The sequence below is a fragment of the Bacillus sp. SG-1 genome (assembly GCF_000181495.1).
GTDB lineage: Bacteria > Bacillota > Bacilli > Bacillales > Bacillaceae_B > Rossellomorea.
Genome location: NZ_ABCF01000012.1, coordinates 1 through 57,671, shown reverse-complemented (window position 1 = coordinate 57,671; position 57,671 = coordinate 1). Strand labels below are relative to the sequence as shown.

Below are 57,671 nucleotides of genomic sequence, written 5' to 3'. Positions count from 1 at the left end.
ATTATAAGCTCGGCTTCTCTCTGTAGGGGTACGTATTTCTACTAATCGTACCATTATAAACTCGTATCCCCTCTGTAATGGTACGTTCTTTTACTCCAAAACCAGTACAAAAACCACCCCCTCCGCTTTTCCGTATATTTTTGCCATTTAAAGCCAAATTAAGTGCAAGGAGGATGAATAATGAGACTGTCACGTGTACTGATACTACTGTTACTGGGATTATCCTGGGCAGTACTGCCGCTTGCCGGCTGGAGATCCATTAAACGTTTCTTGCCGGCATCTTTGTTCATGTGTATTATGGTAATGATTGAGGATGCAATTGCCGAAAAATATAAATGGTGGACCATTCACCCTGCTTTTTCATCCAAGATAAGAGGGATTATCCCTTTTGCAGCAGGCCCGTTTTTAACGGGAAGTGTATTCATCTTAAAATACACTTATGGGAAATTCCCTTTATACTTACTGTTGAATTTAGCCGTGGATACTTTCTTTGTTTACCCTTTTTATAAGTGGTTTAAGAAGCTCGGCGTCTGGACCCTGATACGGATGAATCAATTACAGTTACTGGCGACATTCTTTATCAAGTCCATGCTGATGTACGGTTTTCATCATTTATTTATCGCAAAAAAGAACGTTGAGTAAGGTCCTTCCGGCACCTGCTCCAACGTTCTTTTTGTTTGCGGCATACTAAAAATCGGTTCTTCCCTTTATTCCTGCAAGAACCGTCCTGATCATCCTGTGCAAGCTCTCATCTACACTCAAGTCCAAGTTAAATCCACTCTTTTGCTCCAAAGAGGCAATGCCATGAAACAGGCCCCGCAATCCCCTGACGGCATGGAGGGCGTCTACTTTTGAAAGTTCCAGGTAGTCCAGTGACTCCAAAGCTAATTCTACAATCAGGCTTCCTGCTTCCTGAACTTCTTGATGCCTTGGATCGGGGGCCAGTAATGCTGCTTCATATAATCCTGGATGTTTACGGGCAAAAGATAGGTAAGAAGATCCCAGAGCCTGAACCGCTTCATCACCCTCTTTTCCCTCTGCTGCTGATTTCATTGCATGATAAAGGCCGTTCAGTCCGTGTACAGCCATTATGGTCCTCAGTTCATTCAATCCCTTGATGTGATTATATAAAGAAGGCGGACGTATTTTCAGCTTTTTCGCCAAATTGGCAATGGTCACTGATTCCAGTCCATTACGATCAGCCATCTCTCCTGCTGTTTCCAGTATTATATCTCGTGTAAGTCCCATTCTTGGTGACATGAGATCACTTCCTTCCTGCAATGCTCACTTCAATGCCTGCCTGGCAGATTGAATCGCCTGCCCGATTTCAGCAGATGGGTTTTCAAGCATTCTACCATGTCCGACAGCCAGCAGGGTAGGATTATGATTTTGGATTTTTTCAGCACTTTCCGCGGCTGTTTCCTTGCACCATGTAGCCAGGGCAGGAAATGGGAACGCGATCACCATCTGACCCGACACCGCTGTACGGCCCCTGGTTTGAAAGGCATCCCCTGCAATCAATGAATGATCTCTGGTATCAAGAAAAGACATTGATCCCGGGGTATGTCCAGGTGTTTCAATCGCAGTCAGTGAACCTACTTGGTCGCCTTCACTCATGAAGAAGTCTGCCTTTGTTTTTAGATTCTTGGGTACACCGCCCCTGATCGGCTTCTGCGATTCGCCTTGTTCCAGACTCCGGTCCCCCCTCATCATTCGTTCTTCACGCTTTGGAACCCACACCTCTATTTCAGGGTTCGAAGCCTTTATTTTATCAAGGGCACCTACATGATCGTCATGTATATGCGTCAACAGAATCCTTTTAAGGGGCTTCCCAATTTTTCCGGCTGATTTCAAGATAGAATCGGAACAATACGGCAAGGCTGCATCGATCAATGTTAAACTGTCTTCTTCTTCGATCAGATAACAGTTCACCGGAAAGAAATTCGGCATAAAAGCAATCTGGTATAAGTGGTTTCTTTTTATCATTTTCATCTACCAACTCTCCTTCTCCCCCAAAACTAATGACGTTAGTTTTAGTATAAATAATATCATTAGTTTTAGCTACCCTGTTTTCCCAAAAACAGAGCCCAATCTTTTTTCAGGAGAGCATACTGAAGGTGACTCTCCCATGCCCCTTTAATAAGGATGTTATCACGCCTGAATCCCTCCTTCTGGAAACCTGCCTTTTCCAGCACTCTAATGGAAGAGTTGTTTCTCGGCATCACCTCTGCTGATACCCTGTTCAGCTGCAAAGTATTAAAGGCAAAAGACAGAACCAGCCTGAGGCTCTCTGAAGCAATTCCTTTTCCAATATAGTTCTTATCTACTGAATAACCCACCATTGCAGATTGAAAGGGACCTCCTTTAACATCGTAAAGGTTGACGAGACCGATGAGATTGTCCGTTCCTCTTTCATAGACACCGAACGTATAAAACTGGCCCCTTTGAAATCCCTCACGGAAATACCTTATGTTCTGCAGCTGGCCTTCAAATGTATAATAGCCGGACTCCCATTGGGGTTCCGTTTGTCCCCAAAACGTTCTATTCCGCTTGATGAGCCTGACCAGGGATTCCGCATCACTTTCTTCAAAGCCTCGTAAATAAATCCTTTCTCCAGCAAGTATCATATGAGACCACTCACCTTTGCAGTTTTTTTGAGGTGCAATTCGACAAATACCGGGGCGTGCCTGTAGTCTCCCCCCTTATAATGGACATATAAGTTATCATGAAGATACGACAAATATGCATTTATGGGGGAAATAATAATGCCTAAAAAACCAAGTTCACATACAAGTGTCGAAGTTAAACTAGAAGCTGTAAAAAATGTCTTGGAGAATCATCAACCTGTAGCTGTAGTGGCAGAGGAGATGGGATTGCACAGAGACACAGTAAATAGATGGGTGAACAAGTTCAAAGAAAATGGGAAAGAGGGTTTGATGAACTCCCGTTCTATTACTAACTCAGCGTCTTCCAAGGATTTAAAAAGAATTCGCGAATTGGAGAAGAAACTTAAGGAAAAGGAACAAGAGAATGAAATCCTAAAAAAGTTCCAGGCCTTTCTCAAAGAGAACGAATAAGCAAGAAATTTGAAGCTATTTCTGCATTGAGAAAGGAATACCCAGTTATACTTTTATGCCGCGTACTTAAGGTGTCACCTAGTGGTTATTATGCCTACCTTAAGCGACCAAAGCGTTCTGCATCCTCAGAAGAAAAAGAGACATTAAAAGCAATTAAGAAAGTATATCGAGCCGAGAAAGGGACTTATGGATCTAAACGAATTTCAAAAGTTTTGAAGGCCAAGGGGCAAATTGTTAACCATAAAAGAGTAGCTAGGCTAATGAAGGAAGCCAATTTAAAGGCAGTGGTGAGACTGCCAAAGACAAATGAAGAATCGAAGGGGAAGTCAACTGGTACGGTATATCCGAACCTTCTTGAAAGAGACTTTGAGGCTCAACATCCAAACCAAAAGTGGGTAACTGATATGACTGAAGTCATCCACAGAGGTGAAAAGCTATATATTTCAGCCCTTATGGATTTGTTTAACCGAGAAATTATCGCCTTTAAAATAGGGTTAAGTCCAAACAAACAATTGATTGAAGATACTATCAAAGCTGCCAAAAAGAAAAGAAAGCTAAAGAACCTTGAAGGCGTTCTTATTCACAGTGATCAAGGAAGTGTATACCGTTCTCTTATGTACCGAAGCTTGAAGAAAGAGTTTAAATTCACCCCTAGTATGTCCCGGAAGGGTAACTGTTGGGATAATGCCGTTATAGAAAGCTTTTTCTCTCAGCTGAAGACTGAATTCCCTTGTTTCTATCCTGTAAATAAAGATTCAAATATACTTCAAATAAATTTATTAAAGTATATTAAGCGATACAACGAGAAACGAATCCACAGTAAAATTGGATTCGTTTCTCCAAAACAGTTCCTTAAAGACTATCTAAAAACGGCTTGATGTGTCGTATTTTTAAATGTCCACTTATTGGGGGTTGATTCACTGTTACTCGGCTGGGGGATGTGGTATATTATTTCGAGTGACTAAGTAATAAGATGTAAAAGGAGGTTCCTCCTATGGATATGACCGCTGAATCACAAAGCAGAAGCTACTTCAAAACGGTTATTGTCTTGAGCCTGGCCATTTGGCTTGTTGTCATGAATACGACGATGTTCAATGTTGCGCTGCCTAATATCCTTAATGATTTTTCCATATCGGCTTCAGAAGGCGCCTGGGTTGTTTCCGGTTATTCTATCGTACTCGCAATCTGTACCATCACCTATACAAGACTCTCTGATTATTTGCCCATCCGCCGTCTGATCGCCATCGGTATTTCGCTGTTTGGATTGTCATCCATCATCGGCTTTTTTGCAGAAAGCTACAGTCTGTTGTTATTGGCAAGGCTTATGCAGGCGACCGGTGCAGCCGCTATACCGGGATTATCCATGGTCTTTGCCAGCCGGTACATCCCCTTATCCACACGAGGAAGGGCCATGGCCATGATTGCCTCCGCTTCTTCCCTTGGATTTGGCTTGGGACCGGTTGTTGGAGGAATGATCACCGAGTATCTGGCATGGAATTACCTCTTTATTGTGACGCTGATGGTGATAGCCTTAATTCCCGTTTTACTGCGAATCCTGCCTAAAGAAGAGGTAGCAAAAGGGAAATTCGATTTTATCGGGGCAGTATTAACGGGCCTTTCAGTCACCGCTTTCCTGTTGTTTTTATCGACCTTCAATTGGCCGTTTTTGCTCGCAGGAATCCTGCTGCTGGGATTGTTGTGGTTACGGATCAATCGATCTGCACTGCCATTCATCCAGCCCGATCTGATCAAGGATAAAAGGTATCGATTGCTGCTGTGTATCAGTTTCCTTGGCTTCCTGACACACTTTGCCATTCTGCTTCTCATGCCATTGATGCTTGGGAGCATATTTTCAAAAGCCCCTTCTTCGATCGGATTCATTATCTTCCCTGGAGCTATGTTCTCTGCAGTGGCCGCGATATACGTTGGAAGGTTGATCGACCGCTACGGAAATATAACGGTTCTGTTTGGTGCCCATGTCCTGCTGTTGATCTCAACTCTTATATTCTATTTCCTTTCTCCTCTGAGCGAGTATTGGATTATGGCAGGCTACATGTTTACCAGTTTTGGATTTTCAAGTCTTTCATCCAGTTCGACCAATGAAACCTCAAGGATCCTCTCTAAAGAATATGTTGGTTCGGGCATTGGCATGAAGCAACTGACCCATTTTGTCGGTAGTGCTTCCGGATCTGTTGTGGGAGCCATCCTGCTGGAGTGGCATGGACAAGGTTTTTCAACAGGAGATTTTCAACGGTCCTACCTTGCGCTGATTGTCGCTATGGGGATATCGCTGGTATTATTGTTTATCTATAACAGACGGGTTCACTAAAAACAGAACTCGACTCCGCCGGTCGACGGCAAATAAAAAGGATGCCCAACATCGTGTTGGACATCCTTTTTTCAACTGATTTCCCGCAGCTGACTGTTGTATAGTTCGGAGTAAAACCCTTTCTGTTCCAGCAGCTCTTCATGTGAGCCTCTTTCGGTAATCCTTCCGTCTTGAAGGACGAGAATCTGGTCAGCCGACTGAATCGTGTTTAGGCGGTGAGCGATGACGATGCTCGTTCTCCCTTTCATCAAGCGCTGCAAGGCCTCCTGGATTTTCACTTCTGTAACGGTATCGATACTGCTTGTCGCTTCATCCAAGATAAGGAGAGAAGGATCTGAAAGAATTGCCCTTGCTATGGAAAGCAGCTGCTTCTGCCCCTGGCTGATCCCTCCGCCATCCTGGGTAAGGACGGTGTCATACTGATCAGGCAATTTCATGATAAACGAATGGGCATTGGCTTCCCTTGCTGCCTTCTCCACTTCGGAATCGCTTGCATTCAGTCTTCCATAGCGGATATTTTCCCGGATGGTCCCTTGAAATAGAAAGGAATCCTGAAGTACAAATCCCATGTGTTTTCGCAAGCTTTCTCTTTTTATCTCCCTAAGGTCTTTACCATCGATTGTAATCTTTCCTTCATCATGATCATAAAACCTCGATAAGATATTGGTAATGGTCGTTTTCCCTGCCCCTGTCGGCCCGACCAAAGCTATAGTCTGTCCGGGTTTTGCTTTGAACGAAATATCTTCAACCGTCTTCGTTTCTTTATCATAGGAGAAAGTGACATGAGAAAATTCAATTTCACCCTTGATTTCATTCACAGAGGCAGCCCTGCGTTCGTTCTTCTCTTCATGTTCCTCATCAAGGATTTCAAATACCCTTTCCGCCCCAGCAACTGCTGATAAAAGAGTATTGAATTGGTTGGCCAGGTCGTTCAGCGGCCTTGTGAATTGACGGGCATACTCGGTAAAAATGACGATGACCCCGATTGTAATGATACCCTGAACCGCAAGGATACCGCCAACCCCTGCGATGACAGCGAAGCTCAAATTATTCAGCATATTCATCAACTTGGGGATAAACCCTGAATAGGTTGCTGCCCAATATGCAGAGGCTTTTAACCTGTCGCTTTTCACAAGGAAATCGTCCATGACTTTCTCTTCCTGTGAAAAGGTTTTGACGATTCGCTGCCCAGATACTGTTTCTTCTATATATCCATTCAAATCACCAAGGTTTTTCTGGGTTTCCTTAAAAAGTTTCCCCGTCCGGTTCGTAATCCATTTAAGGCCCAAGAACATCGCCGGGATGATCAGCATAGTAATCAGAGTAAGGAGCGGGCTTAGCCACAGCATGACCCCTACAGTGCCCAGTAGTGTGAGGACACTGGAGAAAATTTGGATCATCGAACTGTTCAGCGTCGAACTGACATTTTCCATGTCATTTGTGACCCTGCTCATCAATTCCCCGTGCTGCCGGCGATCAAAAAATGGGATGGGCAGTTTGTGCAGCTGTTGAAAGAGCTCCGTTCTCATCCGGTAAACTGAATTTTGAGCAATCCCGATCATCCAATATGCCTGCAGCCACATTGCGGCAGAATAAACAACGTAGACGACAGCCAGCCACAGGATGAGTTGGAACAGTCCGCCTGCATCTCGTGTGACAATAAAATCATCGATCGCCATCCCGACCAGGAACGGCCCAAGGAGTCCAAGGAAAGAACTAATGAAGACCATTAAGATGACTAGACTTAACAGGCCTTTTTCCTTGGAAAGGTAACTCCAGATCCTTTTGACTGTCCCCTTCCAATTCTTTATTTTCGGTTTGCTCTTCGGTGCATTACTGTAATGCCTTGGCATGCTCGAGGTTCTCCTCTCCAAATTGTGATTGAAAGATTTTTCCGTAAAGCGGGGAGTCCGTTATCAATTGTTCATGACAACCTTCCGCAATCACCTTTCCGTCTTCAATCAGAAAAATTTTATCCGACTGGATGGCCGTGCTGATTTTCTGCGTTACAATCAGGATCGTACACGAATAGTCTCCAATCGCTCCAATCAGTTTGGATTCTGTTTTTAAATCCAATGCACTTGTACTGTCATCAAGAATGAGGATTTTCGGCTTCCTTACGAGCGCTCGTGCAATGGAAAGACGCTGCTTCTGCCCGCCTGAAAGATTGACACCTTTTTGTCCTAGCACTGTATCATATCCGTTTGGCAGGCCTTCAATTAAATCGTGAATCTGAGCTGATCTGGCAGCTTCGACGATCTCGTCCATCGACGCATCTTCTTTCCCCCATGCAATATTTTCTTTGATACTTCCTGAAAACAGCAGGGCTTCCTGGGGAACAAATCCTATGCTTTTCCTTAGGTTTTCCAGTTTGTATTTTTTAATTTCCACACCATCGATAAGGATGTTTCCACCCGTCGCCTCATATAACCTTGGAATCAATTGAAACAGGGATGTTTTCCCGGATCCAGTCGCTCCCAGTATTGACACGACTTCCTTCGGCTCCACTTTAAGGTTTATTTCATCCAGCACCTCTGTCTTTGTGCCGGGGTAGTGGAACGAGACATCTATAAACTCAATCTTTCCTTCTGTTACGGTTAAGGAAGTATCACTATCTTCCGAGTCGACTAGGTCGATGTCGGTTTCAAGCACTTCTGAAATCCTGCCGGCAGATGCCCTTGCCCTTGAAAAACTCATAATGATGAAGGCAAAAACAGAAAACGCTCCTGTAATTCGGGTCGCGTAGTTGACGATCGCCACGACATCACCGACCGCCGCATTACCGTTTGCCGCCTCCATATTTCCTATCCAAAGAATGAACAAGATACTTCCGTTCATGACAATGAACAGAACCGGCATAATGGTTTCCATCAATCTTAATGCACTCACCGTCTTTTTCATTAACGTTTTATTCGCTTCAATAAAGCGGCCATTTTCATGACTTCCCCTTAAGAGGGCTTTGATGATCCTCATCCCTTTTAGGTTTTCCTGTATAACATCATTCACGGAGTCGAGTTTTTGCTGAACATATTTGAACATCGTCCAGCCGGTGTTCAATACCCACAGTAAGAAAACGACGATGAACGGAATTACGACCAGTAGGATAATGCCGAGCTTTACGTCAACGATTAATGCCATGATGGTTCCCCCGATAACTAGCAGCGGGGCCCTCATCATAATCCTTAGTGAAGTAAAAATCGTATTTTGAACCTGGGTCACATCATTGGTCAGCCTCGTAATCAACGATGAGGATGGGTACTTACTGAAGTTGGAAAAAGAAAAGTTCTGGATTTTCTCATAGAGGCTTTTTCTGATATCATAACCTGCCCCCTGGCTGACATGAGCTGCGAAAAAGGAATTCGTCACCCCGGAAGCAAAAGCTGCCAAAGCAAGCACAGACATAATGCCGCCCCAATACCAGACAGCCGCCATATCGCCTTGCAATATCCCCTCATCAATCACTTTCGCCATAAACAAGGGAAGCAGCAATTCCACCGCCAGTTCAATCAACATCAGTGTCCAGGCTATCCCCATTGACAGCCTGTAATTCTTCAAAAAAGACAGCATTTTTTTCATCTAGGTTCCCCCATAACTCCTGGATGTTTATATATATTTCGGAATCCGTATTTTATCCTATCATTATAAAGGCTTTTCCTTATATTTGAAACTAGTTTGACCCTTAGTTAGTTGTTGCGCTTTAACGCTTTAAACCACCACAAGGGACAGTCCCTCTTAGTGCGGTGACGCGTTAAAGCACGAAGAGGGACTGTCCCTTTTCGGGCGGTGAAGTACTAAAGGACCGGTCGCTGCATATAAAAAAGGCAGCACCACAGCCGCCTTTTTTCACCCCACACTTAATAGCAGGATCACATATGCAATTCCTCCAAGTGCGAACGCCCAAAAACTGCTTTGCCGTTCCTGTGGAAGCTCTTCTTTCAGCACGTTCAAAATGATACTTCCTGATAAGAATGCAAATAACAGTGCGAGCACCGCTTCAGGAATTTCCGTCAAGAATCCGATGGCCCACCCGATGACTATGGCAAAAGCAAGCATCCAGCGTCCTTCTCTGTCATACCTGTCCTTATGGTGTTCACGCAGTCCAAAGTCCACCACCACAAAGTGAAGCGCCATCGCGGTTCCATATAACAGTAAGCTCACCAGGCCCGACTCTTCCCTATGAACAAGCAGGTATCCGATCAGGCCATTGTAAACAAAAAAAGAACTGATGTGCAGCCAGAACGCCGACCTCTTTGGTCTACTCACCTCTTCCTCATTCTCCTTCTTGGAGTCCTGGACCACCTTTTCCAATCCATAGAAAATGACCAGACCAACCATCGCCAGCAAATAAGCGTGATGCTCCAAAAATCCAATCACCTCAACCGACTCTGCTATCGCCTCCTGATGCTCATTCAGCTCAGGGAGAATATGAATAAATACATAAGCCACAGACACCCCGCCTGCAATTGATAAAAATTTACTCCTCGGAATCGATTCCAAAAAAACCATGCGCCTGGCCGTTAAATGCACGGCCGCCAGAACAAGTGCAAGCATTAACGGTACCCACTCCATATGTCTGCCTCCTTTTTTGGTGTCTGTTTTCCCTTTAGGATGGCTGGGTAATCATGGATGATTTGTTTTATTCAGGCAGAGAGTAGTAAGTGCCCTTGGTATTTCCAGTGCAATGAAGGTTCATTCCTTTCAGCAGCTTAGAAGCTATAGTTCTTGAGTTAATTTTAAGAAATTCTCTGGTTTGTTGATTAGAAATCGTAGGATTCATCAAATAAAGAAAATCTTTGATGGCTTTATGGTGGGCATTGGTAGAAGTCAATTTACATGAAGGACAGGACCAGGATCCTCGCAGTCGTATCATCGGGGAAAAGGAGCATTCAGGACATATCACACCCTGAATGATGTCCGATTGGGAGATGCCATAAGTTTGCAGTATATCATCTCTTTTAGGAATGTGGTGCTTCTTTAGTACTCTGCACATCTTCTTGATTTTCTTCTCTTCCAGAAGAATTCGGTTATAGCTGCTTTTATATGAGTTTATTTTTTCTATTAATTGATTTGCATGACAGACTTTTTCTAATACTTCCTTATCATTATCTTGTGCTCGTATTATGGTAGAAGAGTTACTGAACACAACCAGATGTTCAATAGGTAAGCCAGTATAATTATATTTTGCTAACCATTCCTGCAATTGATACTTTTGTCTTTTCACCTGTGTTAAAGGATTATTAAACCCTTCTTCAATATTGTCTTTTATACGAATCATCTGTTTAAAAGGACCGCCAAGGATAACAGTGCCGGAAATGTTTTTGATTTCAACAACCAGAAGAAATAGGGGAGATACAAGCAGAAGGTCAATTTGGAAGAAGTATTCACCATGTTGTAAGCGCAGGCCGTGTAAAATGTAAAATTCATTAGCAGCAAGGAAGCTTAAGTAATAATCTAACGCTTGTTCGCCGCGGTAACCTTTCAATCTCTTCATATTATCAGCTTCAATTAGCTCCCGCTTTGGATGGTGTTCATGAAGCCTGTTCAAAAGTGCTTCATTCTGAAGGATTCTCAGTGGGATTGAAAGATTTTTAACAATCAAAATATCACTCCTTATCAATTTTCTAATTAATTCTTTCTGTAACAGGTATTATCCTGCAAAATATCTGATTTTTTAACGCCTGCTTGAATGAATTGCGTCTAATATTGGTTTATTGCGTCGGATTCAGGATTATTGCGTCTAACTTGGAATAATTGCGTCTAATCCAGCGGAATTGCGTCTAATTTCAAATAATTGCGTCGCAGGCACTTTCCCAGGAAAATCAACCCACACGAACATTTCCACATTTATCCCGTTTACCCCTCTCATTTTTAGACTAATTACATACTATAGACTTTCGATAGGGCAAGATAGAAGTATCAACCGATGAAGGTGTGGCCTGAAGATATGGAAAAACCTCAGTTTAATTTACTCAGTGATGCGGAACGAGACCGCATTAACAGGCAAATTAGCGGAATGACTTTCACGAAAAATTTCCGCTCGCCCAGCGCGGAGGAATGGTATGTGTTCCTGCCGGATTTTGAGGACCCCCGGACAGGCGGCGCTGCCGGGAAGGTGATTGTTCACTACAATTTGCTGGGAAACAAAAATGTGTTTATCAATACGACGGTGATTTTTGATGATCCAAAACTGCACAGACCCCAACAGCACAATCTTGTATACGCGGTATGCGATGAGCTTGTGAACCGGCTCGTGGGTTATGCGGAAACACTGCTTTCCGTTCATGCGGGTGAGAACAGTTACGATGCGAAATACAACTAAGTGTCGGAGGTTTTATAATGAATGAGTCTGTTATTCAATCGATTAAAGAGCATTCAACAGAATACAAGACCGAACGTGACCTGGACAGCATCATCAATGAGATTGGGGATTCACGGATTGTCCTTCTTGGTGAAGCCTCTCACGGGACATCAGAGTATTATAAAATCCGGACAGAGCTTTCCAAGAGGCTGATTGAAGAAAAAGGCTTCAATATTATCGCAGTGGAAGGCGACTGGCCTGCGTCTCAAAGCGTCAACAAATATATTAAGAGATATGACGAAACCGAAAACCCGCGTGATACCCTGCAGTCATACAAACGCTGGCCGACCTGGATGTGGGCAAATGAAGAGGTAGTCGACCTTATTTCCTGGCTGAAAGAATATAATACAAATACCTCTCTCAAACAAAAAGTCGGCTTCTATGGAATCGACGTGTACAGTCTGTGGGAATCAATGGAGGAGGTTATCCAATATCTCGAGAAAACAGATTCCCCTGACTTGGAAAAAGCAAGAAAAGCGTTCTCCTGCTTCGAACCTTTCAACAGAGAAGCGCAGGAGTATGCGGTATCTGCCGGGCTTCTTGGTGATGATTGTACTGATGAGGTCGTTCAGTTACTCTCTACCATCAGGAAAAATAAAGAACACTATACGAGCAACCATGAGCAGGAGCTCAATCTCGAAGTGAATGCGATGGTAGCGGCAAATGCAGAACATTATTACCGGGCGATGGTGACAAACGATGAACAGTCCTGGAACGTCAGGGATGAGCATATGGTGGAAGCGTTGAATGCTGCCATGAAGTCGTATGGCGATGATGCAAAAGTCATTGTCTGGGAGCATAATACACATGTCGGAGATGCACGCGCAACGGACATGATGGAAGCAGGTATGACCAATGTCGGGCAGATTGTCCGCGAGCAGAATCCGAAAGAAGATGTCTATATTGTCGGTTTTGGAACGCATCGGGGAACGGTTATTGCCTCTAAAGAATGGGGTGCCGACCTTGAAAGGATGGCTGTACCGCCTGCACTCCGGGGCAGCTGGGAAGACGCAATGCACGAGGCTGGCAACTATAATCAGATCCTAATTTTCAATGATGAAAACCGGAAACAATTCCATACCCCCCTCGGACACAGGGCAATCGGGGTCGTCTACCGCCCTCAATATGAACAATACGGCAACTATGTACCTTCGATTATGTCAGAGCGGTATGATGCGTTCATCTATATCGACGAAACAAGCGCCCTTCAGCCTTTAGAGCTGAGCCAAGCAAAAGTGTAAAGGTTTGGAGTCCCGAGAAACCAACCTTAAAACAGCAATAAAGAAGGCTGATCAAAAAACAATGATCAGCCTTCTTTCTCTTCAAGCGGCAAGGTGATGACAAACTTTGTTCCTTTTCCTTTTTCACTTGAAACATCTATGGTTCCTTTGTGCATCAGTACTAATTGTTTTACGATGGATAATCCGAGACCAAATTCCCCATATGGATTATTTGTTCGTGAGAGATCTGCTTTGTAAAATCTGCGCCAGATCGATTGAATTTCTTCTGGATCCATTCCCATTCCGGTATCCTCGATTTCAATGATCGTTTCTTCCCCAGAAGCACTGCCCCTCAGCCAAATCGATCCTCCACTTGTAAATTGGATACTATTCTTTGTTATATTGATCAGGATTTGGATAAGGCGGTCATAGTCTGCATATACCTTGACTGCCGGATCTGCCTCGATATGGATTGCATTTTGTTTTTCTTCCGCCTGAAAGTCGAGCTGCTCTTTGATGACTTCAAGCACATCCAGGAGCGGCACGGTTACTTTCGTGATGACGATCTGATTGGAGCGGATTTTTTCATAGTCCAGGTTCTCATTGACGAGCCGGATGAGCCTGCGGGTTTCCTGACTGACCAGCCCGTAGCTTTTTTCCTTTTGCTCTTCTGGAATCATGTCATTGCGTATGCCCTCAATCACGCCGCGAATCGTCGTCAATGGGGTTCGCAGCTCATGGGAGACATCCGCCATGAACTGCCTTCTCCGCTTTTCCAGGCTGTCAATTTCTTCTTTGGATGCACGCAGTTTGGTGACCATATTGTTGAAGTCATCGGCAAGGTCGCCGATTTCATCGAAGTTGGAACTTGGAACATGAACGTCGTAGTCACCGGATGATACCTGGGAAGTCGCATCCCGTATACGCTGGATTCTTTTTACATGAAGTTTTGATAAAAATAAACTGATCAGAAGTGAAATCGCCAATGATATGAAGACAATATACAATAGATATTTATTGATTTCACTGAGCATTTCCCTTGTTCCGCTGATTGGGGAGATCAGAATCAATCCCCCGGCGAGCTGGTCATTGATGATCCTTGGCATGATGACGAGCGAAACCGCCTTGTTGAAACGGCCAAAATCTTTTTTCAGCGGCACCGTCTCTCCCCGCTCAATCTTTTGCCATTCATCCTCAGACAGTTCAATACGGGGGTAGATGCCTCCCCTGGAAAAAGATACAACCCCATTTTGATTAAATGTGATCAAATCAATATCCCTGGCTTGAAGCAGGTTGCTGTATTCCTCTAAGTAAAGCGGTCTTCTTGGACTTGGCCTTTCAAGGTCGGATAAAATTTTCTCCCCGTAGGAGCTTAATTCCTCCACCTTGTTTTCGTACACAAGATTTTCGACATAGTGGGAAAAAAGTGTTCCAAGAATCAGGAATGCGATGATCAGCACGCTCGTATGACTGAGAAGCAGCTGATATAGATACCTAATTTTCATCACCGGCCGCCGTCTCGTCGAATTTATAGCCTACTCCCCACACTGTATGCAGGTAGGGTTTTTCATTGCTGCCAATTTTGTTCCGGAGCCTCTTAATATGGACATCGACTGTCCGCTCATCTCCGTAAAAGTCATACCCCCATACGCGTTCCAGGAGCTGTTCCCTTGAAAATACCTGACGCGGATGCTGAGAAAGATAATAAAGTAAATCAAATTCTTTTGGAGTCAAGTTGGTAAGGGGCACCCCCTTCAGGAGGACTTCCCGTGTCTCTTTGCTTATCTGGAAATCAGTGGTGGAAATATCCGTGCTCTCGGCAGTGTTGTTTTTCTCCCCTTGATACCGGCGGGTAACAGCTCGTATCCTTGCCATCAATGCCAATGGTGAAAATGGCTTTGTGACATAATCATCCGCACCGAGTTCGAGCCCGAGAACCTGGTCGGATTCACTATCTTTGGCTGTGAGCATGATGATCGGGATCTGGGTACGTTCTTCCCTGATTTTCCGACAGATCGTTACACCGTCCATACCGGGAAGCATCCAATCCAATATCACTAGGTCCCATTCGCCTTCCTTATAGCGTTGGTATCCTTCAGCACCATCATGAACAAATTCCCCCTGAATACCTTCTTTTATAAAAAACATCTCGAGCATGGACGTGACACTTTCATTGTCTTCTACTACCAGCACTTTCATAGATATCGTTCCTTTCCCGGTCAACACTCACGTTTTTCTAGTTAAATTATAGTATTTTTTCCGGATTTCTTCTAATAGTTTTCCCTCGGGAGCGGCGATAAAACAATATGAAAAACCCCCGCAAAATTCGCGGGGATCCTATCTTATAACGCTGTTTTCGTATATATGGTTGCTCTCGGAAAAATCCAAAGAAACGGATTTTCCCCTTGGAGACAAGGGCTTTTTTCTCTGAACAAGGTGAATTAGCTCTTTTCTTCTTTGATTATCAGGCTATTTCTGGTTAATTAAGTAGATATTTTTTAAACTTTGTATTAAATAACAACAAAGTTTACGAAAAGAGCCTTTTATAAAGTATCTTCAGATTCTGTCACTGATTCTTCTGAATCCTGTTCAATATTTGAACCGCCTTTTCCATGTCCGTGATGACCTTTTTTCCCTCCATGGAAGAAACCTTTTTCTTTATTGAATGGGAAGATATCCAATTTTTTTGCCTCATCGGCGTAGTCAGTCCTGATTTCTTCCATAAGCTCTTTGGTTGATTTCCCGTCGATGTCAATCCCTAATTCTTTGGCTGCTTTCAAGATCGAAGCACCAAAAACTTCACGTTTTAATTCTTTAGGTTCTTTACCTTCTGTTTCAATCCCAAGCTCTTTAGCCTGTTTTTCCAAGGCTGCTTCCCTTACCTCAACTGCCAGTTCTTTTAATTCCTTGCCTTCTGTGTTAATTCCCAGCTCTTTGGCCTTTTGTTTCAGCAAAGTTTCTTTGACTTCTTGTGCCAGTTCCTTCTGTTCTTTTCCTTCTGTGGATATGCCAAGTTCTTTCGCTTTCGCCTCCAGCTGGACCTGGTGAATCTCTTTCATGATGGCACGGTTTTCTTTGCCTTCTGTTTCAATTCCCAATTCTTTTGCTTTAGCCTTCAGTTCAATCTCCATGATCTCTTTCGCTAGTTCGCGAGTATCTTTATCAGTTGTATCGATTCCATGTTCTTCTGCTTTTTCTTTCAATTGATCTTCGTTAATATGGAATTTCCCATGTCCGTGTCCGCCGCCGCGATGGTCTCCAAATGCTGCAGCTTTTCCTGTGACGGCAGCCGCTGTTTCAGTTGATTGTGCGGCGTCATCCTCCGCAGCAAATGCGGGAATCGCTCCCAAAATCCCGATTGCCAGTGCTCCTGTTAGTACGTAAGTAAATGGTTTTTTCTTCATCATTTTATTTCCTCCTTTTTTATGCTAAAACATTGAATCCATTTATGTAACTGACCTTGCAGGCAGTGATTCAATGCTCTGCACTGTCAGTATCTCCTGAAGTTGTTGCCAAACTATGAACAATCCATTGCCGGTTCATTAACTTTTCATTTTGTTAAAATGGGCCAGCCACATGTCCAAGCAAAGGTCCTCTCGTTGTCCGTCAACTTTTACAGAAGTTGTTCAATCTCATATTCTTCTCTCTGTTCCTCAAGCCAAACCGGATATTCTGTCTGAAGGGCCTGTTCATATAAAATCTCTTGAATTTCCTCTTTATGATCCTCAAGTACTGCTTCTTCAGCTTCTTTTTTATCTGTGACTTTAATAATATGGAAACCAAATTCAGTTTCAATCGGATTGCTGATTTCCTCTATTTCCATAGAAAATGCTTTTTCTTCAAACTCCGCAACCATTTCGCCTTTGGCAAAGTACCCTAGTTCACCGCCGGACCCAGCATTAGAAGTATCGACAGAGTATTCTTCTGCCAATTGTGCAAAGTCTTCACCGTTATCCAGCATTTCCTTCACTTCTTTTGCCGTTTCTTCATTTTCAACGAGGATATGGCTGGCCTCTACCTGCTCTTGCTGTGCAAATGAGTCTTTATTAGTTTCGAAGTATTCTTGTACTTGGTCATCCGTTATAGAGACTCTATCCTGAAGTAATTTTTTTGTTAACAAATAAGAGTGAATATTATCCTTAACACTTTGAAGGCTTGTACCACTTGAGGTCAAAGCCTGATTGAAGGCTTCTTCATCTCCATAGGACTCATGTAATTTATGCAGTTCTTCTTCTATTTCACCGTCTGTTACCTTTATTTTTTGTTCGTCACTTTCCAGCTCAACAATTTTGTCGGCAATCAAGGTATCAAGTGCCGCTTCCCCATATTGGTCTACCAGCATTGTGTAGAGTTCATCTTTGCTTATGGAATCCTTTCCTACTTTCGCTACTACTTCATCTTTTGAAAAAACAAAGCCGGTAATAATCAAGCAGACGACTACCACACTTCCTATTAAAGTTAGTAATTTGATAGAATTGTTCTTTTTATTCACTTCATCGCTCTCCTTTATTGTTTGGTGTGCCTGGTCAGAATGCCAGGCACCGGTATTTAGCAAGTGTTAGTTGATCATCGCATTGCTTGTCAGTGTTAAAGTGACGTTCATCTGTTCTGCACCGCGGTAGATCGTCAAGCCGATTTCGTCTCCCACTTTCAAGTCGGAGTAAAGAAGCCTTCTTAAATCTGCAGGTGTTTCAACTGCCTGGCCATTTAGTTCAGTAATCACGTCTCCTGCTTTAATACCAGCTTTTGCAGCAGCTGATGTTTCATCGAGGTTGGCAACAATGACCCCTGCCGTCACCTCATTCGGGAGGTCCGGCAGATAGTTGCGTGGAACATCCGCCAGGCTCGTCATTCCGATACCGATGTATGGGCGTTCGACCTTTCCAGTTTCGATAATTTCGTTTACGATTGGCAGAAAGTCTTTACTTGGAATCGCAAATCCAAGTCCTTCTACACCCGATGTAGAGATCTTCAAGCTGTTGATCCCGACCAGTTCACCGTTTGAATTAATCAAAGCGCCTCCGCTGTTTCCCGGGTTGATCGCTGCATCAGTTTGAATAACATTAAGCTCCGATTCACCTGCAGATGTCGGGACAGAGATCGTTCGGTCAACCGCACTCACAATTCCTTGTGTAACTGTTCTTGATAAATCAAGTCCAAGTGGATTTCCGATCGCAATGACCTGCTCCCCTGCACGCAGCGCACCGGAATCGCCTATTTCTAACAGGTTGTCCCCGTATTCTCCATCAATCTTTAATACTGCCAAATCAGTCAGTGGGTCTGCGCCGATCAGTTCAGCCTTCGTTTTCTGTCCATTGTAAAGGGATACTTCAATATTCGAGGCATTTTCAATTACATGGTTATTTGTGATGATATAAGCGCTGTCTCCCTCTTTCTTAAAAAGGACCCCTGAACCGGTTCCAGCTTGAGCTTCCTGGGAAGTCCCGGTGTACCTGTTGCTTTGCTGCTGATAATTCACAATTCCGACGATCGCTTTGGAGGCATCTTCAACGATATTGGCAACATCGCTGACGGCTGAAACATTTGCAGCTTTAATACCTGATGAAGCGGCTGAAGTTTCTGCCTGTTGAGTGACTCCAGCTGTTTCCTGAATCGAGTTCTGTGCAAGATTTTGATAATAATCAGTCTGTGGCAGAACGGTCAATGTCAGGACGGAACCGATGACCCCCGCCCCGACCGTTGAAAGAAAACCTCTTCCTCTTGATGGCTTTTTCGGCTTTTCTGCTCGTTGCACTCTAGCTTTTTCTTCTATCTCATTTTCTTCTATATTTACAATCTCTTCATTTTGATTGTTGTTATTTTCAAACATTCTATTTCCTCCTCTAAAAGGTATGTGTTCATTTATATAAAATCTGCATTTGTTTTTTGTGTTATCTTGTTGCTTGATTACATCTTAAGTGGCAAATATTACGAAATTATTAACAATCTATGTACAGGGTGAGAAGTTTTTATAAAAGGAAGATCTTTTGGGGGCTCTTTTCTTAAACTATGTTGCTATTTAATATGAATTTCGAAAAATATAGACATCATTCACACGAAATATCCTGGTAAGGAGCTAATCTCCCTGTTCAGAGAGAAGAAACCTTGTAACCAGGGGGGAAAAATCCGGCACCAGGGATTTTTCCGGAAGCAACAATCTATACAAAAACAGCCTATTTTTGTTAATCAAACGTTTGATTAATAAGACTATCTCCTTCTCAATGTTGCAGCAGAAGCTACACTAGCCCTGCTCTGACGGTTCTGACGGTTAAAAATAAGCAAAAAAAGAACCACCTTTAGCTGGCGGTCCTGACACATCATTGCATAATTTGATTTTGTTCATTATAGAGGGTAATTTCAGCTGGGTAAGTAGAAGTCAATTCCTTAGGCAGTTTTATATATTCCAAAATTACAGGTTGCTGAGAAACATCTATAGAGAAGCTGTATTCCTCGTGAATCAGTTTTGCTTCGATTGTATCTATATCGAGTTCACTATTTTTCCCAATCAGGACACCGTACTTCCCATCAGCTGTCGATACGTCTTCAAACCAAGCCTCATTTGTTCCGTAACCAGCATGCATGATCTTATATCTATTGTTGAACCCCTTTTCCAGGTGGGAACTTCCAATATTACCATTTTCTAATTGAAACATAGCGATGTAGGAATTGGTTTCATCCAGTTGGACAATTTTCATTACCTCAAGTTTCTTCTCCACTGCTTCCCCACGGTTAATGAAAGATTGCACTTTATTTTGGACAGATGCCTTATCTGCTTTAACATTGTACTGCTTATAGTAATACATTGTCCCGGCAGCTGCGAATAAAAATAAAAGCAGAATGATATTCTTTTTCACCTGTCTGCTCCCCTGTTTATATGTACTTTTATACTGTTGAGAACTTCACGATAATAAGAGTCCTTGTGAGGAACAAAAGCAGCCTTTTCAGCTCTTAGTGTTTTCAGTTCTTTTATTTCGCTGTCTGTAAGATGGAACCCTTCCAAATCAACACTAGATATCTCCTTATCGATCAGTTGTGAAAAATGCTCCAGCTCAATCCTGTAGATCCCCGATACTTCTTCTGACTGCAGGGAAAAGTCATCCATTATTCCAGTAAACTCGTAAAGAAAAAGGTGTGCCCTTTCTCTATCAATAAAACCTTCCATACTACTTCATAAGGAATGATGCCCATAGGGACGAGTTCTTCATACCGTACGTTTATTCCTGTCTCTTCCTTTACTTCCCTGATGCCGTCTTCAAACGTCTCATGAGAAAGGATATGCCCGGCAGCTGTGATATCAAGAAGGTTGGGATAATCTTTTTTATCCATGCTCCTCAGTTGAAAATAGAGAAAGTACTTTTCGTTTTCCCATTTGATAAACCAGCAGTGAAAGGTTTCGTGCCAATGCCCTTGCCTGTGAACTTCATCACGGGCTGCTGCGCCTATGTGATACCCTTCATTATCAAAAATGTTAAGAGTTTCTTTTTCCATACACCCTTCTCCCCTCATTCTTTCAGCCTTTTAAGGTGCTAAGCTTCCGGTTTCTTATCACCTGATTAATGACTTCTGAAAAGATTAGACCGATGGCAATCGAACCTGATATCATGAACGCCTTTGCTGCCAGACTGATGGCCGCATTATAATCATTCTGCACAAAGTTCCTCATCGCATCGTAGGCCATTCCCCCTGGGACCAGCGGGATGATACCGGCGACACTGAAAATGATGACCGGTGTTTTATAGATTTTCGAATAGACTTGGCTGAGGACAGCGATGATAAACGAGGCCGTCACTGTTGCCAGCACGATATCCATCCCTTTCACAGTCATTACAAAATAAATAACCCAGCCGATCATTCCGACAATTCCACATTTGACCAGGGACTCCCTTGGAGCGTTGAAGATGATGCCAAATGCCGCTGAAGCAATAAAGCTGGTGATACTTTGTTCGAGTATATACACGGGCAGAGGACCTCCTTTTCTTGAGAATTGAGAAAGCTTGTTTTATTAATAGAAGGAAATTAATATCCAGCCAGGAAACGTGCCCCCAATCAGAAAGAACAAACCAGAATTTTATTAACAGATAAGAATGTTATACAAACGTAAATACAATCGCAATCCCCGACCCAATGGCAAACGCCGTCAGGAATGCTTCTGCTCCCTTCGACAAGCCCGACACAAGATGGCCCGCCATTAGATCCCTGACTGCATTGGTGATGAGCAGCCCCGGTACCAGAGGCATGACCGAACCAATGATGATTTTATCCAGTTCTAAACCTATGCCGGCTAAAACAAAGCCAAATGAAATCAGGCCAATGGTAAAGGAGGCCAAAAACTCAGCAAAAAATTTAATCGGTACCACTTTATGAAAATAAATTAAACTCAAAAAGCCGACTCCCCCTGTAAAAACGGCGGGAAGAAAATCATGCCAGCTGCCCTTAAACATGATAAGAAAGCAGCCACTGGCAATGGCAGCAGCCAGGATTTGAATATAGAAAGGAAATGGCATGGTAGCTGCATCAGCCTCTTCCAACAACTCATACGCTTCATCGATTGAAAGCTCTCCGCTGCTGATCCTTCTGGAGATGCTGTTTACTACCGTCACTTTCTTCAAGTCCGTCGTTCTATCCGAAATCCGGATTAACTTGGTTTTCGTCGGTTCTGACGTTTCAATGGAAAAAATGATCCCAGTAGGCGTTACATAACTGTGTGATTCTTTTATTCCGAATGAGGCTGCGATCCGCATCATCGTATCTTCTACCCGATAGGTTTCCGCTCCGCTTTGAAGCATGATTTTTCCTGCGAGAAGACAAACCTCCATGATGTCATATCTGATTTCCATTTGTTTTTCCATAATCGCAATCTCTCCAATAAATTCCTTTTAGTTATGTAGGTACAATTCTAATGGAAAGGGTGTAGGAGAAGCAACACTTTATTGCTTTAAAGCGTGAAGAGGGACAGTCCCTCTTCACGCTTTAACGAGTTAAAGTTCCTTGGTCCGCATCCAAGGATAAAGGCAGATACCAGCACCAAAAATGCTTTATCGCATTGGAGGAGAGCCCTCAGCTTTCCTGATTATTTTTTATATCTTGTATTATTTGACTTTAGGGTCTCTTTTCCCGACAATAAAACACACACATATATTATTAAGGAGAAGTTATGGATATTAAAACTAAGGATTTATATGATTATCTGATCGAGAAAACCCCTTTGTTTACCCAAGAGTGGCTGAAACTTCAGGAGATTCGTACTGGCTCCCACTACTCACTTGATGCTCCGCCTGAAGTTACAGAAAAAATAAAAGAGCAGATCGGCAAATATCTTGAATTGATTGCCGACTCTCTGTTCCAAACTGAAGAAGAAATGAAGAAAAGTATTTCTGACTGGACGGCACAAACAGCTTCCCACCGGGCCACTTCCGACACTTCGCTGACAGAAGTGACAAGGGGCGGAGGCCATTTCCGAAGACTTTTGATGGGGTTTGTTGAGCGATTTGCTGAGCAGACAGACCTCGACGTGACGATTAAGGATTTGATGTATTGGATCCAAAAGATGAACACAGCATTAGATTACGTTATGGAAACCTTTACGGACAACTTTCTGAACATCCTTCTGGACAGATTGTCCTCCCAATCGAATCTGATCAATGAGTTAAGTGCACCTGTCATTACACTAACGGATAACGTAGGCCTTCTTCCTATTATCGGGGATATAGACACCACGAGGGCAAAAAGTATACTGGAAACTACTCTGCAGCAAAGTACAGACTCCGGTATTTCCTACCTGATCATCGACCTATCAGGCGTGGTCATGGTCGATACTATGGTCGCCCAGCAGATATTTCAGCTGATTGAGTCCCTGACTTTAATCGGCGTACAAACCATCCTCACGGGTATTCGTCCTGAAGTGGCGATGACGGCAGTCCAATTGGGCATTGATTTCTCTGAAATTCAAACTGAAAACTCATTGCAGCGGGTCATTTTAACCTTTGCCAAAAAGCTGGATAGAGATTTAAATACTTAGGATTCGTGAAAATGATGTAATCATGGGGATTGCATCCTGTCTTTATAAATCAACAAGAAAGCCTTACGGGATTCCCGTAAGGCTTTTCCTTGTTATTGATAAATTGTATTGGACAGAAGGCGGAACAAGTAATCCGTATGATCGCGGAAACCGGGTTCAAGTCCGATAAGGGTTACGTCTGTGTCTTTTTCTTTTACAATGACAGGCTGACCTTTCGCGTTCAGTCTGGATTCACCTTTCCAGAAACCTGCCATAAAGAATTCATCGCTGTTTTCGTAAGATGCCAGAACTTCCTGGCCGTTTAAGCCCGTGAACCAGGCAGGACTGTAAACAAAGCCCACATCATTTGTCTTATACCCCTTCGATATAAAAGAATTGTGATAATCCACTTTCACAATCCCGTTGCTGTTGCTGCCTCCTTCATTTACACTTACATCCGTCAGTCCAAGCGTATTGGCCGCAGAGGCGGAAGATGCGCCTACAGAAATATATTTACCCCCGTGTTCAACAAAGTCGGCAACATTCGATTTGAAGCTCTCAAATTGTGCAGAATCTTTCAGGACGAATTCTTTATTAGCTGCAGGCTGTGTGTCTGAAGTCGAAATCAAGGTACTTGTTCCGCTGTAAACAAAAACATCGAAACCACCCAATCCTTTTTCAGCTACTTCTTGCGGAGTCACCTCAGTTACATCAAATCCTAATCGGGATAGGGCTAATTTGGTACCGGCATGGGATTGCTGCTTATTGATCCCTCCATCTTTCAAGATAGCCACTTTTACATCTTTCACTGCTGTATAGTCATTTGGTGCCTTTGCTGTCTCCAGCGTCAAGCCAGACGCCATCGCCAGTTTTTTCAGCAGTCCTCCCGGCTGTGCATTTACATAGAAGTTTCCGTCATTTCCACGGCGGACTTCTATTTTGTTCTGGAGAAGTTCGTTCACCAGGTTCACTGCTTTTACGGAAGAGTTAGGTATTAGATAAGGCCCTTTTCCTGCCAATCCACCCTGTTCATTAAGCTTGTTTACTTTAACTGATGCTGCATTGATGTCTGTATGGACCGGGACAGCTTCAAATCCCCATAGCTCCGGCAGGCTCCATGCAGAAATGTCATACATGGCAGTGGTGTCTTCCGAAATATCTTCCCCATCCCATAACATGGTATTGGCCAATCCGGCTTTTGCCTGATCCATTTTAACAATATAGGTTCCAGCAGGATATTTCTTTCCATCAACCGTAAATGGTTGTTTCACTTCTTCCACGTCAATATCATTTTCCTGAAGATGCTCCACTGCTTTTTCAGTGGCTGTTGCATCCGCGTCATCGATAGGAAGGATATAGCTTTTCGGGAAAAACCCCTCCTTATGATTTGGATGGTCGAATTCAATTCCTCGCTTGAACATCTCAATCTGATCTTTAATCATTTCAGTACGATTCTCAGTAGCGAACTTTAAAGCACCCATTACCGCATCATACGTCCATTTAACGCCATCTTCATCATTGGTAGGCGCTTCAAGAGTATGACCATATGCCCCATGATACATCGCATACATCGGGGTGAAAATCGGAGGATAATCATCCCATCCCGCAGCATCATCACGGTAAGGGATATATGTACCTTTCATATTCTCATACAAGTCTCCTTTAAATTCACTGCTGCTTCCTGCAACGATTTCATCTTCCATCGCTATCGCTTGATTAAATGCCCACTTTTCATATAGATTGTATTCATAATTTGGATTATGAGGAGGAGTACAAGGTTCAATCAACCCAGGCTTGCCGTCACCTCCATACTCTTTTACGTATCCATGTAAATCAAGAAGCACCATCGGATTCCATTCTGTCATCAAATCGACGGCAAGTTGTGTTTCAGGCTGTGATTGTGTAATAAAATCCCTGTTAAGATCGATTCCATTGCCATTAAATCGGGTTCCGTCAAAACGTCCATCCGGATTGGCGACTACATTTACAACGATGATATTGTTTTCTAAAATTGCTGTTGTTTCAGGGTCATTCTCAAATGCCATTCTTTCAATCAACTGCAGTGCTGCATCTGTACCCACATATTCGGTACCATGGATTGAGGCGTTAATCATGATCGGGACTTTAAAATCAGGATTCTTATCAATCCAATTCTGTGCTTTTTCAGGGTTTTTAAACATCTGCTTCCTTAATGCCTGATAATGTGAATATTTTCCCTTCGCACTCGGATCGGAAATTGTGACTACAAACATGTCATGTCCATTCGCTGATTCCCCCTTAATATCCAACGTTATACGATTGCTGCCTTTCTCGATGCTTTCCAACTGACTTTTGATCTCTGAATACTTCACAAAATCATAGTTTTCACTGTTAAACAAACTGCCCGTCGTATTCTCTTCCTGGCTGTAAGAAATGCCTGTGTTGTTTTGGCCTTGATTCGCCATGACAGAGAAAGGGACAGATGCTAGCAGGCTGACACTCAGCATTCCCGCAGCCATCTTTTTATTAATTGCCATTTTCATATCCCCCTTTTTCAATCATGAAAAATTATAAAATTTAATGAATAAAAATACAATAGTAAATATTATCTATTTTAATTTATCCTTCTATTCACTTGGTTTCAACAAATAAATCCAATTCGCTATTTTGCATAAATAAACATACATCTAACTTCATAAAAGTTTTCAAAAGACAGTGTAAGCAGTTTTTACCTCTTTAAAAAACATTGCAAACGAGCATATTAAATAATGGTCAACTGACCTATCAAAGGAGGTAATTACATTGAAGATTAAAATTAAGTCTTTTCTCATATGCGCACTGGCACCGTTGATGATTTTGACGGCATGTAACGGGAACGGAGATAACGAGCTGGCGGATCCACAGGATGTGAACTATGATCCCGTAAGCTTTAGTGGCGAAAACCCAAATAACAACGGGAACGGTGAAGCCCTCACAGACCGTAACCCTGATGATCCAGCGGTACAACGACAAGGAAGAAACCTTTTCACACGACGCTTTACAGTACCTGTCGACCCTAGAAACGGCGGACAAAATACAAGAGAATATGCAGGACAAGGAAATAGACAAGAAAACGGACAGGGGCAGGCTGCACAGGAACCGGAAACCCCACAACAGCCTGCTGATGAGAATCAAAATGCAGAAGCCGGCAATATGGATGAATATGTACAACAGGTTATTGATTTAACAAATGGTGAACGCAAGAAAAATGGCTTGCCTGCACTAAAGCCTCATGCAGAACTTTCAAATGTGGCACGCATCAAGTCAGAGGATATGGTTAATAAAAATTATTTCTCGCACACTTCTCCTACTTATGGATCACCATTCGAAATGATGGAGAACTTCGGTATTGACTATAGTACAGCAGCCGAGAACATCGCAGCCGGCCAGGAAAGTCCGCAAGAAGTCGTGAAAGCTTGGATGGACAGCCCTGGACACCGTAAAAACATTATGAACCAACAAGTTACGCATATCGGTGTCGGATATGCCGAAGACGGCGGCAGAGGAATATATTGGACACAGATGTTTATTAAATAAAAAGCAGAAGAGCTCTACTCAGCGAAAAATATTAGATGGCATGACTAAAAACCCCGGCATTGCCGGGGTTTCCCCTATGTCTTAAAGGTTTGTACGCTCAGTATTGTTTACTCGTACACGTTCAGGATATGTGTGGGTATTCAAAGAATTATTCTCTGAAAAATGCCCATATACCTTATCTCTGCGATCTTCCTCAGCATCAACGAGTACGACAATATGGCCTTTGTTTAGATGGTCCTCATATTCTTTGGCGTGTTCTTCAGGGATGCCTGCTCCTGTAAGAGCACCAACTAGTCCGCCTCCGCCTGCACCGATTGCTGCACCACTCAAGGCTGTCGCCAATGGTCCTGCGGCTGCCAGCACACCGACTCCAGGGATTGTCAATAAGCCGATTTCAGCTATGATACCTGCGATACCACCGAGAACACCGCCAGTACCGGCACCAATGCCAAATCCTTTACCCGCATTTTTGCCTCGACCGCTTTCACTTTCTGTTACATCACTGTTTGTCTCATGCTCAATGCTTTTAACATCATCTTTGTCTTTAGCAAATATGGAAATGTCTTCTTTGGAGTAACCTAAATCATGGAGCGCTTCAATTGCACGAACGGCTTCGTCTTGATTCCTGAATACTCCACCAATAATCGTCTTGCTCACTTTTATCCCTCCTCTAAAGATATCTTCATTTTTTAAATTCCCTGAATTCTCTATTCTAAACCTAAATGATCAAGCAAAAAGTGCTTCTCATTCCAACAAAAAAGCAAGGGATCCTCCCCCTTGCTTAAAAAGCCCAATTCCCTTTTCTGAAGACTGCTTCTCTTGTTCCATCTTTGTTAATTCCGTCAATATCCATTTCATTTGATCCAATCATAAAATCTTCGTGCACAATACTGTCATTGAGGCCTGCAGATTTTTTCTCCTTTTCAGAGAGTGCCTGGCTGCCCTCAAAGCAAGTGGGATAGGAGGAACCTATCGCCAAATGATTGGACGCATTTTCATCAAATAACGTGTTAAAAAACAGGATGCCCGTATCTGAGATGGGGGATTTATGCGGAACGAGCGCCACTTCTCCCAGATATTTCGCCCCCTCATCTGTTTCCAGGATTTTGTTCAATAAATCCTGGCCTGTTTCCGCCTCGGCTTTAATGATTTTCCCCTTTTCAAAGGTAAGCTTGAAATTATCAATGATATTTCATGATAGGCCAATGGCTTTGTACTTGAAACATACCCATTCACCCCAGTTTTGAGAGGGACGGTATAGACTTCTTCTGTTGGCATATTGGCAATAAAGGTCGTTCCTGCCTTTATTGGTTGAACTGCCTGTCAGCCACAAATGCTTATCTGGCAATTCAACAGTTAAGTCTGTTCCCGTTGCCGTGTATTGCAGCTTCCAGAAGCGTTTCTCATTCAACTGTGAGGCTTTTACCTGCAATGTTTCAATATGCTTTCGCCATTCATCTACCGGTTTCTCTTCTTTAATTCTGACTGCTTCGAAAATGGTGTTCCATAAAGCTGATATCCGTTCAGACTCAGGCAGTTCTGGAAAAACCTTATCTGCCCACTTCTGTGATGGCATGGCAATGATGGACCAGCTGATGCGGTCTGTCTCAATCGCATCATAAAAACTCTCAAGCGCATTTCCCCTTGCTTTTTCATATGTTTGCAATCTTTCCGGAGGGATTCCTTTTAACAAATCTGGATCATCTGCTTCGACCTGCAAGAAGGCTCCCTCTCTTTCACCGACAGAGTCAAAAGCGGCAGCAAGCCATTTCGGGAAATGTTTGAAGGCAGAATCAGGAGCAAGCTCATAATGAGTCCTCTTCACCTCTTCATCATACCATTGCACATGGACATCCCCTGCTCCCGCAAGGTAAGCCTGCCTTACGATTCTTCTGACCAATTGTTCTGTTCCCGTGGGCGCTGAGACCCATAAGAATTGGTCTTTTTGGATATTGACACCGGCTTTCACAGCAAGTTCCGCATATTTATCAAGATTTCGTTCAAAATCCACGCGTATTCCTCCGTTCGGTTTTCTATTTATCAACAGATAAATCCTATTTCACTCAAATCCACTTAAATGGTGTTGCCTCTCGCCTCCTAAACACCTTACGCTTTCCCAGTATAAAACATCAAGAACAAAGCATCCTTCAGCCCTCTAAAGCACGAAGAGGGACAGTCCCTTTTAGCGCTTTAAAGCACAAAAAGGGACTGTCCCCTATAGTGCGTTAATGCACTGAAGACAGTCCGCTATGTTATTATGCTGAAGGTGATACTTGTGTTTGCTGCTGCAGTTTTTGCCCTCTGGCTTCTTTGATTGTCAAAATCATAGCAATCAATAAGAATGCACTTGAGATTTGAAAAAGTGTTCCTGTTTCCACGAACTGTGCCAGTACGCCAAAGACAAGGCCGCTCAAACCGATTCCAAGGTCAATGGAAGAGAAAAACATTCCGTTCGCTACTCCTCTTCGGTTCGATGGAGTTTTAGAAAGTACCCATGATTGCAACGTAGGAATCAATGAGCCGAATCCTACCCCGAATAGCAAGCCCGCAATGATGATAAGCAGATTTGAATGCGCGAAGGACAAGACCCACATACCGACGAAAGTCACAGCCGTACAGAAAAGCACCAAGCCAATCGGTCCTTTTTCGTCAAACCACTTGCCGGCAAAGGGGCGTGAGAGTGAAGCCATTATTGCATTGAATAAATAAAAGAGGAATATCTGATCAATGCCTCTCTCTTCCCCAAAGATTACAATAAACGTCACAATGGAGCCGTACCCGAATGTTGCGATAACCGTAATGATCGCCGGGTAAATGCTCGACTTTTCCACAAGCGAGCCAAAATATGAAAATTTCAGATCCTCTTTCTTCGTATCACGGACAGACTGCGGCGTGTGATAATGTACAACACTTAGCAATACAAGAGCAATGATTCCCAATGCTGCTGATATTAAAATCAGATTCGTGAAGGATGTCACTTGGAACAGGAAGATTCCCAGGCTCGGCGCGACAATCATTCCAATCGTGATTGATAACCCGTAATAGCCCATTCCTTCTCCAAGTCTTGAATTAGGAACTACATCAACAGCCGCCGTACCGTTCACTGTTGTGGACCATCCCCAGGCAAGACCGTGAACAAAACGGAACAATAGGAAGATGACGACAATTTGCGAAAGCGGATAGATGGCAGTAATAAGAAGAAGGGCAGCTGCCCCTATTAACACCAAAGACTTCCGCGCCTTATATTCAAGCATATAGCCGATAAAAGGTCTGCTCAAGACAGCGCCAATTGAAAACAAGGTTGTCACAAGCCCGATTTCCAAGCCGGATGCTCCCAGTGATTTAATATATGGAGGCAAAGTGGGAATCAACATTTGAAAGGACATGAAAACAAATAAATTCCCAATCATCAGCATAATGAATGATTTGGACCAAAGTGTTTCTTTCATTATAAATACCTCCTGTCATGACCATGATTTCAGGCCAACTTTACACAAAATAAAAAACAATCCTCTCAAAAGAAGATTATTCTTCATCTAAATAATATTTCGGATTACTAAATAATAGCACAATCACCGCGAAATTGATATATGAAAAAAGAACCTTCAACATGAAAAATCTAAGGAGAAGGTTCTTTTCTTTAGTTTATATCGTTCCATGTAATTTAAATGCAAACCTCCATGAAGATCAATTTTTGCTTATAGAATTACAATAAAAAAAGAGACTTTGCACCTCTTTCCATCTTTCAGCTTACGTCAAAAAAGAGCTTCATGGAGTGTTCATGAGACACCCTCACTTCACATATGCAGGCAAAAGGGCCCCATGAAGCGTTCATGAGACACCCTAATTCCAAATATGCAGGTAAAATGTCTTCATGAAGCGTTTATGAGACACCCTCACTTCAAATATGCAGGCAAAATGGTCCCATGAAGCGCTCATGAGACACCCTATCTTCAAATATGCAGGCAAAAGGGCCCCATGAAGCGCTCATGAGACACCCTATCTTCAAATACGCAGGCAAAATGGTCCCATGAAGCGTTCATGAGACACCCCTCTAATACAGCAGTTCGTAAACCCCATTCAACTGATAACCGCGTTCCAGGTCCCCTGCTTCGTTGGCATGGTTGATTTCATTATCCAGGATATTCTCGAGCGACCGGATTTCTTCTTCACTTAGCCCTTTTACAAAGGCACCCTCTGACGGATAATGACCGTGCTCAATTTTACGGTAAATCTCACTCATCATCTCATTCTCTTCAGTATAATTGGAAAGCACTTCCCGTAAATACGCCAGGTTCTGATCCATGACGATTCCTCCTTTTTGTAAGGCTTCTTTCTTAAAAGTTGTTGCTATTTAATATAATTTCAAAAATAAAGCCATCATCCACACGGGATATCCTGGTAAGAAAAGCTACTCTCCCTTTACAGGAGAAAAACTTATACCCAGGAAAATTCGCCCTATTTTCCAAACGCAACAATCTATACGGAAATAGCCTTTCATAAAGTTAGGATGACTAAAAAATGACCGAATTATGCGGTAGATAAACCTCTAATGGACTAGGTGATTTTTCGACAAATTCCGGGGTGTGCCTGTAGTCTCCCCCCTTATAATGGACATATAAGTTATCATGAAGATACGACAAATATGCATTTATGGGGGAAATAATAATGCCTAAAAAACCAAGTTCACATACAAGTGTCGAAGTTAAACTAGAAGCTGTAAAAAATGTCTTGGAGAATCATCAACCTGTAGCTGTAGTGGCAGAGGAGATGGGATTGCACAGAGACACAGTAAATAGATGGGTGAACAAGTTCAAAGAAAATGGGAAAGAGGGTTTGATGAACTCCCGTTCTATTACTAACTCAGCGTCTTCCAAGGATTTAAAAAGAATTCGCGAATTGGAGAAGAAACTTAAGGAAAAGGAACAAGAGAATGAAATCCTAAAAAAGTTCCAGGCCTTTCTCAAAGAGAACGAATAAGCAAGAAATTTGAAGCTATTTCTGCATTGAGAAAGGAATACCCAGTTATACTTTTATGCCGCGTACTTAAGGTGTCACCTAGTGGTTATTATGCCTACCTTAAGCGACCAAAGCGTTCTGCATCCTCAGAAGAAAAAGAGACATTAAAAGCAATTAAGAAAGTATATCGAGCCGAGAAAGGGACTTATGGATCTAAACGAATTTCAAAAGTTTTGAAGGCCAAGGGGCAAATTGTTAACCATAAAAGAGTAGCTAGGCTAATGAAGGAAGCCAATTTAAAGGCAGTGGTGAGACTGCCAAAGACAAATGAAGAATCGAAGGGGAAGTCAACTGGTACGGTATATCCGAACCTTCTTGAAAGAGACTTTGAGGCTCAACATCCAAACCAAAAGTGGGTAACTGATATGACTGAAGTCATCCACAGAGGTGAAAAGCTATATATTTCAGCCCTTATGGATTTGTTTAACCGAGAAATTATCGCCTTTAAAATAGGGTTAAGTCCAAACAAACAATTGATTGAAGATACTATCAAAGCTGCCAAAAAGAAAAGAAAGCTAAAGAACCTTGAAGGCGTTCTTATTCACAGTGATCAAGGAAGTGTATACCGTTCTCTTATGTACCGAAGCTTGAAGAAAGAGTTTAAATTCACCCCTAGTATGTCCCGGAAGGGTAACTGTTGGGATAATGCCGTTATAGAAAGCTTTTTCTCTCAGCTGAAGACTGAATTCCCTTGTTTCTATCCTGTAAATAAAGATTCAAATATACTTCAAATAAATTTATTAAAGTATATTAAGCGATACAACGAGAAACGAATCCACAGTAAAATTGGATTCGTTTCTCCAAAACAGTTCCTTAAAGACTATCTAAAAACGGCTTGATGTGTCGTATTTTTAAATGTCCACTTATTGGGGGTTGATTCACTGTCACGACAAGGAATCATCCTATATAATAGGGGAAAATTCAACCAAGCATGGAGAGTGGTATAGATGTGGAACAGTTTGTCGTCAGCGTGGAAAGAGTGTTTTGAGCAAGCCTGGAATTCGTATTGCAGCGGCTCTTTTCCCATCGGGGCAGCGATTACGGATGAAAATGGAGACGTCATTTCTATCGGCAGAAACAAGGTATACGAAAAGGTGATTGAAGAAGGCCAGGTCTGCAATAATAAGATTGCTCACGCAGAGATCAACGCGATTTTAAAAATCAATAACCTTGAAACCAACACAAACAGGAAGAAATACAGCATCTACTCTACTATGGAACCTTGCGCTTTATGCTTTGGTGCCATCGTTATGTCCAGTATCAAGAACGTTCACTTTGCAGCAGGCGACGGCCTCGCAGGTGCGACAAATCTTATAAACGGCAATGACTATATTGCAGGAAAGAATATTCTTATTAACGGGCCCTTTAAAGATCTCGAAATTGCTCAACTCGTGCTAAAAACAGACTTCGTCCTGAGAAGGGGTCATGACACTGAGCGGATCCTCACTCCATGGAGAATTGATTGTCCAACAGGTATCACGATTGGAGAAGAATGGTTTAAAAACGGCACACTTCAGAATGCTAAAGAAAGCGGAAAGCCTTTCGGCGAAATCTTTGATGAAATTCTACAACAAGCCGGAATCATGGCCACTACCCGTTAAAACAGTTCACTCCCCCGCCACCCGTATAAATCCTTCCGAGTAGGAAAAATTAGCACTATCAGTAATTCTTTGGGTGAGGGAGGACCAGTCAATGCTTGAAACAGCAAAAGAAATTCTGTATGTGCTCGGAAGGATCGTCACCATTTTGCCTCTTCTTCTATTTGTTACAGTATATATGGGCAAACGGGCAATCGGTGAACTGCCCATTTTTGATTTTCTTATCATATTAACACTTGGATCGGTGGTGGGTGCCGATATTGCCGAACCCAAGGTGCAGCATCTCCCAACCGTTGTAGCCATCATCGCCATAGGAATTCTGCAAAAATCCGTCTCCAAGCTGAAAATTGCCAATAGAAAAATCGGCAGGCTCCTGACCTTCGAACCAACCGTTGTCATTCAAAATGGGAAGCTGCTCAGGAAAAACTTAAAACAAATTCAATATTCCGTGGACAATGTTCTTCAAATGCTGCGCGAAAAAGACGTCTTCGATATCAATGACGTTGAAACGGGCATTATTGAATCGAGCGGTGCCCTCAGCATTTATAAAAGGGCACAGAAGCAGACAGCTACAGCAGGTGACATTGGAATCATACAGCCTTCATCCGGAATTTCAGTCCCCGTCATCATGGAAGGCACTATTTATCAAAATGTCCTTGATCAATATAATGTTAACGATAATTGGCTGAAACAGCAGCTCCTATCAAAAGGCATTCATGACCCAAATGAAGTCTTTTTTGCGGCGATAAATAAAAACCTGGATCTTCATATCTCCTTAAAGGAAGAAAACCCATGCAATGTGCCGTCTTTGTATCATTGAATATTGTCTCAAAAGGTGCCTGGTACAAATGGCTGTTGTGTACCAGGTACCTTTTTTCATGGAACTTTAGTGCCTATCAACAACTTTCAGCGTTCTATTAACAAGTTCCACGGTTCTATTAACAACTTTTTAAATCTATTAACAACTTTTAACCATTTATCAACAATTTTGCACATTCTATTAACAATTACTGTGTGCTGTCCTCTCCCACCCTCTCCATTCCCTCTTCCCGCCCAAATAACCTCAATCTACCGCTGAACGGGTTCCTCCGTTTTTGGTATAATTGATTAAAAATTTCCGGTTTGTTTCAAGAAGCCGGCTCAAAGGAGTCTTCATCATGTTTGATCTTCTTTTCACCATGCTGGAGAGGCTCGGCATCATCGTTACCATTGCCTTTATTTTAACGAGGTTCCGTTTTTTCCAGAGTATGATTTATCAAGATAAATTACGGGGACGGCAGGAAGTGGTCGCAATCCTGTTCTTCGGTTTCTTCGGCATAATCGGGACTTATTCCGGTCTTGCCTTCAACACAGACACCCTTCATTTTGACAGGTGGGCCATGACTTTGAATGCGGATGAAGCCATCGCCAACTCAAGGGTGATCGGGGTAGTGCTCGCAGGGCTTCTCGGAGGATACAGAGTCGGCTTAGGCGCAGGGATCATTGCCGGACTCCATCGGTTCACGCTGGGAGGGTTCACCGATATCGCGTGTGGAATTGCCGCGATTGCTGCCGGACTGATTTCAGGTATATTCTTCAAGCGTAACAAGCATGTAAAGCTGCCGGTGGCCTTCCTGATCGGCGCACTGGCAGAGACGATTCAGATGGGCATCATCCTTCTGGTCGCAAAGCCTTTTGAAAAAGCACTTACCCTCGTGGAGATGATCGGCATTCCGATGATCCTCGCTAACGGAGTAGGCTGTGCTCTATTTCTTTTGATCATTAAAAACGTTGTGAATGAAGAAGAAAAAGCGGGTGCTCTCCAGGCTCAAAAAACCCTGAGAATCGCCGATCAGACACTTGCTTACCTGCGAAAAGGAATGAACGCCGAGTCGGCAAAAGCAGTCTGTGAGATTCTTTTCAAGGAGATCAGGCCTACAGCCGTTGCCATGACAGACAAGACGAGCATACTTGCGCACACAGGATTGGCAGATGACCATCACCGCGCAGGCAGTCCCCTGCAAACTCATATCACCAAGGACGTTATTCAACACGGAAAACTTGTGGTGGCAAATGATGAAACCATACACTGCGTAAACAAGGATTGCCCCCTTGGCGCGGCAGTCATCGCGCCGTTAAAGCAGGGCGGCGAGACGATCGGCACTCTTAAATTTTATTTTTCATCAGAGAAAGAAATATCGAATGTCATACTGGAATTGATCTCCGGATTGAGTGTCCTGCTCAGCAACCAGCTTGAGATCGCTGAAGCTGACAGGGCCCTGCAATATGCGAAAGAAGCAGAAATAAAGGCCCTGCAGGCGCAGATCAGTCCTCACTTTTTGTTCAATTCGATGAATGTGATCGGCTCGTTAATACGCATTGATCCTGCCCAGGCCCGAAAGCTGCTGATTTCCCTTTCCAATTTTCTAAGGCAAAACTTAACGGGGACTACTGCTGAGATCACTTCACTGGAGCAGGAGCTGAAACATGTAAAAGCTTATCTGGCCATTGAAGAGGCGCGCTTTGTGGATAAGCTGAAAGTCGAATATGACATTGACGAAAAATCCCTGACACATATGATTCCTCCCTTGACTCTTCAGCCGATTGTGGAAAATGCAATTAAACACGGGATAAAAAATAAGAACGAAAACTGTCTGGTGAAAATCACCATAGATAAGCTGGAATCCGGGGTGAATATCACTGTAGAGGACAATGGACAGGGAATTCCCGAGGAGCGGTTAGCGCTGCTGGGAGAGAACAGCCTGGAATCGGAGACAGGAACCGGGTTTGCCCTGTATAACATCAATCGCAGGCTGACCATGATGTTTGGAAAGAAAGCAGCCTTAAAAATTAAGAGTGAATATGGAGAAGGAACAAAGATCTCCTTCTGCTTACCTGAAATGGAGGAATCACAATGGAAAAAATGATAAAGGCTTTGGTTGTCGATGATGAACGCTACAGCCGCGATGAATTGAAACACTTGCTCAGCGAGTATCCCTCCATTCAGGTTGCCGGTGAAGCCGATTCGGGGGAAAGCGCCATTCTTCAGTCCATTCAGCACAGTCCGGACGTTGTGTTTCTGGATGTGGAAATGCCAAAGATGAATGGAATGGAAGCCGCCAAATCTCTTTTAGAACTGAAGAAGCCACCGCTGATCGTATTTGCCACGGCCTACCCGCAATTCGCTGCAGAGGCATTCCGGTATGAAGCCGTTGATTACTTGTTAAAACCCTACGATGAAGAACAATTGTCACAAACAGTGGCGAGAGTAAAAAAGCTTCTGCTTTCATCTCATCCGTTCGAGAACAGCAGACAGCCCGGCAAGCTTGCGGTCGAAAGTGAGGGGGAAATCCTGTATCTTGCTCCGACCGATATCCTCTATATATACCGAGAAGAAAAAGTTTCAAAAATCATTACAAAGAGCGGGGAGTATGAAGTCAAAACACCGTTAAAAGATCTTGAAAGCCGGCTTGGTGCATACTCTTTCTTCCGCATTCATAAAAGCTATATCGTAAATCTGGACTTTGTGACGAAATTGACCCCTTGGTTCAATGGTGCGTATCAGTTGGAAATACAAGGACACAGCGAGAAACTTTCGGTCAGCAGAAACTATGTAAAGTCACTTCGCCAGCAGCTGGAATTGTAATTAGTTAAGGACGCGATGAGGCGTCCTTTTACTTTTGAAAACCTTTTCATAAATTGTTGCATCTTAATCCCTCATAATTACATCATAGTCCCTTCTTTCTACATCTTGTTCTTAAAATTCACCATTCCGCCACAATTAAACTTATACTCTATGTAAACGCATTCATAAAACTCTTAAGGAGGATTTCCATGTATACATTTTTAGCCGGTATTGCACTTTTAATCATTGGTTATTTCACGTACGGCAAGTTTGTTGAAAAAGTATTCGGTGTTAAGGCAGACAGAACCACTCCTGCTTTCACTAATCAGGATAATGTCGATTACCTTCCGATGAACACACCTAAAAATTCATTGATCCAGCTCTTGAACATTGCGGGTGTCGGCCCTATTTTCGGACCGATCATGGGAGCGCTTTACGGTCCTGTCGCTTTCATCTGGATTGTCATCGGATGTATCTTCGCAGGTGCTGTCCATGACTACTTGACAGGTATGATTTCCATTCGTAACCGGGGAGCTCACCTTCCTGAGCTGGCTGGCAGATTCCTTGGAAAAGTCATGAAACACGTTGTAAATGCCTTTGCTGTTTTGCTTTTATTATTGGTTGGTACAGTGTTCGTAACGGCACCTGCCGGACTGCTTCATAACCTTATGAACGGCTGGGCAACTATGGGATTGATTCTTGGTGCCATCTTTGTTTATTACGTCTTGGCCACTTTATTGCCGATTGATAAGATCATTGGACGTTTCTATCCGATCTTCGGCGCACTTCTATTAATCAGTGCCCTTGGAGTCGGCGGTATGCTTGTTTTCACTGGGGCATCAATCCCGGAATTATCACTATCTAATTTCCACCCTGACAATGCACCAATCTTCCCACTGTTATTCTTAACGATTTCTTGTGGTGCTTTATCAGGATTCCATGCAACACAAACACCGATCATCTCTCGTACAACTCAAAACGAGAAAAGCGGACGAAAAATTTTCTACGGCATGATGATTGCTGAAGGAATCATCGCCATGATCTGGGCTGCTGCTGCAATGAGCTTATTCGGCGGTTCTGTTGGACTGAACGAACTCCTGGCAAACGGCGGACCAGCTGCGGTTGTAAGTGAAGCTTCAACCTTGATGCTTGGCGCAATCGGTGGAACATTGGCTGTACTGGGTGTTATCATCCTGCCTATCACATCCGGTGATACTGCTTTCAGAAGCGCTCGTATGATTATCGCGGACTATTTCAACTTCTCTCAAAAGAAAGTCACAAGCCGTCTGTGGATCGCACTTCCATTATTCGCAATCTCTTTTGCCCTTACTAAAATTGATTTCACGCTTCTATGGCGTTACTTCTCTTGGGCAAACCAATCAACAGCGGTAATCGCTTTGTTTGTCGGCGCTATGTACTTATATGTAGCGAAAAAGAATTTCTGGATTCCGTTACTGCCAGGTATCTTTATGCTGATGGCCACAACAACGTATATCCTGAACGCACCTATCGGATTCGGATTGGCTCTTAACACTTCTTACATCGGTGCAACTGTCATTTCGATCATCCTTGTCGCTACATTCTTCGTGGCAGCTAAAAAAGCAAGAGAAAACAACATCCCTCTTGAAGACGATGTCTCCAATTGGAACAAAGCTGCATAATGGGCTGCTGCAGTCCAAACTACCGTAAAACGGTTAGCGAAGAAGAAGAGAGAATCAATGAGAAAAAGGGAGCGACACGCTCCCTTTCTCATTAAAAATCACGTTGGTGACCGCAGGTGTGGGTTCCCTGCTTGCCATCATACTTCTTTGACCCATTAAAGCCCGGAGCTGTTTTCCGGGTTTTTTGTTTAGGTTGAGCCTTTTGAGCCTGGCTCAATTCACGCCTTTTGAGCCTGGCTCAGTTCACGCCTTTTGAGCCTGGCTCAGTTCATACCTTTTGACCCTGGCTCAGTTCACACCTTTTGAGCCTGGCTCAGTTTACCCTTTCTGAGCCTGGCTCAATTCACACCTTTTGACCCTGGCTCAGTTTCAGCTTTTAAAATAAAGGGTTCCTTTATTCATATTCAATTCAACATAATGCCTGTAAGAACTTTTTGATCCTCTGCCAAAAGATTCTAATATAACCTTATTTTCAATAAGAGGGTCGTGAGTGGATGTAACGAATGATTTATAGCTGCTCCAAGGGTATTTCTCTGGCATTTTTACCAGCCCTGCTTTAACTGGGTTTAAGTGTATATATCTGCTGGTATCGACTAACTGTTTTATGTCTCTGATGATTTTATCATCAAATCGATCCTGAAACAGATGGCCTATGCATTTATATTTATTATTGAAGTACCGGGCATAAAGGGAATGTGTATAATGGATGATTTGTGAGGGAGAATGTTCCTGGGTCTCTATTAATAAGTGGAGATGATTGGACATGAGACAGAATGAAGTTTAAAAGGATAGTGTTGTTTAGCTTTTTTTAGCAGGTGAAGATAGTATTGATAGTCATCTTTTTCACGGAAAATTAGGTCTTTCCGGTTTCCGCGTGCTGTTATGTGATACATGGCTCCTGGAAACCATACTCTCTTTTTTCTTGCCATTGAATCATCCTTTCACTATTAATCTAATTATTTATTCCATATATTCACTAGAAATCCTGCTAAGTAATTATCAATTGAGTATTCACCCAACCAACAGGAGGAGAAAATCATGAAAATATTAGTAGTTGGAGCCGGCGCGGTCGGCGGTTATTTTGGCGGTAGACTTGCAGAAAAGGGCGAGGATGTGACGTTCCTGGTGCGTGAAAGCCGTAGGAACCAGCTTGAAAAGACAGGGCTTTCCATCCATAGTGTTCATGGGAATATTGAGTTGAAACCGAAAACACTGGTGTCAGGGGAAAGCCCTGCCCCATTTGATGTGATTATCCTGTCAGTCAAAGCGTATCATCTTGATAGTGCGATGGAGAGCATTCAGCCATACGTGGGGGCGGAGACGATGATTCTTCCTCTATTGAACGGCATGTCCCATGTGGGAAAACTTGTTGAAAAATTTGGAGAGAAGAATGTCGTCGGCGGTCTGTGTTTCGTCGAGTCGACATTGGATTCTGAAGGCCGGATCATTCAGTCCAGCCCCATTCATGATTTAGTATTTGGAGAAGTGACAGGTGAGAAAACGGACCGAATTTTGAAGCTGCAGGATGCTTTCAGCGGGGCGAAAGCCAATTTCACTCTCGCTGAAAACATCGTTCAGGATATGTGGCATAAGTACCTTTTCATTACGACGCTTTCAGGTGTCACTTCGCTCTTCCGTTCATCGATTGGGCCTATCAGAGATAACGAAACAGGTTTGACGACCATCAAGAAAACATTAGGAGAAACGGCTGCCATCATGCGAAGTTTGAGCGCTCCCATCGCAGATGATATTGAAGCGAAGCAATTGGAAAAGCTGAACAGCATGGGATATGATATGAAATCTTCACTCCAGCGCGATATGGAAAAAGATTTAGCGATTGAAGCAGACCACCTGTATGGCTTTTTGCTAAATGAAGCAGCCAAACATAACATCGATGCTCCAACACTTGGCATCATTTATGCGAATCTTAAAATCTATGAAGGTTAAAAACAGAGCAGGTATCCTCCTCGAGGGCACCTGCTCTATACTATTGTTTATAGGCCTTCTCCACATCAGTTCATAAGGTTGTGACCATCTGAATTACATCCTTTTAAAGGAGTTATACTCATCAATCACTTCCCGATGGCTCTTCACGATGTATTCCGGCAGGTCATCAATAAAGAAGTATTTACACTGAATGGATTCCTCCTCATCTACTTTGATGACGCCTTCCACATCTCTTGTACTGTATGCGGTGGTTACAACATAGAACGGAACTCCGTTTGCCGCGACAATAAAATAGTCTTCTCCTGAGTAAACATTGATCAGGTCCAGCTTTCCGACTTCAAGCCCCGTTTCTTCATACACTTCCCTGCGTGCCACATCTTCTGTGGATTCACCAAGCTCCATCAAACCACCCGGCAGTCCCCATGCCCCTTCCGGATGCCTTCTCTGCTGAAGCAATATCCTATTGTTATCATCTAAAATCACAACAACCGAACCGACTAATATCAATGGCCGTTTTCCGACCAGCTCCCGAAGTTCTTCTACATATCCCACTTTTGATACCTTCCTTTCTACACTACCTAACAGTTCCATAGTCCAAACCTCTAATCCTTCCATCCGTCGCAAAAACCGTTTACTCTCACATCAAAGGAGGTATTAACACAATATGGGGCCAGTCCCCTTACAACATTACCTGAATTAAAAATGTTTTTCTAAATATATCTAAGGAGGCAATAAGAGATGGAAGCAAAAAGATCTTATTATGTAGATATGAGAAGCGGAGATATCCTGGAGGAGCCTTCTTTTGAAGAGAGTGCAGGACTGCACATCTTAGCGACGCCCGAGGAAAGAACAGAGCTCCAGAAATTATTCGATGACAATTATGACGATGATGTCTCGACTTTTATCCGTTCTCACATTCCATTCAGGCAATATCATAATGACCCTGAAGACGCACAGTATGACAGATCCATGCAGAAGATTTACGCCATGATCTATAAACTTGGAGACGCGGAAACCAGGCAGCATATAGAGAAAATCGGTGTGCTCGATGAACATAAACCCCATGTAAGGGACGATATTGAAAATTTAAAATAAGATTTAGGCCTGGACTTCAGCAAAGTCCGGGCTTTTTGTTATAACTGCAAAAAAAATGTTTGTTCAAACGGGCAATGCTTGATATGCTAAAAGACGGGGATTATACAATTTTTTCAATTCTCAAAATTAGATCATACAGCGGGAGGCTCGTCCTTGCTTATATTAATTAAAACTCTATTAATCAACATAACTATTTTGTTCTCATTCACATTTAATGCAAATATCTTTTTTCCTTATAAATATCTGTCTGAGCAAAATTTTAAAGAAAAAATAAACTATGGGCTGGTTGGTTCCATGGGAGCATTGTTCTGCATGTTTTATCCTATTGAAACACTGGGTGAAACACACTTTGATCTCCGAATGATCGCCATCATGATTGTTACTATTTATGCCGGGGCCATATCAGGCAGCCTTGTCCTTTTGATCGTATGTATTTTTCGTTATCTGATAGGCGGTCCTTACGTGATTATCGGCATTGCTGTTTCCGTCCTTGCGTTCGCTGTCGGTCTCTTATTTCAAAAGATGCTTCATAAAACAAAGCATAAGTTTCTTGTCAGTTTGTTAATAATGACAGTCTATTCAGCGATTTACATAACGATCATCCTCTTTACTGTTACGATGCTGGATCTTACTTTCTATATTATTTACTTTGGCACATTCGTTTTTACATTCGTCTCCTTGGTTCTCATTATTGAGAGGCTCATGAAAACAAATAAACAAATTGAGGAGATGGTCTATCTCGATAAATTGAATATGGTCGGCCAAATGGCTGCGTCGATTGCACATGAAATCCGCAATCCACTCTCCACCGTGAAAGGCTTTATCCAGCACCTGAGTGAAGACACGAAAGATGAGCAGTTTAAAAGGTTTTCTCCTCTCATCCTGGAAGAATTGGATCGGACAAATAAGATCATAACCGATTACTTGAGTATCACAAAACCGGAAAAGTTTCATGTGTCGGTCATCAATTTGACAAACGTAATCCAATCCTCTGTAGACCTGTTGAGACCATATGCTGCATATTCCAATACCTCGATTGTTCTTAATACAGACAATGAATATTATATCGAGGGCGATGAGCATCATTTAAAACAGGCAATCATGAATGTTATCAAAAATGGAATAGAATCTACTGAAGATAAGCGAGGTATAGTGAGGATCGAGATTTCCACCGGCATGCTGACAGATACTGTAGAAATCCGCATTTCCGATAATGGCATCGGCATGACATCAGAACAGCTAAGCAAAATCGGCCTTCCTTTCTATACAACGAAAACGAAAGGAACCGGGCTGGGCAGTATGGTCACCAATAAGATCATTCGCGAATTGCATGGAAAGATTGAATATGATAGTCAACCTGAAAAAGGAACGGTCGTCCGTATAGTACTGCCATTGCATGATAGAAATACAAGAAGCGAATCCTGATTGGGTTCGCTTTTTTGGTGCTATGGTTGGCGCTTAACTGGGGCACTGTCTCATTTTGAGGTCCCCGGCTCCTTGTGCGCCCTACATCATTTTCTGTTTTCTCCCTTTTGATGTCCCTCGCTGCGTCATCTATCTCAATCGGCACCAAAAAAGCCAGCAACCAAGGCTGCTGACTCTTTTCAAATTACATATTCTTTAAAGTTTCTGTCAATACCGGTACGATTTGTTTCTTGCGGGATACAACGCCTTTAAGTACTGCAGTGCTATTATCAAGTTTCACATCGTAAGCTTTTTCAACTGCTTCAGCTTTTTCCCCTAATGCCAATGCAACGGAGTCGCTGTTCAGGATATCAGTGGTTACGAATAGGAACAGATCCAGGCCTTTTTCTGAGACTGCTTTGGAGATGGCCTCTTCAAGCTCGCTTTGACGTTGAAGAACTTCATCCGTGTCAACGGCATTCACCTGAGCCACTTCCACTTTGTAGTTACCCATTTGGAATTCCTTTGCATCGAGGGAAATCAGGTCTGCAGCGGTTTTATCGCCCAGGCTTGCACCTGCTTTAAGCATTTCAAGTCCGTACTCATCTGCATCCACACCCGCGATTTCCGCAAGCTCACGTGCAGCTTGGACATCTTCATCTGTGCATGTAGGAGATTTGAACAACAGGGAATCAGAGATGATGGCAGACAACATTAGTCCTGCCATTTCTTTGCTGATGTTCAAGCCTTTTTCTTTGTAGATTTTGTTTAAAATCGTCGCTGTGCAGCCAACCGGTTCGGCACGGTAGTATAGTGGATCGCTTGTTTCAAAATTTGCAATCCTATGGTGATCGATTACTTCAAGGACTCTTACTTCCTCGATGTCATCAGCACTCTGCTGACGTTCGTTGTGGTCCACAAGGATTACTTCTTTCGCTTCTGCCGCAACTTTTTCTACAAGGCGGGGTGCTTCAACTTTAAAATGATCAAGTGCATATTGAGTTTCCCCATTAATTTCTCCGAGGCGGACAGGCTCAGCATTTACACCTAATTGTTGTTTTAGATCCGCGTAAACCAATGCAGAGCAGATCGTATCTGTATCTGGGTTCTTATGACCAAAGATCAATACTTTTTCCATCATGACTCTCCTTTTTTTACATTCTTTTATGTAGTCTTAAAATTCACTAGTGAAATCATAACATACGACAGTATTTTATCATATTCGAACACTGTTTTCGCATCAAATGTTGGCTGGTGGTTGAAATAATTTAAATCATTTACGAATGCAAATAAGCGATAGCTGCAGCTTTTGTTTTGAGATGTACGAACCCCGGGGAAATAAATGTTACTGTCTTTGAAAAGCTCCCTCATGACATCTTTCCCGATCATTTTGGGTTTTCATGTCCTTGAGGAATTTCCTCATGACACTTTTTACCGCTCTTTTTGGACTTTCATGGCCTTGAGGAGCTCCCTCATGACACTTTTCCTGCTCATTTCAAGCGCTCACGTCCTTGAGGAGCTTCCTCAAGACACTTTTCCCAATCTTTTCGGGCTTCCATGTCCTTGAAAAGCTCCTCGATGACACTTTTTCCGCTCTTTTCGACAGCTCCTGCTCTAATAACCATCAATCCTCATCTTTGATATCCGGATCTTCTGGAATCGGTTCATTCTGCCATTGTTCAAAATGCTTCCTGTAGGCTTCCATCTGCTCATGATAGTTTTGAAAGTTGTCCTTATTGATCAGATACTGTTCACCATCAAATACCGCCTTGATCTTTTTCTGTTTGATCAACACCTCGATATACGATTCAGGAAGCGAGAGATATTCAGCGATTTCTTTTATAGTCATATACATGATTTTACCTCTCCCTCAGCTTTTTGTATTCATTCTAACACAGTCTTGTTTTTACGATTCAACTCAATAAAAAAGATCAAGGTCGTTACGCAACCTCAATCTTGCTCTACACTTCAAAATACAAATCATAATGCAAGGCACAGCCTGGGTTGAAGGAGGCATGGCATTCAGGACAGCTGGATTTACAATTCATATACTCGGCGATGGTCAGTTCGTGACCGCAAGAACCGCAAAGAACGGCCTTCACATTTCTTGATTCCTTATCCCAGACTTCGGCGGGATGGTCAGCGGTCTCTTGATGACACAGGTGGCATGGATAGTAGGTGCCACAACACTTAAATTTGATCGCAATAATATCGATTTCTTTATGATAATGACGGCATCTTGTTTGCGTATCAACATCGACACCCTTTACTTCATGTCCTTTCACAATGACTAGGTTATTTTGCACTAGTTGTCAGCTCCTGATTTTTTTCCAGTTCTTTTTGCAGCCGTCTAAATAAGATCAGCCGGTACATGCGGAAATCAGCTCGTAACGACCAGACAGGATGACCAAATGTGGCAGGCTTGTTACCTTCAATGAAAAAATGGCTGAACCAGGCAAAAGCATAGGCTGTCACGGGTGCCAATACAAGAAACCAAAAATTAAGGGTGAAAACGGATAATATAACAAACACGAATACAAAGCTTGTTCCAATAAAATGCCAAGCCCTTGTTGAAGGTTTGCTGTGCTGAGAAAGATAAAACGGCCAGAACTCTTCATAACTTTTAAACTCCATCCTCTTCTCCCCTTTATGTAAGCGATTACTATTACTGTTCGCCAAAACCGTTAGTATTCCTTCTATTGAATGTGGAGGGGCGGTACGACGCTTCCTGATTTTCATGTCTCTAATAATAACAAACATGGCTTACAAGTATATCTCTTCTCAAAATATCGAATCCTAAGCTTAAAGGAGTTGAAATCATGCCGAACGAAAACCAAAATCAGCATTCACAGACGACACCTCATTTTGACGGCAAGAACGAAGCAATCATCAATGACAGCACAGGTGCGCAGATGGGTGTCACCCTGGACACGAAACAGGACTTTGCCCGCCAGGAGAATCCATTCCCTGTCCACCCTAAGGAAGACAAGGAAATGAAAAAACTTGGTTCACTAATAAAAGGGGAGTAATCGCAGTTCCAGGGCGCCTGGTTCCAGCCCTTTGTACCAGGCACCCATTCATGCTCCCTTCTGTAACGATCCTCATAAATCTAAGGATGTGAATAAGAAATGACTGACTGGAATGAACAAGCTGCACCGAATAATAATCTCGGGTCGACTTCTTTTAAAAAAGCCTTAGCCCCTAACAATAAAATAAATGCAGAAAAACAAAATGATAAAGGGAAAAAACATGACCAGAAATAGGCCATGTTTTTTCTTTTTAGACGTTTGCATTTGCAAAATCAGGTTGTTTGTTATTCTTGTAGATGAGTTCAAGCTGGCGCTGCCTGATGTTGAAAAGTTTCAACGGATCTTTGACTGCTTCAGGATTTGCTTTAAGCGTGCTCAGTTCGAACTCGTTATCCGCAATCAGGGTTTTCGTTTCTTCTGATGTATTCTCCAGTTCGGCGAGCGGGCCTCGGAAGAAGATTGCTACATCTCTTTCGATCGACTGCTGGAACAGCTGGAACTGACCCATGAACCTTTCCATTACCGCTTGGGCCGTATCTTCATAACTTTCATTTTCAATGAATCTCGTGTACTGGTTTAAAAGCATCTGCTTATTCTGACCAATAGAGCCAAGTAATTTCCCGACGCTTTTCAACAGCACTTGAGAAGGATTGCGGCGCAGGAGGATATTGACCTTGTCCTTCATGACCTTGCTAGTCATTCTGTCTGCATCCCGGCGCCAGTCGTTTAAGACTTTGAAGTCACATACCAGCTCGAGTCTTTCTTCACGATACATGGCATTGAAACTGTCGCGCATTTCTTCGAGGTACTGCTTGCCAGATTGGAGCTCCTCTGTAGCAAAGGCGATCCATTCATCCAAATTTTGTTTAAGATGAGGCATTGCCTTCTCATTCAAATAGGATTCTATCCTTCTGTTCATTTCATCATTCAGTGACAGGTGCAGCGTTCGGAAATCACTGTCCTCTTCGATGAAATCAACACATTTCTTTAAAACAACCGGAAGTTCTTCCAGTATTCTGTTTTGAACCTGACTTGTTTTTTCTATAAAAGCAGACTTGATGGCCGCCGCCTTCTCAGCTTCCATATCCTGAAGCTGCAGGTGGGCACCATTCAATTTCTTCTCCATATCTTTATTCCACTGAATGGAGTCAATGAGATTATTTTCCCTGTCCACTCTTTGACGGAGAAGATCCTTTAGAATATCTTTAACATAGTAAAGCAGGTTTTCAGTCCGGTCGTCTTCTGATGGAGACCGGAAGTGGAAACGGGCAATGGCTGATAAATCTTCCAAAGAAGATGCCTGAAAAACATTTGCATCAGGGAAGTACTTCCCTAACAAGGACTTGGTTTCCGATACCGTTTCATCCTGAACTTTCCCTTGGCTCACAGAAAGCAGGACATTCACTTTAAGGTCAGGGTTCTTCTCTTTGACTACTACCAGCCCTTTAAAAACATTTTCTGTCAAACGCTCTTTCCCATCAATGACATAAAGAATGCTGTCTGACATATTTAACACACTGTCACCGGTCACATTGGAAGCCAGTAAACAGGTCAGCTTATTTTCTTGCAGGAATGCAGAAGGCTGCTCTTGCTGCAGCCATACCGTCCCCGGCTGACGGAGAAGCATGGACTCATCCTGGAACTCCTCTTTGCTGTCCAGCGTTACAATTCCTTTATCGGATATCCTTCTATACTGAGTTGAACTGTTATGCTTCAGAAGCACAGGCGTGGATGGCAGTTGATTGAAAATGCTGCTCCCCGCTACTCGATCGATAAATGAGTATACTTCCTCTTCAGATGAACCTGAGACTAACAGACGGTGAACCTCTGTATTTTTTAATTCCTTTATAATCCACTGGTACCTGCTGTCAACCTTCACGTCTTGATGTTGGGTCCATTCCAAGATTTCATCAAGCAGGCTCAGGGTTTGATTGAATCCATTCGACTTCACCCCGGCTTTGCCCATCAGGTTCTTTGCCTTCTTCACCGCCCAGCCATCGACACTCTTAGGGAAAAGTTCTTCCCAAGAGAGCAAGGCTGATGCAGCATAAACCGTATGCTTGGAATCGGTAATGTTTACCCAGGCCATAAGCAGTTTTGGTACAAGAGGCTGAAGTTCTTTGATAAATCGACCGCTGCTAATCAGCATCTCATACGTTTCTTTGTAAAGAGAAGACAGCTCCATCCAGCTTTCGCCGCTCCCTACATCAATATCCACAATCAGCAGATTGACCTTCCCAATCCACTCCTCATACATATCGCTGTCCCGGTAGCTATGCCAAAGAGAGCTGATAATTTGTTCTAATAGTAGTTTATCAATGGTTGAAAGGGTAAAGAGCCCTTCCATAAAGTAGCCAGGCGTAATGTCCCTCGTTACTCCTGAATTTATATACCCTTTCAGCGTCTCAAACCACTGCAATTCTTCAGTCCTTATCGCTTCGTTGACCGCAAGCTCCACCGCACTGTGCCAATCTCTGTTCTTCTCAAAGAAATGTTGGGCAACCGATGTCATATCAGGATAATCAGGGTTCATGGAGACGGCATTTTTGATTACGGCGTCTGCACTTTGGATATCACCCTGTTTGATATAGAGCGAAAATAAATGAAGAGCGACCTCAGCTTTTAGTGTCGGGCACTCGGTTTTCACAGCTTTATAAACCTCTTCCGCGGTGGAAAGCTGGTCGAGTTCAAAGAAGGCATCAGCTGTGTTCTTTTGAGCCCAGCCGGCTAATTCATTATCGATATTTTCCCATTTAAAAATAGCCGCTTCATAATCTTTATGGTGGAAGTAAACTTCACCCTGGGCAAAGCGGATATAGGATAAATCAGGGAGATCCTTTTGCTGTTCCACAAGGTAGGCTTCCCCCAGTACAGCTATAGGATGCTCTGCTTGGTCATTCATCATAGTTTTATAAAATGTCTTTAGTATGTATTGTTCTTCTGTTTTCATGACAATCCTCCGCTAAGTATAGTACTTGTGAAAGGTGAGCATATACTTCTTCAATACCTTTATTTTATCAGACTTCTCTGCATCAAAGATTGCAATTTCACAACAATTTCTACAGGGAATGTAATATTGCCTGATTTCCGCTGCAGTCATGCGATGATATTAGACATCCCGGGAGGCCGCCCACCTTCCGCTCCAATCGAACATGATCTTATTCTAATGCTAAATAATCTGTTGTCCTATTAGGCCTTATTAGCAACACTAACAATTAACAAAGCCTTTTCCAGAAACACAAATATAATCCGGGTTAACATGACTTACCAATCCCGCTGATGGTTATTTAAAAAGTTTCAATCCATATTAAGAACACACACTAGTAGAAAGGAGGCATCATGATGGCGTTTTTATCAAGAGAGCAGTTAATCAACGAACTTCAAACTTCTTTCCCTTCCCTGATGGAAGAGTATGGTCTTGAGGAAATCGGCGTCTTTGAAGAAGAAGGGCAGAAGGATCAATACTACCTTGGCTACACAGTGAAAAAAGACGGAAAAGCTTATATGATTCACCTTCCATATAAAAAGGACCATGACGGAGGATTAGAGCCCTCTTCTCAACAATGGACGATTGAATCTGATGACCCTGATGCGGCCGACCATACCGGTTTTGACAGTATGGAATCGGCTTTGAGGGGGATCTAGGTTTGTGGTTTGTGGTTTGTGGTTTCTGGCTCAGTTTAATTTTTTCGAGCCAGATGTTCGCTGAGTCGGTAAGGTGGGGCATTGCCTTGCATGGGGGCGATTCTTATTTTGGGATGCCAATCGACCGGGTCTTTCCGCCTCTTCGACAGGGTCGATTCTCTTTTTGCAACCATTCGACCTGGTCTTTACGCCTCTTCGACAGGACCGATTCTTTTTTAAAACGAATCGACCCGGTCATTTCGCCTCTTGGACAGGGTCGATTCTCTTTTGCAACCATTCGACCTGGTCTTTACGCCTCTTCAACAGGGTCCATTCTCTTTTTGCAACCATTCGACCTAATCATTGCACTTCTTGGACCAGGCCGATTCTTTTTTGGAACCAATCGACCGGGTCTTTACGCCTCTTCGACAGGGTCGATTCTCTTTTGCAATCATTCGACCTGGTCTTTCCGCCTCTTCGACAGGGTCGATTCTCTTTTTGGAACCAATCGATCTTGTCTTTTCACCTCTTTGACCGGGTCGATTCTTTTTTGGAACCAATCGACCGGGTCATTTCACCTCTTCGACAGGACCGATTCTTTTTTAGAACGAATCGACATGGTCATTCCCCCTCTTTGACCCGCCGGTTATCTTATTTGTGCCCCAACGGAGAAGTCGTCAGGTCCTCTTGTATCCAGTTATCAATCACTGGGCTCCAATGAGGCTACTGCGGATGCCAGTTCGACCTCATGTTCAATGAATATCTCTGCAATAGCATGCCGCAAGTCACTTTCGACCTTTTCTTTTATTTGAAAATTGGTAACTGGAATCAGTACAAGAAATTCCATTGCCTGGGTTTTGATATCCACAAACCGGATATCAGGCGGAGGGCTGTCCAGGATTCCTTCAGCATCTTCCTTTACCTTTTCAACTGCTTTCATAAGCAATCCCTCAACCTCTTTGGTATTCATTCCATACCTTACACTGATTGTCACTTCAGCACTGACCGCCACGCTGGAACGGTTGCGGATGATTTGTTCAATAAAATACTGATTGGGGACTATCAGCGTACCTTCTTTCGCTGTCCTGATAATGGTTGAACGCAGACGAATCTTCTCCACCCGCCCATTTTTGCCGTTAACCTGGATGACCTCCCCTACTTCGATGGGCCTCTCAAAGAGAATGATGACACCGGATATAAAGTTCCCGGCAATATTACGCATCCCAAAACCAATCCCGATTCCAAGCACACCGAGCACAGCAGCGATTGCGGATAGATCAAGCCCCACCGTCGTCAAACTGACCACCAGTGCCAATATCATGACAGTATAGTAGATGATTCTGTTAAAAGTATATCCAAGGCCAGTATTGATGTCGTAATACTCATATACCTGCTTCAGAACATACTGGGTAAAAATTTTCACCAGTCTGTGCGCCAACGACACAATCATAAAAGCAACTAAAATGAGGAACACCGATACGTCCACCCCTCCCTGCGAATAGAGGGTGTACGTAAGCCAGTCTTCCCCCCAGAAGTATAAGAGGAACAAAAGCAATGCTCCATAAAAACTGAGCCAGTTCAATACCGACCGCACAGTTGCGGTAAACCTCTCTTGCAAAACGGAACTCCGGTTTTCTATGTAAACAGCTGCCCTTTTTAAAATAATATTTCCTATCAGGATCAAGGCCAGCACTAATAAGAACCACTTTAGGTCAATTTCAGATAACCCATTAAAAAACCTCTCCATCATTTCACTTCACCTGACTTTTCACCAAAATATACTTCCTTGTTTTATACCCCATTCTTCGGATTACATTCTTTTTGGGCGGTTATCAGGAGAAAGGTGAATTTGGGGCACGCCCTTTTTCGGGCCAATGAGATTCGATTTCCCACTCGATGTTGGCCCATTTTCTCCTTTTTCGGTCCCTTGAGATTCGATTCCCCTTTCATGCCGGAGATTAAGCCGTCCCCTAGCAATTATTGATTAATCTTACCTAATTCTCAAAACAAAAAAACCTCCTGCACAAGGCAAGAGGCATGAGTCGGTTTTTATTTGAACCAGCCCTTCTCTTTCGATTGGGTGATGGCTTCGATTCGATTTTTCACTTGAAGTTTGTCAAGTATGGTGGAGATGTAGTTTCGGACGGTTCCGGTTTTGATGCTGAGTTCGTCTGCGATTTCTTTGGTGTTTTTTCCGTCGGCAACGAGTTCAAGGACTTCTATTTCTCTGACTGTCAAAGGATTTCCTTCACCGTAAGCATCTTCGATTAGTTCAGGAGCATACACCCGTTTGCCCGACATCACAGTCCTGATGGAATCCGCCAGGTCTTCACTCGGACTGTCTTTTAACAAATAGCCATTTACACCCGCTCTAATCGCTCTTTGGAAATAGCCTGCCCGCGCAAACGTGGTTAATATGATGATCTTGCAGCCGGTCCCCTTAAGCTCTTCAGCCGCGTCCAGACCGGTTTTCCCCGGCATTTCGATATCCATGATACAGACGTCAGGCTGGAATTCACGAACCAGTCGCAGTGCTTCCTCGCCGTTTGATGCTTTGCCGACTACTTCCATATCATCTTCCAGGTCCAGCAATGAGCCGAATGCTCCAAGCAGCATCTGCTGGTCTTCCGCAATGACGATTTTGATCATGTCACTTCCCCCTGTTCTGTCTGTTTGACATCGTTTGGTACCGTAATGATAAGCGTTGTTCCGCCGTCTTTTACAATGTTCATGTCCCCATTGATAAATTCGAGTCTTTCTCTCATTCCTACAAGTCCATGTCCTTTCCGTTCATCTCCACGTGGTTCCCGGAAGGCTCCGTTATCCTTTATCACCATAGTGATTTCCTTCCACGTTTGATCTATTGTTAGTTCACATTGGCTTGCCCCGCTATGCTTAACGATATTCGTGACTGCTTCTTTTAAGCACATACTCAGTATATTTTCGGTTAGTAGTGACACGTTTTTCAATTCTAATTTCTTAATTCCGGAAAACTCAATTTCAGCCGCCTTTAAAATTTTTGCAACGGTGATGATTTCATCTTCGAGGCGGATTCCGCGCATGGAGGAAACCATCTTGCGCACTTCATTCAAGGCTGTCCTGGCTGTTTGCTGGACATCCTTCAGCTCGCCTTTTGCTCTTTCCGGATCCTTATTGATCAGTTTTCTGGCCAGGTCGCTTTTCAAACCGATCAATGACAATTTCTGCCCAAGGGTATCATGAAGGTCACGGGCAATCCGCTGCCTTTCCTCCAGTTTCCCAAGCTCGGTAATCCTCTTGTTCGCGTCCTCCAGCTTTTCTTCCAGTTGTCCACGCTCGTTGCGGTTATGGATGTTGAATGGAAGCAAAATGACACTGATCCAAATGATGATGACAAATGGAAATTGCTTAATGAAAAGTGCCTCATCCTGGATAATTGTAATATTGATAGAAACCGTGGTCGCAATAAGGTGGGCAAAGTACAAAATCAAAAAAGTCTTTCTTTCTTTGATATTCCCGATATAGTGAGCCAGGAAAAAAGCAAAGTACACATAGCTGAATAGTGAAGTGGACGCAGTCGAAATCCCTATCAAAATAAACGTCCATAGATAGACCAGCCATCCCTTAGAAAAAAAGGCAATCTGGTAAAAAACAAAAAACAGGATTGTCAGGATGGTCCCGGTGATCATAACGATCATGGATGATGACTGAAAAATAAAATAAAACGGCAGTATATACAAGATGATCCATATGTACGGGGAAATCCCGCTATTGCGTTGAAACGCCAAATATCTATTAAACATTAAAGAACCTCATTTTTTTCTATTTACTACTTTCATCTTATCCCTTTTGTCAATATTTTTCCATAAGGTATTGTTATTTGCGCTGGGAAGTTTATCGGCGGTTTTGTGATATTTTCAGCGATTCCTGGGATTTATCAGCGATTTTGCATTTTTTATCGGTGATTCCTGAAACTTATCAGCGATTTTGTAATATTATCGGTGATTTGGGTTTTATCGGCGATTGCACACTTTCACCATCCAATTCCCACTTCCGCGGCGAATCCCCTGTAAAGGAAAACTCCCCACAAAGAATAAGATCCAGCCGTTAAGCTGGATCGTCGATGACTCAGTCTGTCACTGTTAAATTTTCTGCTTTTGATAAAGACTTAACATCTTTAAAGCGGACAAACTTTTTATTTGTTTCATCCCACAACTTAAACTTCAATGATCTTAAGCTCGTAGCCAAGGTAATAGTGGGGACATGCTGCAGGGACTCATTGCTTCTGTGGGCCTCTTCAAGCTTATAGTTAGGGACCCTTGGGGCAAGATGGTGTACATGGTGGAAACCGATATTTCCAGTGAACCATTGCAGGATTTTAGGCAGTTTATAGAAAGAACTGCCTTCAACTGCTGCCAGAACAAAGTCCCACTCTTCATTTACTTCAAAATAGGAATCTTCAAATGTATGCTGCACATAAAATAACCATATGCCCATGATGCCGGCAATATAGAAAATGGTTCCGTGAACTAACAGAAATGCCTGCCAGCCTACAGTGTAGCAAAGAACCGCAACAATGGAGGTGATAGCGATATTTGTAATATAGGTATTGATCCGCTCTTTCTTCCTTGCATCCTTACGGTTAAAGCGGTTTGTAATCAAGAAAACATATATCGGTCCCAATCCGAACATCACAAGTGGATTTCGGTAAAGGCGGTACGAAACCCTTGTCCAAAAAGAAGCACTCTTATATTCCTCAACGGTCATCATCCAAATATCACCCGTACCGCGTTTGTCCAAATTTGAGCTCGTTGCATGGTGAACAGAATGCTCGTGCTGCCATTGATAGAACGGGAACAGGGTAATGATCCCGGTGAGGGTGCCGATAATTTGGTTCGCCTTCCTATTTTTGAAGAAAGAATAGTGGCAGCAATCGTGAAAAATGATGAAAATCCTTGTCAATAAACCTGCCCCGACGATTCCTAAGGCCAGTGTCAGCAAATAAGAAACAGAAAGGCTTAAATAAGCAAGAACCCATACTGACACGAAAAGACCTATGGTTGTTACAAGTTGAAATACACTCTTACTTGTCTCCGACCCTTCAAATGGAGACACTTGCTTTCTTAATGTTTTTGTCTTTTGTTTAGTCATTTATCATATATTCCTTTCCTCATTTTTCTCTTATAGTAAGTATAAAAAATTAAAAATCATAAGTGCAGATATACCTGTCATCACAAAAACATGACAAGTGTCATGGTTAGTGAGAATCACTGGTAAAACAAGCTTTTTTAAGAGAATCTGACTTGTTCCTCCCTTATCATGAACCAAAAATCCACACATTATTTCTACTTTTTTCTTGTTTGCCTTTTCATCATTTTGAGAAGCCTTGGCAACTCAAAGAAATATTATCCAAAAAACTTTTACCCAAAACTCACACAGTTTAAAACGTAAATTTTCCCGGAGCTTATTTCTATCAACACTGTTTGGCTGATTGTTATAATAAAGATGAACGCATGATCGTGAAAATAACGACAAGGAGGGGTTAAGATGGAGAAATATTACATGAGAATTAACGGTGAGAACGCCGGGCACGACCTGTCGGCTGTCGAGGTCACCAATCCAGCCGATCAGTCAGTGATCGCTTCTGTACCGAACGGCGGACAGAAAGAAGCAAAAGCTGCCGTTGATGCAGCATATGATGCCTTTGCAGAGTGGTCGCGTTATTCTGCATATGAAAGAAGTGAGCTGCTGTTTAAATGGCATGATCTGATAGAAAAAAATAAAGACGAATTAGCGAAGACGATGACAAGAGAACAAGGAAAACCTCTGAAGGAAGCGCTTGGGGAAATGAATTATGCAAACGGCTTCATCTCCTGGTATGCAGAAGAGGGGAAGCGGGTTTACGGGGAAACCATTCCTGCAACTCAAAGAAACAAGCGCTTGTTTGTACAGAAACAGCCGGTCGGTGTTGTCGCTGTCATCACTCCATGGAATTTCCCTGCGGCCATGATTACCCGGAAAGTCGCCCCCGCCCTTGCAACCGGATGTACAGTTGTCATTAAACCTGCTGAACAAACACCGCTTACCGCATTAAAAATGGCTCAGCTTGCTGAGGAAGCCGGCATTCCAAAAGGCGTCATCAATGTCGTGACAGGTGATGCCAAAGCAATCGGCGAAACCTGGCTTTCAGACACTCGCGTCCGAAAATTAACCTTCACAGGATCAACCCAGGTCGGCAAGCTCCTGATGAGGGGAGCGGCTGATACCGTTAAAAAAATCTCATTGGAGCTTGGCGGTCATGCCCCTGTCATCGTGATGGATGACTGTGATATCGATAAAGCGGTAAACGGCGTGATAGCTGCCAAGTTCAGAAACGCAGGACAGACATGTGTCTGCTCAAACCGCATCTATATTCACGAATCCATTCAACAGACCTTCACGGAAAAGCTGGTGGAAAAAGTGAAGGGCTTGAAAGTCGGAAACGGGTTGGATGAAGGCGTCGATATCGGTCCTCTTATTGATGAAGCAGCTGTTCAAAAAGTGAAGAATCACGTCGAAGATGCTTTGAAAGCGGGAGCGGTCCTGGAGTACGGAGGAAACAGTAACGAAGGGTTGTACTTTGGACCGGTCATTTTATCTAATGTAAAAGATGATATGCTTTGCATGACAGAAGAGACTTTCGGGCCATTGGCGCCGATATCGACCTTCTCTTCAATGGAGGAAGCCATCGAACGTGCCAACAATTCCATCTACGGATTGGCCGCCTATGTCTTCACTGAAAACATTACAAAAGGAATTACTGTTTGTGAAGCACTGCAATATGGGATTGTCGGATTGAACGACGGCCTGCCTTCCACTCCGCAAGCACCTTTTGGCGGATTCAAGCAAAGCGGACTGGGCCGTGAAGGCGGACATCATGGGATTGATGAATACCTCGAAGTAAAATATATCTCTCTGGGAATATAGAAAAGAAGGCCGGGAGCCCGGCCTTCTTTTTACGTTTCTAACTAGATCTTTTTTTACTCCGTTTTTCTTCATACATATTTTCATCTGCCAAAGTATAGAGTTCATTCATTTTGCCGACTGAACTTGGACTCGAGGCAAAGCCTATGGAAAGCATGATATTAAGCGTTTTGCTGTAACGATTATACCCGGCTAATTTATGTTGAATAGTCTTCTTCATATCTTGCGGATGGTATTTTTGTTGATCTTTTATCAGGATGGCAAACTCATCCCCGCCAATTCTTGCTACAAAAACATCTTCATTTTGTAAGGTCCTTAGAATCTTGCTTGTTTCCTTTATCAGTTCATCACCGGTTCTATGCCCATAGGTATCATTATAGTATTTCAGCTCATCCAAATCACAAAGCAAGAGCGCGACAGGCCGGTCCTCCAATTCATCGAGAATAGACGATTCATTTTCAAAAGAAAGCCTGTTGGCTAACCCTGAGAGCCCATCGTGGTGCGCCTTGTAAACCAGTTCCTTCTGCAGCTCCATTTTATCATCAATACTGCGGATCACCCCTTGCACTGCCGTCAACTCGCCATTTTTAAAAATAGGGGTGGCGAACTCTTCAAAATATCTATAATTTCCTTCCGTGTCCCTCCACCTCTGAATGATCGGCTGGCTGTAATCAAGCTTACCGGAGAGCTTTTTCTCTAAAATGGTCCTGTCCTCGGGATGGATAAGTTCCACCGGGGTGTGGCCATTTACCATGGCGCGGACCTGGACACCAGGTCCTAATAAATTGTCGATGGAAGGGCTTAGGTATTTGAACTTCAACACCGGTTTCGTTTCACAATAATAAATGATATCCCTTGACCTCTCGACAAGCTGAAAGATCCTCTTTTCATTTTCTCTCGCTTCTGCGTTCTTAATATAGTCAAAACCTTTAAATAGAGACATCCCCGCTACAATTCCGGCTATTAATGTCCAGATTTCCATACTGAACCTCCTTATCATGAGTTATAAGAAGAGATGACTCATTTAAACTGCCTGCCGCAGCCTTTTACTATCGCAGGCATGCCAAGCAGATGCCTCGTTTCGTATCTCTGTTCCTTTTAGAAGCAGCCGCTGTAATAAGGATGCGGTGCCTTCCCGGGAGCTGAAAGGCCTGTTTCACATAACAAAAAAAACCATTCCTCCCCGGAACAGTCCTGTAGACAGTATGAAAT

The 57,671-nt window shown here is 43.1% G+C and carries 57 protein-coding genes and 1 pseudogene; 22 read left to right on the top strand and 36 right to left on the bottom strand.

Features of this window, described 5'->3' with window-relative positions; genetic code table 11:
- Positions 1-180 precede the first annotated feature (180 nt).
- Complete coding sequence (locus tag BSG1_RS08760) at positions 181-642, top strand: hypothetical protein (RefSeq protein ID WP_006836642.1); 462 nt, start codon at positions 181-183, stop codon at positions 640-642.
- Between the two features lie 45 nt (positions 643-687).
- Here the strand turns inward: BSG1_RS08760 and BSG1_RS08755 are convergent, their stop codons facing one another.
- The 3 genes from BSG1_RS08755 to BSG1_RS08745 all read right to left on the bottom strand — a co-directional run bounded on the left by BSG1_RS08755 (position 688) and on the right by BSG1_RS08745 (position 2,627).
- Positions 688-1,260, bottom strand: coding sequence for a TetR/AcrR family transcriptional regulator (locus BSG1_RS08755; protein WP_044022636.1), 573 nt, complete (start codon positions 1,258-1,260; stop codon positions 688-690).
- Between the two features lie 24 nt (positions 1,261-1,284).
- Positions 1,285-1,992 (bottom strand): MBL fold metallo-hydrolase, encoded by a 708-nt coding sequence (locus BSG1_RS08750; protein ID WP_006836640.1) that lies wholly within the window; start codon positions 1,990-1,992, stop codon positions 1,285-1,287.
- A 65-nt stretch (positions 1,993-2,057) separates the two neighbouring features.
- Positions 2,058-2,627 (bottom strand): GNAT family N-acetyltransferase, encoded by a 570-nt coding sequence (locus tag BSG1_RS08745; protein ID WP_006836639.1) that lies wholly within the window; start codon positions 2,625-2,627, stop codon positions 2,058-2,060.
- A 138-nt stretch (positions 2,628-2,765) separates the two neighbouring features.
- Between BSG1_RS08745 and BSG1_RS08740 the strand changes: the two genes are divergently transcribed.
- The 3 genes from BSG1_RS08740 to BSG1_RS08730 all read left to right on the top strand — a co-directional run bounded on the left by BSG1_RS08740 (position 2,766) and on the right by BSG1_RS08730 (position 5,406).
- Entirely contained in the window at positions 2,766-3,077 is a 312-nt protein-coding gene (locus BSG1_RS08740) for a helix-turn-helix domain-containing protein (protein ID WP_198008218.1), read from the top strand.
- Positions 3,078-3,103: 26 nt separating this feature from the next.
- Positions 3,104-3,955, top strand: a complete 852-nt coding sequence (locus BSG1_RS08735; protein ID WP_006836612.1) for an IS3 family transposase — start codon at positions 3,104-3,106, stop codon at positions 3,953-3,955.
- A 116-nt stretch (positions 3,956-4,071) separates the two neighbouring features.
- The gene (locus tag BSG1_RS08730) at positions 4,072-5,406 is read left to right on the top strand and encodes an MFS transporter (RefSeq protein WP_006836638.1); all 1,335 of its coding nucleotides are present in this window, start codon (positions 4,072-4,074) and stop codon (positions 5,404-5,406) included.
- 71 nt (positions 5,407-5,477) lie between these two features.
- Here the strand turns inward: BSG1_RS08730 and BSG1_RS08725 are convergent, their stop codons facing one another.
- The 4 genes from BSG1_RS08725 to BSG1_RS08710 all read right to left on the bottom strand — a co-directional run bounded on the left by BSG1_RS08725 (position 5,478) and on the right by BSG1_RS08710 (position 11,005).
- Positions 5,478-7,259 carry an ABC transporter ATP-binding protein gene (locus BSG1_RS08725; RefSeq protein ID WP_006836637.1) on the bottom strand — a complete coding sequence of 594 codons (1,782 nt, stop codon included), beginning with the start codon at positions 7,257-7,259 and terminating at the stop codon, positions 5,478-5,480.
- Positions 7,240-8,982 carry an ABC transporter ATP-binding protein gene (locus tag BSG1_RS08720; protein WP_006836636.1) on the bottom strand — a complete coding sequence of 581 codons (1,743 nt, stop codon included), beginning with the start codon at positions 8,980-8,982 and terminating at the stop codon, positions 7,240-7,242. The genes BSG1_RS08725 and BSG1_RS08720 overlap by 20 nt, the downstream gene beginning before the upstream one ends.
- 267 nt (positions 8,983-9,249) lie before the next feature.
- Positions 9,250-9,975 carry a hypothetical protein gene (locus BSG1_RS08715; protein WP_044022635.1) on the bottom strand — a complete coding sequence of 242 codons (726 nt, stop codon included), beginning with the start codon at positions 9,973-9,975 and terminating at the stop codon, positions 9,250-9,252.
- Positions 9,976-10,042: 67 nt separating this feature from the next.
- Positions 10,043-11,005, bottom strand: a complete 963-nt coding sequence (locus BSG1_RS08710) for a nuclease-related domain-containing protein (RefSeq protein ID WP_044022634.1) — start codon at positions 11,003-11,005, stop codon at positions 10,043-10,045.
- Between the two features lie 324 nt (positions 11,006-11,329).
- Here BSG1_RS08710 and BSG1_RS08705 point away from each other — a divergent pair, with 324 nt between their 5' ends.
- Positions 11,330-11,725 carry a hypothetical protein gene (locus BSG1_RS08705; RefSeq protein ID WP_006836633.1) on the top strand — a complete coding sequence of 132 codons (396 nt, stop codon included), beginning with the start codon at positions 11,330-11,332 and terminating at the stop codon, positions 11,723-11,725.
- Positions 11,726-11,742: 17 nt separating this feature from the next.
- Positions 11,743-13,005, top strand: a complete 1,263-nt coding sequence (locus tag BSG1_RS08700; protein ID WP_006836632.1) for an erythromycin esterase family protein — start codon at positions 11,743-11,745, stop codon at positions 13,003-13,005.
- A 65-nt stretch (positions 13,006-13,070) separates the two neighbouring features.
- Here the strand turns inward: BSG1_RS08700 and BSG1_RS08695 are convergent, their stop codons facing one another.
- The 10 genes from BSG1_RS08695 to BSG1_RS08655 form a co-directional block, all read right to left on the bottom strand.
- The gene (locus tag BSG1_RS08695; protein ID WP_006836631.1) at positions 13,071-14,489 is read right to left on the bottom strand and encodes a sensor histidine kinase; all 1,419 of its coding nucleotides are present in this window, start codon (positions 14,487-14,489) and stop codon (positions 13,071-13,073) included.
- On the bottom strand, positions 14,479-15,183 hold the full coding sequence (locus tag BSG1_RS08690) for a response regulator transcription factor (protein ID WP_044022633.1): 705 nt from the start codon (positions 15,181-15,183) through the stop codon (positions 14,479-14,481). The genes BSG1_RS08695 and BSG1_RS08690 overlap by 11 nt, the downstream gene beginning before the upstream one ends.
- 344 nt (positions 15,184-15,527) lie before the next feature.
- Positions 15,528-16,391 (bottom strand): hypothetical protein, encoded by an 864-nt coding sequence (locus BSG1_RS08685; protein WP_006836629.1) that lies wholly within the window; start codon positions 16,389-16,391, stop codon positions 15,528-15,530.
- A 206-nt stretch (positions 16,392-16,597) separates the two neighbouring features.
- On the bottom strand, positions 16,598-17,476 hold the full coding sequence (locus BSG1_RS08680; protein ID WP_044022632.1) for a foldase protein PrsA: 879 nt from the start codon (positions 17,474-17,476) through the stop codon (positions 16,598-16,600).
- A 66-nt stretch (positions 17,477-17,542) separates the two neighbouring features.
- A complete protein-coding gene (locus BSG1_RS08675) occupies positions 17,543-18,814 on the bottom strand; it encodes a S1C family serine protease (RefSeq protein WP_006836627.1) in 1,272 nt (423 codons plus the stop codon).
- A 487-nt stretch (positions 18,815-19,301) separates the two neighbouring features.
- Positions 19,302-19,838: a hypothetical protein gene (locus BSG1_RS08670; protein ID WP_006836626.1), complete on the bottom strand. Its 537-nt coding sequence runs from the start codon at positions 19,836-19,838 to the stop codon at positions 19,302-19,304.
- Positions 19,835-20,086, bottom strand: coding sequence for a hypothetical protein (locus BSG1_RS21350; protein ID WP_006836625.1), 252 nt, complete (start codon positions 20,084-20,086; stop codon positions 19,835-19,837). The genes BSG1_RS08670 and BSG1_RS21350 overlap by 4 nt, the downstream gene beginning before the upstream one ends.
- A complete protein-coding gene (locus BSG1_RS21345) occupies positions 20,086-20,472 on the bottom strand; it encodes an NUDIX hydrolase (protein WP_006836624.1) in 387 nt (128 codons plus the stop codon). The genes BSG1_RS21350 and BSG1_RS21345 overlap by 1 nt, the downstream gene beginning before the upstream one ends.
- A 22-nt stretch (positions 20,473-20,494) precedes the next feature.
- Entirely contained in the window at positions 20,495-20,941 is a 447-nt protein-coding gene (locus BSG1_RS08660) for a threonine/serine exporter family protein (protein WP_006836623.1), read from the bottom strand.
- Positions 20,942-21,071: 130 nt separating this feature from the next.
- Positions 21,072-21,833, bottom strand: a complete 762-nt coding sequence (locus BSG1_RS08655; protein WP_006836622.1) for a threonine/serine exporter family protein — start codon at positions 21,831-21,833, stop codon at positions 21,072-21,074.
- A 305-nt stretch (positions 21,834-22,138) separates the two neighbouring features.
- Between BSG1_RS08655 and BSG1_RS08650 the strand changes: the two genes are divergently transcribed.
- The gene (locus BSG1_RS08650; protein WP_006836621.1) at positions 22,139-23,002 is read left to right on the top strand and encodes an STAS domain-containing protein; all 864 of its coding nucleotides are present in this window, start codon (positions 22,139-22,141) and stop codon (positions 23,000-23,002) included.
- 92 nt (positions 23,003-23,094) lie between these two features.
- Here BSG1_RS08650 and BSG1_RS08645 read toward each other — a convergent pair whose 3' ends face one another.
- The gene (locus tag BSG1_RS08645; RefSeq protein ID WP_232214219.1) at positions 23,095-25,497 is read right to left on the bottom strand and encodes a M14 family zinc carboxypeptidase; all 2,403 of its coding nucleotides are present in this window, start codon (positions 25,495-25,497) and stop codon (positions 23,095-23,097) included.
- Positions 25,498-25,762: 265 nt separating this feature from the next.
- Between BSG1_RS08645 and BSG1_RS19810 the strand changes: the two genes are divergently transcribed.
- Positions 25,763-26,536 carry a CAP domain-containing protein gene (locus BSG1_RS19810; RefSeq protein WP_052302380.1) on the top strand — a complete coding sequence of 258 codons (774 nt, stop codon included), beginning with the start codon at positions 25,763-25,765 and terminating at the stop codon, positions 26,534-26,536.
- 81 nt (positions 26,537-26,617) lie between these two features.
- Here BSG1_RS19810 and BSG1_RS08635 read toward each other — a convergent pair whose 3' ends face one another.
- From BSG1_RS08635 to BSG1_RS08620, 4 genes and pseudogenes are all read right to left on the bottom strand, one after another.
- Entirely contained in the window at positions 26,618-27,193 is a 576-nt protein-coding gene (locus tag BSG1_RS08635) for a general stress protein (RefSeq protein ID WP_006836618.1), read from the bottom strand.
- A gap of 124 nt (positions 27,194-27,317) precedes the next feature.
- A pseudogene (locus BSG1_RS08630) lies at positions 27,318-28,547 on the bottom strand (aminopeptidase).
- A 244-nt stretch (positions 28,548-28,791) separates the two neighbouring features.
- Complete coding sequence (locus tag BSG1_RS08625; protein ID WP_006836615.1) at positions 28,792-29,985, bottom strand: MFS transporter; 1,194 nt, start codon at positions 29,983-29,985, stop codon at positions 28,792-28,794.
- Between the two features lie 605 nt (positions 29,986-30,590).
- Entirely contained in the window at positions 30,591-30,842 is a 252-nt protein-coding gene (locus tag BSG1_RS08620; protein WP_006836614.1) for a sigma-G-dependent sporulation-specific acid-soluble spore protein CsgA, read from the bottom strand.
- A gap of 362 nt (positions 30,843-31,204) precedes the next feature.
- Here BSG1_RS08620 and BSG1_RS08615 point away from each other — a divergent pair, with 362 nt between their 5' ends.
- From BSG1_RS08615 to BSG1_RS08585, 7 genes are all read left to right on the top strand, one after another.
- Positions 31,205-31,516 (top strand): helix-turn-helix domain-containing protein, encoded by a 312-nt coding sequence (locus BSG1_RS08615; protein ID WP_198008218.1) that lies wholly within the window; start codon positions 31,205-31,207, stop codon positions 31,514-31,516.
- Between the two features lie 26 nt (positions 31,517-31,542).
- Positions 31,543-32,394 (top strand): IS3 family transposase, encoded by an 852-nt coding sequence (locus BSG1_RS08610; RefSeq protein WP_006836612.1) that lies wholly within the window; start codon positions 31,543-31,545, stop codon positions 32,392-32,394.
- A 108-nt stretch (positions 32,395-32,502) separates the two neighbouring features.
- A complete protein-coding gene (locus BSG1_RS08605; RefSeq protein WP_006836611.1) occupies positions 32,503-33,156 on the top strand; it encodes a nucleoside deaminase in 654 nt (217 codons plus the stop codon).
- Between the two features lie 91 nt (positions 33,157-33,247).
- A complete protein-coding gene (locus tag BSG1_RS08600) occupies positions 33,248-33,973 on the top strand; it encodes a DUF421 domain-containing protein (RefSeq protein WP_006836610.1) in 726 nt (241 codons plus the stop codon).
- Positions 33,974-34,310: 337 nt separating this feature from the next.
- Entirely contained in the window at positions 34,311-36,059 is a 1,749-nt protein-coding gene (locus BSG1_RS08595; RefSeq protein ID WP_006836608.1) for a sensor histidine kinase, read from the top strand.
- On the top strand, positions 36,047-36,778 hold the full coding sequence (locus tag BSG1_RS08590; protein ID WP_006836607.1) for a LytR/AlgR family response regulator transcription factor: 732 nt from the start codon (positions 36,047-36,049) through the stop codon (positions 36,776-36,778). Before BSG1_RS08595 ends, BSG1_RS08590 begins: the two co-directional genes overlap by 13 nt.
- A gap of 188 nt (positions 36,779-36,966) precedes the next feature.
- Positions 36,967-38,418, top strand: a complete 1,452-nt coding sequence (locus BSG1_RS08585) for a carbon starvation CstA family protein (RefSeq protein ID WP_006836606.1) — start codon at positions 36,967-36,969, stop codon at positions 38,416-38,418.
- 369 nt (positions 38,419-38,787) lie between these two features.
- Here the strand turns inward: BSG1_RS08585 and BSG1_RS21750 are convergent, their stop codons facing one another.
- Both BSG1_RS21750 and BSG1_RS19805 read right to left on the bottom strand, forming a co-directional pair.
- Positions 38,788-39,183 carry a transposase gene (locus BSG1_RS21750; RefSeq protein ID WP_006836605.1) on the bottom strand — a complete coding sequence of 132 codons (396 nt, stop codon included), beginning with the start codon at positions 39,181-39,183 and terminating at the stop codon, positions 38,788-38,790.
- On the bottom strand, positions 39,159-39,347 hold the full coding sequence (locus tag BSG1_RS19805) for a hypothetical protein (RefSeq protein WP_006836604.1): 189 nt from the start codon (positions 39,345-39,347) through the stop codon (positions 39,159-39,161). The genes BSG1_RS21750 and BSG1_RS19805 overlap by 25 nt, the downstream gene beginning before the upstream one ends.
- Positions 39,348-39,456: 109 nt before the next feature.
- Between BSG1_RS19805 and BSG1_RS08575 the strand changes: the two genes are divergently transcribed.
- Entirely contained in the window at positions 39,457-40,365 is a 909-nt protein-coding gene (locus BSG1_RS08575; RefSeq protein ID WP_006836603.1) for a ketopantoate reductase family protein, read from the top strand.
- Between the two features lie 93 nt (positions 40,366-40,458).
- Here the strand turns inward: BSG1_RS08575 and BSG1_RS08570 are convergent, their stop codons facing one another.
- On the bottom strand, positions 40,459-40,917 hold the full coding sequence (locus BSG1_RS08570) for an NUDIX hydrolase (protein WP_044022639.1): 459 nt from the start codon (positions 40,915-40,917) through the stop codon (positions 40,459-40,461).
- 186 nt (positions 40,918-41,103) lie between these two features.
- Between BSG1_RS08570 and BSG1_RS08565 the strand changes: the two genes are divergently transcribed.
- Both BSG1_RS08565 and BSG1_RS08560 read left to right on the top strand, forming a co-directional pair.
- Positions 41,104-41,460, top strand: a complete 357-nt coding sequence (locus BSG1_RS08565) for a hypothetical protein (RefSeq protein WP_006836601.1) — start codon at positions 41,104-41,106, stop codon at positions 41,458-41,460.
- A gap of 153 nt (positions 41,461-41,613) precedes the next feature.
- Positions 41,614-42,885: an ATP-binding protein gene (locus BSG1_RS08560; protein ID WP_044022630.1), complete on the top strand. Its 1,272-nt coding sequence runs from the start codon at positions 41,614-41,616 to the stop codon at positions 42,883-42,885.
- Positions 42,886-43,069: 184 nt separating this feature from the next.
- On the opposite strand, the gene BSG1_RS08555 is transcribed toward BSG1_RS08560, so the two are convergent.
- The 5 genes from BSG1_RS08555 to BSG1_RS08535 all read right to left on the bottom strand — a co-directional run bounded on the left by BSG1_RS08555 (position 43,070) and on the right by BSG1_RS08535 (position 45,498).
- The gene (locus BSG1_RS08555) at positions 43,070-44,002 is read right to left on the bottom strand and encodes a manganese-dependent inorganic pyrophosphatase (protein ID WP_006836599.1); all 933 of its coding nucleotides are present in this window, start codon (positions 44,000-44,002) and stop codon (positions 43,070-43,072) included.
- Between the two features lie 352 nt (positions 44,003-44,354).
- Complete coding sequence (locus tag BSG1_RS21555) at positions 44,355-44,489, bottom strand: hypothetical protein (RefSeq protein ID WP_006836597.1); 135 nt, start codon at positions 44,487-44,489, stop codon at positions 44,355-44,357.
- On the bottom strand, positions 44,489-44,719 hold the full coding sequence (locus BSG1_RS08545; protein WP_006836596.1) for an excisionase family DNA-binding protein: 231 nt from the start codon (positions 44,717-44,719) through the stop codon (positions 44,489-44,491). The genes BSG1_RS21555 and BSG1_RS08545 overlap by 1 nt, the downstream gene beginning before the upstream one ends.
- Positions 44,720-44,825: 106 nt before the next feature.
- Entirely contained in the window at positions 44,826-45,170 is a 345-nt protein-coding gene (locus BSG1_RS08540) for a CHY zinc finger protein (protein ID WP_232214218.1), read from the bottom strand.
- On the bottom strand, positions 45,160-45,498 hold the full coding sequence (locus BSG1_RS08535; RefSeq protein ID WP_006836594.1) for a DUF962 domain-containing protein: 339 nt from the start codon (positions 45,496-45,498) through the stop codon (positions 45,160-45,162). Before BSG1_RS08535 ends, BSG1_RS08540 begins: the two co-directional genes overlap by 11 nt.
- Before the next feature lie 185 nt (positions 45,499-45,683).
- Here BSG1_RS08535 and BSG1_RS08530 point away from each other — a divergent pair, with 185 nt between their 5' ends.
- Complete coding sequence (locus BSG1_RS08530) at positions 45,684-45,893, top strand: hypothetical protein (protein WP_006836593.1); 210 nt, start codon at positions 45,684-45,686, stop codon at positions 45,891-45,893.
- A gap of 99 nt (positions 45,894-45,992) precedes the next feature.
- Entirely contained in the window at positions 45,993-46,127 is a 135-nt protein-coding gene (locus BSG1_RS21550; protein ID WP_006836592.1) for a hypothetical protein, read from the top strand.
- Positions 46,128-46,143: 16 nt separating this feature from the next.
- Here BSG1_RS21550 and BSG1_RS08525 read toward each other — a convergent pair whose 3' ends face one another.
- Positions 46,144-48,843, bottom strand: coding sequence for a tetratricopeptide repeat protein (locus BSG1_RS08525; protein ID WP_006836591.1), 2,700 nt, complete (start codon positions 48,841-48,843; stop codon positions 46,144-46,146).
- Positions 48,844-49,235: 392 nt separating this feature from the next.
- Between BSG1_RS08525 and BSG1_RS08520 the strand changes: the two genes are divergently transcribed.
- On the top strand, positions 49,236-49,538 hold the full coding sequence (locus BSG1_RS08520; protein WP_044022629.1) for a DUF5634 family protein: 303 nt from the start codon (positions 49,236-49,238) through the stop codon (positions 49,536-49,538).
- A 679-nt stretch (positions 49,539-50,217) separates the two neighbouring features.
- On the opposite strand, the gene BSG1_RS08515 is transcribed toward BSG1_RS08520, so the two are convergent.
- From BSG1_RS08515 to BSG1_RS08500, 4 genes are all read right to left on the bottom strand, one after another.
- Entirely contained in the window at positions 50,218-51,267 is a 1,050-nt protein-coding gene (locus tag BSG1_RS08515) for a mechanosensitive ion channel family protein (RefSeq protein ID WP_006836589.1), read from the bottom strand.
- Positions 51,268-51,566: 299 nt separating this feature from the next.
- Entirely contained in the window at positions 51,567-52,166 is a 600-nt protein-coding gene (locus BSG1_RS08510; protein ID WP_006836588.1) for a response regulator transcription factor, read from the bottom strand.
- Positions 52,163-53,299, bottom strand: a complete 1,137-nt coding sequence (locus tag BSG1_RS08505; RefSeq protein ID WP_044022628.1) for a sensor histidine kinase — start codon at positions 53,297-53,299, stop codon at positions 52,163-52,165. Before BSG1_RS08505 ends, BSG1_RS08510 begins: the two co-directional genes overlap by 4 nt.
- Positions 53,300-53,624: 325 nt before the next feature.
- On the bottom strand, positions 53,625-54,647 hold the full coding sequence (locus tag BSG1_RS08500) for a fatty acid desaturase (protein WP_006836586.1): 1,023 nt from the start codon (positions 54,645-54,647) through the stop codon (positions 53,625-53,627).
- A 396-nt stretch (positions 54,648-55,043) separates the two neighbouring features.
- Between BSG1_RS08500 and BSG1_RS08495 the strand changes: the two genes are divergently transcribed.
- Complete coding sequence (locus BSG1_RS08495; RefSeq protein WP_006836585.1) at positions 55,044-56,462, top strand: NAD-dependent succinate-semialdehyde dehydrogenase; 1,419 nt, start codon at positions 55,044-55,046, stop codon at positions 56,460-56,462.
- A 37-nt stretch (positions 56,463-56,499) separates the two neighbouring features.
- Here BSG1_RS08495 and BSG1_RS08490 read toward each other — a convergent pair whose 3' ends face one another.
- Entirely contained in the window at positions 56,500-57,441 is a 942-nt protein-coding gene (locus tag BSG1_RS08490) for a sensor domain-containing diguanylate cyclase (protein ID WP_006836584.1), read from the bottom strand.
- Positions 57,442-57,671 lie beyond the last annotated feature (230 nt).

What these genes read in the sequence shown, in the direction of transcription:
- BSG1_RS08760 (WP_006836642.1), top strand. Translation starts at nt 181, where the DNA reads ATGAGACTGTCACGTGTACTGATACTACTGTTACTGGGATTATCCTGG.
- BSG1_RS08755 (WP_044022636.1), bottom strand. Translation starts at nt 1,260, where the DNA reads ATGTCACCAAGAATGGGACTTACACGAGATATAATACTGGAAACAGCA.
- BSG1_RS08750 (WP_006836640.1), bottom strand. Translation starts at nt 1,992, where the DNA reads ATGAAAATGATAAAAAGAAACCACTTATACCAGATTGCTTTTATGCCG.
- BSG1_RS08745 (WP_006836639.1), bottom strand. Translation starts at nt 2,627, where the DNA reads ATGATACTTGCTGGAGAAAGGATTTATTTACGAGGCTTTGAAGAAAGT.
- BSG1_RS08740 (WP_198008218.1), top strand. Translation starts at nt 2,766, where the DNA reads ATGCCTAAAAAACCAAGTTCACATACAAGTGTCGAAGTTAAACTAGAA.
- BSG1_RS08730 (WP_006836638.1), top strand. Translation starts at nt 4,072, where the DNA reads ATGGATATGACCGCTGAATCACAAAGCAGAAGCTACTTCAAAACGGTT.
- BSG1_RS08725 (WP_006836637.1), bottom strand. Translation starts at nt 7,259, where the DNA reads ATGCCAAGGCATTACAGTAATGCACCGAAGAGCAAACCGAAAATAAAG.
- BSG1_RS08720 (WP_006836636.1), bottom strand. Translation starts at nt 8,982, where the DNA reads ATGAAAAAAATGCTGTCTTTTTTGAAGAATTACAGGCTGTCAATGGGG.
- BSG1_RS08715 (WP_044022635.1), bottom strand. Translation starts at nt 9,975, where the DNA reads ATGGAGTGGGTACCGTTAATGCTTGCACTTGTTCTGGCGGCCGTGCAT.
- BSG1_RS08705 (WP_006836633.1), top strand. Translation starts at nt 11,330, where the DNA reads ATGAAGGTGTGGCCTGAAGATATGGAAAAACCTCAGTTTAATTTACTC.
- BSG1_RS08700 (WP_006836632.1), top strand. Translation starts at nt 11,743, where the DNA reads ATGAATGAGTCTGTTATTCAATCGATTAAAGAGCATTCAACAGAATAC.
- BSG1_RS08695 (WP_006836631.1), bottom strand. Translation starts at nt 14,489, where the DNA reads ATGAAAATTAGGTATCTATATCAGCTGCTTCTCAGTCATACGAGCGTG.
- BSG1_RS08690 (WP_044022633.1), bottom strand. Translation starts at nt 15,183, where the DNA reads ATGAAAGTGCTGGTAGTAGAAGACAATGAAAGTGTCACGTCCATGCTC.
- BSG1_RS08685 (WP_006836629.1), bottom strand. Translation starts at nt 16,391, where the DNA reads ATGATGAAGAAAAAACCATTTACTTACGTACTAACAGGAGCACTGGCA.
- BSG1_RS08675 (WP_006836627.1), bottom strand. Translation starts at nt 18,814, where the DNA reads ATGTTTGAAAATAACAACAATCAAAATGAAGAGATTGTAAATATAGAA.
- BSG1_RS21350 (WP_006836625.1), bottom strand. Translation starts at nt 20,086, where the DNA reads ATGGATGACTTTTCCCTGCAGTCAGAAGAAGTATCGGGGATCTACAGG.
- BSG1_RS21345 (WP_006836624.1), bottom strand. Translation starts at nt 20,472, where the DNA reads ATGGAAAAAGAAACTCTTAACATTTTTGATAATGAAGGGTATCACATA.
- BSG1_RS08655 (WP_006836622.1), bottom strand. Translation starts at nt 21,833, where the DNA reads ATGGAAAAACAAATGGAAATCAGATATGACATCATGGAGGTTTGTCTT.
- BSG1_RS08650 (WP_006836621.1), top strand. Translation starts at nt 22,139, where the DNA reads ATGGATATTAAAACTAAGGATTTATATGATTATCTGATCGAGAAAACC.
- BSG1_RS08645 (WP_232214219.1), bottom strand. Translation starts at nt 25,497, where the DNA reads ATGGCAATTAATAAAAAGATGGCTGCGGGAATGCTGAGTGTCAGCCTG.
- BSG1_RS08625 (WP_006836615.1), bottom strand. Translation starts at nt 29,985, where the DNA reads ATGAAAGAAACACTTTGGTCCAAATCATTCATTATGCTGATGATTGGG.
- BSG1_RS08620 (WP_006836614.1), bottom strand. Translation starts at nt 30,842, where the DNA reads ATGGATCAGAACCTGGCGTATTTACGGGAAGTGCTTTCCAATTATACT.
- BSG1_RS08615 (WP_198008218.1), top strand. Translation starts at nt 31,205, where the DNA reads ATGCCTAAAAAACCAAGTTCACATACAAGTGTCGAAGTTAAACTAGAA.
- BSG1_RS08605 (WP_006836611.1), top strand. Translation starts at nt 32,503, where the DNA reads ATGTGGAACAGTTTGTCGTCAGCGTGGAAAGAGTGTTTTGAGCAAGCC.
- BSG1_RS08600 (WP_006836610.1), top strand. Translation starts at nt 33,248, where the DNA reads ATGCTTGAAACAGCAAAAGAAATTCTGTATGTGCTCGGAAGGATCGTC.
- BSG1_RS08595 (WP_006836608.1), top strand. Translation starts at nt 34,311, where the DNA reads ATGTTTGATCTTCTTTTCACCATGCTGGAGAGGCTCGGCATCATCGTT.
- BSG1_RS08590 (WP_006836607.1), top strand. Translation starts at nt 36,047, where the DNA reads ATGGAAAAAATGATAAAGGCTTTGGTTGTCGATGATGAACGCTACAGC.
- BSG1_RS08585 (WP_006836606.1), top strand. Translation starts at nt 36,967, where the DNA reads ATGTATACATTTTTAGCCGGTATTGCACTTTTAATCATTGGTTATTTC.
- BSG1_RS21750 (WP_006836605.1), bottom strand. Translation starts at nt 39,183, where the DNA reads ATGTCCAATCATCTCCACTTATTAATAGAGACCCAGGAACATTCTCCC.
- BSG1_RS19805 (WP_006836604.1), bottom strand. Translation starts at nt 39,347, where the DNA reads ATGGCAAGAAAAAAGAGAGTATGGTTTCCAGGAGCCATGTATCACATA.
- BSG1_RS08575 (WP_006836603.1), top strand. Translation starts at nt 39,457, where the DNA reads ATGAAAATATTAGTAGTTGGAGCCGGCGCGGTCGGCGGTTATTTTGGC.
- BSG1_RS08565 (WP_006836601.1), top strand. Translation starts at nt 41,104, where the DNA reads ATGGAAGCAAAAAGATCTTATTATGTAGATATGAGAAGCGGAGATATC.
- BSG1_RS08555 (WP_006836599.1), bottom strand. Translation starts at nt 44,002, where the DNA reads ATGGAAAAAGTATTGATCTTTGGTCATAAGAACCCAGATACAGATACG.
- BSG1_RS21555 (WP_006836597.1), bottom strand. Translation starts at nt 44,489, where the DNA reads ATGGTTATTAGAGCAGGAGCTGTCGAAAAGAGCGGAAAAAGTGTCATC.
- BSG1_RS08545 (WP_006836596.1), bottom strand. Translation starts at nt 44,719, where the DNA reads ATGTATATGACTATAAAAGAAATCGCTGAATATCTCTCGCTTCCTGAA.
- BSG1_RS08535 (WP_006836594.1), bottom strand. Translation starts at nt 45,498, where the DNA reads ATGGAGTTTAAAAGTTATGAAGAGTTCTGGCCGTTTTATCTTTCTCAG.
- BSG1_RS08530 (WP_006836593.1), top strand. Translation starts at nt 45,684, where the DNA reads ATGCCGAACGAAAACCAAAATCAGCATTCACAGACGACACCTCATTTT.
- BSG1_RS21550 (WP_006836592.1), top strand. Translation starts at nt 45,993, where the DNA reads ATGACTGACTGGAATGAACAAGCTGCACCGAATAATAATCTCGGGTCG.
- BSG1_RS08525 (WP_006836591.1), bottom strand. Translation starts at nt 48,843, where the DNA reads ATGAAAACAGAAGAACAATACATACTAAAGACATTTTATAAAACTATG.
- BSG1_RS08520 (WP_044022629.1), top strand. Translation starts at nt 49,236, where the DNA reads ATGGCGTTTTTATCAAGAGAGCAGTTAATCAACGAACTTCAAACTTCT.
- BSG1_RS08515 (WP_006836589.1), bottom strand. Translation starts at nt 51,267, where the DNA reads ATGATGGAGAGGTTTTTTAATGGGTTATCTGAAATTGACCTAAAGTGG.
- BSG1_RS08510 (WP_006836588.1), bottom strand. Translation starts at nt 52,166, where the DNA reads ATGATCAAAATCGTCATTGCGGAAGACCAGCAGATGCTGCTTGGAGCA.
- BSG1_RS08505 (WP_044022628.1), bottom strand. Translation starts at nt 53,299, where the DNA reads ATGTTTAATAGATATTTGGCGTTTCAACGCAATAGCGGGATTTCCCCG.
- BSG1_RS08500 (WP_006836586.1), bottom strand. Translation starts at nt 54,647, where the DNA reads ATGACTAAACAAAAGACAAAAACATTAAGAAAGCAAGTGTCTCCATTT.
- BSG1_RS08495 (WP_006836585.1), top strand. Translation starts at nt 55,044, where the DNA reads ATGGAGAAATATTACATGAGAATTAACGGTGAGAACGCCGGGCACGAC.
- BSG1_RS08490 (WP_006836584.1), bottom strand. Translation starts at nt 57,441, where the DNA reads ATGGAAATCTGGACATTAATAGCCGGAATTGTAGCGGGGATGTCTCTA.